At 68.2% G+C, this 45535-nt stretch carries 39 protein-coding genes, 1 other RNA gene and 1 pseudogene; 19 read left to right on the forward strand and 22 right to left on the reverse strand.

What is annotated here, in order from left to right:
- The 8 genes from ABE505_RS15035 to gmk all read right to left on the reverse strand — a co-directional run.
- A partial coding sequence (locus ABE505_RS15035; protein ID WP_346446282.1) for an ESPR-type extended signal peptide-containing protein occupies positions 1–2187 on the reverse strand: 2187 nt, incomplete at its 3' end.
- A gap of 217 nt (positions 2188–2404) precedes the next feature.
- Entirely contained in the window at positions 2405–3064 is a 660-nt protein-coding gene (locus ABE505_RS15040) for a response regulator (RefSeq protein WP_346445306.1), read from the reverse strand.
- A gap of 139 nt (positions 3065–3203) precedes the next feature.
- Positions 3204–5297, reverse strand: a complete 2094-nt coding sequence (gene recG, locus ABE505_RS15045) for an ATP-dependent DNA helicase RecG (protein ID WP_346445307.1) — start codon at positions 5295–5297, stop codon at positions 3204–3206.
- 19 nt (positions 5298–5316) lie between these two features.
- The gene (locus tag ABE505_RS15050) at positions 5317–5700 is read right to left on the reverse strand and encodes a RidA family protein (RefSeq protein WP_346445308.1); all 384 of its coding nucleotides are present in this window, start codon (positions 5698–5700) and stop codon (positions 5317–5319) included.
- A 71-nt stretch (positions 5701–5771) separates the two neighbouring features.
- Positions 5772–7943 (reverse strand): bifunctional (p)ppGpp synthetase/guanosine-3',5'-bis(diphosphate) 3'-pyrophosphohydrolase, encoded by a 2172-nt coding sequence (locus tag ABE505_RS15055; RefSeq protein WP_346445309.1) that lies wholly within the window; start codon positions 7941–7943, stop codon positions 5772–5774.
- A gap of 165 nt (positions 7944–8108) precedes the next feature.
- Positions 8109–8411, reverse strand: coding sequence for a DNA-directed RNA polymerase subunit omega (gene rpoZ / locus ABE505_RS15060; protein WP_047135361.1), 303 nt, complete (start codon positions 8409–8411; stop codon positions 8109–8111).
- Between the two features lie 484 nt (positions 8412–8895).
- Positions 8896–9717 (reverse strand): hypothetical protein, encoded by an 822-nt coding sequence (locus ABE505_RS15065; RefSeq protein WP_346445310.1) that lies wholly within the window; start codon positions 9715–9717, stop codon positions 8896–8898.
- Between the two features lie 119 nt (positions 9718–9836).
- Complete coding sequence (gmk, locus tag ABE505_RS15070) at positions 9837–10454, reverse strand: guanylate kinase (RefSeq protein WP_346445336.1); 618 nt, start codon at positions 10452–10454, stop codon at positions 9837–9839.
- Positions 10455–10703: 249 nt separating this feature from the next.
- Here gmk and ABE505_RS15075 point away from each other — a divergent pair, with 249 nt between their 5' ends.
- The 5 genes from ABE505_RS15075 (at position 10704) to ABE505_RS15095 (ending at position 19241) form a co-directional block, all read left to right on the forward strand.
- Positions 10704–11273 (forward strand): RNA polymerase sigma factor, encoded by a 570-nt coding sequence (locus tag ABE505_RS15075; protein ID WP_346445311.1) that lies wholly within the window; start codon positions 10704–10706, stop codon positions 11271–11273.
- A complete protein-coding gene (locus ABE505_RS15080) occupies positions 11263–12255 on the forward strand; it encodes a FecR family protein (protein ID WP_346445312.1) in 993 nt (330 codons plus the stop codon). Before ABE505_RS15075 ends, ABE505_RS15080 begins: the two co-directional genes overlap by 11 nt.
- A 102-nt stretch (positions 12256–12357) precedes the next feature.
- Complete coding sequence (locus ABE505_RS15085) at positions 12358–14448, forward strand: S9 family peptidase (protein WP_346445313.1); 2091 nt, start codon at positions 12358–12360, stop codon at positions 14446–14448.
- Positions 14449–14632: 184 nt separating this feature from the next.
- Positions 14633–16144 (forward strand): amidase, encoded by a 1512-nt coding sequence (locus ABE505_RS15090; RefSeq protein ID WP_346445314.1) that lies wholly within the window; start codon positions 14633–14635, stop codon positions 16142–16144.
- 115 nt (positions 16145–16259) lie between these two features.
- Entirely contained in the window at positions 16260–19241 is a 2982-nt protein-coding gene (locus ABE505_RS15095) for a TonB-dependent receptor (RefSeq protein WP_346445315.1), read from the forward strand.
- Positions 19242–19416: 175 nt separating this feature from the next.
- Here ABE505_RS15095 and ABE505_RS15100 read toward each other — a convergent pair whose 3' ends face one another.
- The 3 genes from ABE505_RS15100 to ABE505_RS15110 form a co-directional block, all read right to left on the reverse strand.
- A complete protein-coding gene (locus ABE505_RS15100; protein ID WP_346445316.1) occupies positions 19417–20043 on the reverse strand; it encodes a hypothetical protein in 627 nt (208 codons plus the stop codon).
- Between the two features lie 3 nt (positions 20044–20046).
- Complete coding sequence (locus ABE505_RS15105; RefSeq protein ID WP_346445337.1) at positions 20047–20391, reverse strand: type II toxin-antitoxin system prevent-host-death family antitoxin; 345 nt, start codon at positions 20389–20391, stop codon at positions 20047–20049.
- A gap of 241 nt (positions 20392–20632) precedes the next feature.
- Positions 20633–21493, reverse strand: coding sequence for a YicC/YloC family endoribonuclease (locus ABE505_RS15110; protein ID WP_346445317.1), 861 nt, complete (start codon positions 21491–21493; stop codon positions 20633–20635).
- 130 nt (positions 21494–21623) lie between these two features.
- Between ABE505_RS15110 and rph the strand changes: the two genes are divergently transcribed.
- The 4 genes from rph to pepQ all read left to right on the forward strand — a co-directional run bounded on the left by rph (position 21624) and on the right by pepQ (position 25608).
- Entirely contained in the window at positions 21624–22352 is a 729-nt protein-coding gene (gene rph / locus ABE505_RS15115) for a ribonuclease PH (RefSeq protein WP_337244127.1), read from the forward strand.
- A gap of 1 nt (position 22353) precedes the next feature.
- Positions 22354–22968, forward strand: a complete 615-nt coding sequence (gene rdgB, locus ABE505_RS15120) for an RdgB/HAM1 family non-canonical purine NTP pyrophosphatase (protein ID WP_346445318.1) — start codon at positions 22354–22356, stop codon at positions 22966–22968.
- A 64-nt stretch (positions 22969–23032) separates the two neighbouring features.
- The gene (hemW, locus tag ABE505_RS15125; RefSeq protein ID WP_346445319.1) at positions 23033–24187 is read left to right on the forward strand and encodes a radical SAM family heme chaperone HemW; all 1155 of its coding nucleotides are present in this window, start codon (positions 23033–23035) and stop codon (positions 24185–24187) included.
- Positions 24188–24258: 71 nt separating this feature from the next.
- Positions 24259–25608 carry a Xaa-Pro dipeptidase gene (gene pepQ / locus ABE505_RS15130; protein WP_346445320.1) on the forward strand — a complete coding sequence of 450 codons (1350 nt, stop codon included), beginning with the start codon at positions 24259–24261 and terminating at the stop codon, positions 25606–25608.
- Positions 25609–25727: 119 nt separating this feature from the next.
- Here the strand turns inward: pepQ and ABE505_RS15135 are convergent, their stop codons facing one another.
- Both ABE505_RS15135 and ABE505_RS15140 read right to left on the reverse strand, forming a co-directional pair.
- Positions 25728–27038, reverse strand: a complete 1311-nt coding sequence (locus ABE505_RS15135) for an aminopeptidase P N-terminal domain-containing protein (RefSeq protein ID WP_346445321.1) — start codon at positions 27036–27038, stop codon at positions 25728–25730.
- A gap of 13 nt (positions 27039–27051) precedes the next feature.
- The gene (locus ABE505_RS15140) at positions 27052–27591 is read right to left on the reverse strand and encodes a UPF0149 family protein (RefSeq protein ID WP_346445338.1); all 540 of its coding nucleotides are present in this window, start codon (positions 27589–27591) and stop codon (positions 27052–27054) included.
- A gap of 139 nt (positions 27592–27730) precedes the next feature.
- Here ABE505_RS15140 and ABE505_RS15145 point away from each other — a divergent pair, with 139 nt between their 5' ends.
- The 7 genes from ABE505_RS15145 to rpiA all read left to right on the forward strand — a co-directional run bounded on the left by ABE505_RS15145 (position 27731) and on the right by rpiA (position 32598).
- Entirely contained in the window at positions 27731–29926 is a 2196-nt protein-coding gene (locus ABE505_RS15145) for an EAL domain-containing protein (protein WP_346445322.1), read from the forward strand.
- Between the two features lie 45 nt (positions 29927–29971).
- Positions 29972–30193 (forward strand): TIGR02449 family protein, encoded by a 222-nt coding sequence (locus tag ABE505_RS15150; protein ID WP_241945337.1) that lies wholly within the window; start codon positions 29972–29974, stop codon positions 30191–30193.
- The gene (locus ABE505_RS15155) at positions 30190–30489 is read left to right on the forward strand and encodes a cell division protein ZapA (protein ID WP_346445323.1); all 300 of its coding nucleotides are present in this window, start codon (positions 30190–30192) and stop codon (positions 30487–30489) included. The genes ABE505_RS15150 and ABE505_RS15155 overlap by 4 nt, the downstream gene beginning before the upstream one ends.
- A gap of 152 nt (positions 30490–30641) precedes the next feature.
- Positions 30642–30826: non-coding RNA, 6S RNA (gene ssrS / locus ABE505_RS15160), on the forward strand.
- Positions 30827–30880: 54 nt separating this feature from the next.
- Positions 30881–31462 carry a 5-formyltetrahydrofolate cyclo-ligase gene (locus ABE505_RS15165; protein ID WP_346445324.1) on the forward strand — a complete coding sequence of 194 codons (582 nt, stop codon included), beginning with the start codon at positions 30881–30883 and terminating at the stop codon, positions 31460–31462.
- Between the two features lie 9 nt (positions 31463–31471).
- Positions 31472–31951: an EVE domain-containing protein gene (locus tag ABE505_RS15170; RefSeq protein WP_346445325.1), complete on the forward strand. Its 480-nt coding sequence runs from the start codon at positions 31472–31474 to the stop codon at positions 31949–31951.
- Positions 31948–32598: a ribose-5-phosphate isomerase RpiA gene (gene rpiA / locus ABE505_RS15175; protein WP_346445326.1), complete on the forward strand. Its 651-nt coding sequence runs from the start codon at positions 31948–31950 to the stop codon at positions 32596–32598. The genes ABE505_RS15170 and rpiA overlap by 4 nt, the downstream gene beginning before the upstream one ends.
- Before the next feature lie 63 nt (positions 32599–32661).
- Here the strand turns inward: rpiA and ABE505_RS15180 are convergent, their stop codons facing one another.
- The 8 genes from ABE505_RS15180 to sucC all read right to left on the reverse strand — a co-directional run bounded on the left by ABE505_RS15180 (position 32662) and on the right by sucC (position 41062).
- Entirely contained in the window at positions 32662–33129 is a 468-nt protein-coding gene (locus ABE505_RS15180) for a hypothetical protein (RefSeq protein ID WP_346445327.1), read from the reverse strand.
- 158 nt (positions 33130–33287) lie between these two features.
- Complete coding sequence (gene rpoD, locus ABE505_RS15185; protein ID WP_346445328.1) at positions 33288–35174, reverse strand: RNA polymerase sigma factor RpoD; 1887 nt, start codon at positions 35172–35174, stop codon at positions 33288–33290.
- Between the two features lie 54 nt (positions 35175–35228).
- Positions 35229–35666: a D-aminoacyl-tRNA deacylase gene (gene dtd, locus ABE505_RS15190; protein WP_346445329.1), complete on the reverse strand. Its 438-nt coding sequence runs from the start codon at positions 35664–35666 to the stop codon at positions 35229–35231.
- Between the two features lie 838 nt (positions 35667–36504).
- Complete coding sequence (locus tag ABE505_RS15195) at positions 36505–38154, reverse strand: NAD+ synthase (RefSeq protein WP_346445330.1); 1650 nt, start codon at positions 38152–38154, stop codon at positions 36505–36507.
- Positions 38144–38458 carry a CcdB family protein gene (locus ABE505_RS15200; protein ID WP_346445331.1) on the reverse strand — a complete coding sequence of 105 codons (315 nt, stop codon included), beginning with the start codon at positions 38456–38458 and terminating at the stop codon, positions 38144–38146. Before ABE505_RS15200 ends, ABE505_RS15195 begins: the two co-directional genes overlap by 11 nt.
- Positions 38455–38733: a type II toxin-antitoxin system CcdA family antitoxin gene (locus tag ABE505_RS15205; RefSeq protein ID WP_346445332.1), complete on the reverse strand. Its 279-nt coding sequence runs from the start codon at positions 38731–38733 to the stop codon at positions 38455–38457. The genes ABE505_RS15200 and ABE505_RS15205 overlap by 4 nt, the downstream gene beginning before the upstream one ends.
- A gap of 267 nt (positions 38734–39000) precedes the next feature.
- Entirely contained in the window at positions 39001–39873 is an 873-nt protein-coding gene (gene sucD / locus ABE505_RS15210) for a succinate--CoA ligase subunit alpha (protein ID WP_241945328.1), read from the reverse strand.
- 25 nt (positions 39874–39898) lie between these two features.
- Positions 39899–41062 carry an ADP-forming succinate--CoA ligase subunit beta gene (gene sucC, locus ABE505_RS15215; RefSeq protein ID WP_337244111.1) on the reverse strand — a complete coding sequence of 388 codons (1164 nt, stop codon included), beginning with the start codon at positions 41060–41062 and terminating at the stop codon, positions 39899–39901.
- 194 nt (positions 41063–41256) lie between these two features.
- On the opposite strand from sucC, the gene ABE505_RS15220 reads away from it, so the two are divergent.
- The 3 genes and pseudogenes from ABE505_RS15220 to ABE505_RS15230 all read left to right on the forward strand — a co-directional run.
- Positions 41257–42831, forward strand: a complete 1575-nt coding sequence (locus ABE505_RS15220) for an ATP-binding protein (protein ID WP_346445333.1) — start codon at positions 41257–41259, stop codon at positions 42829–42831.
- Between the two features lie 178 nt (positions 42832–43009).
- A complete protein-coding gene (locus tag ABE505_RS15225; RefSeq protein ID WP_346445334.1) occupies positions 43010–44404 on the forward strand; it encodes a sigma-54 dependent transcriptional regulator in 1395 nt (464 codons plus the stop codon).
- Positions 44405–44845: 441 nt separating this feature from the next.
- Positions 44846–44935: pseudogene (locus ABE505_RS15230) on the forward strand (prepilin-type N-terminal cleavage/methylation domain-containing protein); the annotation flags it as partial.
- Between the two features lie 318 nt (positions 44936–45253).
- On the opposite strand, the gene ABE505_RS15235 reads toward ABE505_RS15230, so the two are convergent.
- Positions 45254–45535 (reverse strand): transposase (locus tag ABE505_RS15235; RefSeq protein WP_346445335.1); only part of this gene is annotated, 282 nt, incomplete at its 5' end.

A 45535-nucleotide genomic window follows, 5' to 3' on the forward strand; every position in this document is an offset into this window, starting at 1 on the left:
ATCGGCCGCCACGCCTGCCGCGACATTGCCGATCGCCGTGCCACCGGTCCCGGCCAGCGTCACCCGGCTGTAGTCCGGATTGCCGTCGGCATCGGTGTCGTAGCGCACCGCAGTCGCCCCCAGGTCGCCGACATCGACGACCAGATCGTCGAATGCACCATCCACCGCGTCGAATGCATCGCCGACATTGGTGTAGTTGCCGCCACGGATCACGTAGGTCGGTGCGGAGATCGTGCCGTCGGCATTGACGCCCGCGCCACCCCCCAGATGGTCGGCCACCGAGCCGGCCACCCCGAACAGCTGCGCCCCGTTGATCGCCTCGGTGCTCGTCGCGCTGACCTCGCCTGCCGCGACGTTGCCGATCGCCGTGCCACCGGTCCCGGCCAGCGTCACCCGGCTGTAGTCCGGATTGCCGTCGGCATCGGTGTCGTAGCGCACCGCCAGCGCACCGAGATCGCCGACCTCGCCGGCGACTTCGCTCAGCTGGCTCATATTGACCGCGTCGGTCGCATCGACACCCGCGGCCACCCCGCTGAGCCGACGCGCATCGCCGTCGACATTCGCAAAGCTCACCTCGTCGCCGCCCGTCTGCCCGCCGACCGTCATCACCAGCGTGCCCGGATCCTGCCGCACCAGACCCTCGGTGCCGTCGAGCAGATTGTTGATCGTCGTGGTGTTGCTTGCCGTGCGCCCGTCGAGGTTGTCCAGCGCCGAGCCCACATCGCCGAAGTCGGTCGTCGTGCCGGTGTCGCTGCCGTCGTCGAGCGTGTACACCGGGCCGGTCACCGCACCGGTCGTCGGGTCGATCCCCGCGCCGCCGCCCAGCGCCGCGACCACCGGCGACAGCTGGCCGACATTGACCGCCTCATCGGCCGCTACGCCTGCCGCGACGTTGCCGATCGCCGTGCCGCCGGTCCCGGCCAGTGTGATCCGGCCGAAGTTGGGCGCGCCGGTGCCATCGTCGTCGTAGCGGACCGCAAACTCGCCGACGCCATCGACTTCGGCCAGTGCGCCCTGCAACTGGGCGACGTTGACCGCATCGGTGGCCGCGCTGCCCGCCGCGACATTGGTCAGCTGCCGGGCCGCGGTCGCTGTGCCGATCGACACTTCGCCGGCCGAGTTCTGCGCAATCGCCAGCCCCGGCGCGCTGTAGCCTGTCTGCGCGCCGCGCACAGTGACCGAGTCGGCGCCCAGCGCGACACTGTTGGCGTGCACCGAGTTGGCGTTCGCACCAAGGATGGTCTGCCGGTCCGCCGTGCCCGACGCGTTGTGGCCGATGACCACCGCATTGCCGAGCCGTGCGGCGTAGTTGCCGTCCGGACCGCCCGTCCAGCCCAGATCGGCTGCCGAGACCGCCGGCAGCGTGTGGCTGGCATTGGTACCCATGACCACCGTATTGGAACCGTTCGCGCCGGCACCGTCACCGATGATGATCTGGTAATCCTGCGCGGGCAACGTGTCCCAGGTGTAGGTGCCGAGCACGCCGGGGATGCACACGCCGATGCCGGCGACCAACTCACAATCCGGATCGTTGTTCTGGCCGGCGTAGTTGCCGACCGGCACGTTGATGTAGCTGCCCGAACTGGCGCGGCCGATGATCGTGGTGTGGTCGGCCGGACGGTTGCCGTTGAGGTCGAGGACATCCGGGATCACCAACAGATCGGTGCCGAACAGGGACACCGACTGGAACGCATAGCTGAAATTCTCGCGCGCGATGGACAGGCATTCGTCGGGCAGCAGCGTGCCATTGCCCAGCAGTCCGCAGGCGCGGTACTGGTTGGAGACCGGCAGCAGGAAATTGGTCAGGTGCTGCACCAGCCCAGGCAACGTGCCGCCGGTCAGACCACCTGGATCGATCACACCCATCGGAGACACGCCACCGGCGACGGCCCGCGTCTGGCCGATCGTCGCGACATTCGACCAGACCGGCAACGCGCCGCCCGCCAACACGCGCTCGTTCTCGTCGAGATGGCGCTCGACGAGCTCGGCGATCCGCTCCGCGTCTGTCGACGACGACGCGTCGGTCCGCTCCTGGGCATCCGCGGCCGCGATCGCCGGAACACAGGCGATCGCCAGGACGACGGCCCGCACACGGCGTCCGTCGCGGACGCGCCGATCGGCCAACTCGGAGGCGACGACATAGGCACCGAGCGCACGGTTCCAGATCCTGCAAAAGACCTTGTTCATCCCGCTTCCCCTCTTGTTCGTGAGGGATCAAGGGAACAGCGCCGGTCAGCGATTGGGAATCAGACGATTCTCAAAAGCGCGCGCCTCTGGACGCACTGCACGGCGCCAAGCATCGATCGCGTCTTCGCGTCGAGTCGATGACGGTGATTTCCGCAGGCAAGCGCATGCATCCAGCGTCGCCGATTGGCGCGCCGGCCTCGGCCCGCATCGCTTCTGCTCAGCGGGCCAAGCCGCTGGACAGCGCATAGGCGTAGAGCTGGCTGTGGTTGTCGAGACCGAGCTTGCGCATCGCATCGCTCTTTTGTCTGCTGACAGTCTTGACGCTGCGCGAGAACGACAGCGCGATCTCACTGACCGATTTGCCGCTCGCGAACAGGCGCACAACCTCCGCCTCCTGCCGCGACAACGGTGCACACTGTCCACTGCCCGCCGTGGCATCGAGCAGACGCTTGATCGTTCGACTGAGGTAGCGCCTGCCCTGCGCTGCGTGTCGGATCGCGGCCGGCAGTTCGTCAAGCGCGCCGGATTTGTCGACGATCGCGTGTACGCCCAGTTCGAGCATCGCGCGCAGGAGCGGCGGATTGCGAACTTCGCTAAATACCGCCACCCCGATGCCGGGAAAGCGCGTCCGCAACTGTCCGAGCAGACGAAGCCCGTCGCCGGCGCGGGCATCGCCCCCCGGCATCGAGAACTCCGTGACCACGACGTCGCAGTCCATCCGCGTCTGCAGCATCCACAACAACGTGTGGGCACCGGTCGCCTCGCCGGTCATCCTCATGCCCGAGTCCGGCGCCTGGACCACCGCGCGCATGCCGGCCAGCACGATCGGTCGCTCGTCGGCTGCATAGACCCGGATCGCTTCCTTCAACAGTGCCATTCCCTAGCCCCCATCTGCGACGCTGACACGCCGCATGCCCGGGACGGTACTGCGCACCGAAGTGGTGATCGAATGAAGATTGTCTATTCATGCAGCTGACTGGGCGAAAAAATGAGACAGCCATCGAAAAAAATGGGCGTCATGCTGCCGCGTAGCGCGCCGCGCCCCCGATCCAGCGCGCGACCAGCCGATCCGCGCACTGCGGATCGATCCGCAGCAATGCCTCCCCAAGGCGATGCACGAGCGGCAGCAGATCGGCGTCGCGCGCCAGATCGGCGAGACGGAACTCGGCCAAGCCGGTCTGGCGCGTGCCCAGCAGTTCGCCAGGCCCCCGCAAGGCCAGGTCCTTCTCGGCAATCACGAACCCATCGCCGGTCGTGCGCATCGTGTCGAGCCGTTCGCGTGCGGTGCGCGAGAGCGGCGGCTGATACAGCAGCACGCAGCTCGACGCCGCGCTGCCGCGCCCCACGCGCCCGCGCAACTGATGCAATTGCGCCAGCCCCAATCGCTCGGCGTTCTCGATCACCATCAGCGAGGCATTGGGCACATCCACACCCACCTCGATCACAGTGGTGGCGACCAGCAGATCGCTGTGACCGTCCTTGAACGCACGCATCGCGGCCTGCTTCTCCGCCGCCCGCAAACGACCGTGCACGAAGCCGATCCGCAGGCCCGGCAACGCCGCCGACAACTGCTCGAACGTCGTCTGCGCGGCCTGCGCCACGACCTCGTCGGATTCGTCGATCAGCGTGCAAACCCAGTACGCCTGCCGACCCTGGGCGCACGCGGCGCGCACGCGTTCGATCAGTTCGGCGCGTCGCCCGGCGCCGAGCACCACGGTCTGCACCGGCGTGCGCCCGGGCGGCAGCTCGTCGATCGCCGAAACATCGAGATCGGCGTACGCCGCCATCGCCAATGTGCGTGGAATCGGCGTGGCGGTCATCACCAGTTGATGCGGCACGCTGCCCGCCTGCGCCCCCTTGTCGCGCAGCGCCAGGCGCTGGTGCACGCCGAAGCGGTGCTGCTCGTCGACGATCGCCAGCGCCAGGTCGTGGAACTCGACCGCCTGCTGCATCAGCGCATGGGTGCCGACCACCAGTTGCGCGACGCCCGCGGCGATGTCGGCCGCGGCGGCCGCACGCGCACGCCCGGTGACCTTGCCGGCGAGCCAGGCGACGCGAACACCCAACGGCGCGAGCCAGGCAGACAGGTTGCGGAAATGCTGCTCGGCGAGCAATTCGGTCGGCGCCATCAGCGCCGCCTGGCGGCCCGAGTCGATCGCCGCCAGCGCGGCCAGCGCCGCGACGACAGTCTTGCCGCTGCCCACGTCGCCCTGCACCAGCCGCAGCATCGGACGCGGCCGTGCGAGATCGCGCACGATCTCGGCGTGGACGCGGCGCTGGGCACCGGTCAGCGCGAACGGCAGGCCGGCCTGCATCGCGGCCGCGAGCGGCCCGGGGCGCAACACCGGCGCACGATGCGCCTGCAACGCGATCCGCTGCCGCCGCAGGCTCAGGTGATGGGCGAGCATTTCCTCCAGCGCAAGCCGCCGCTGCGCCGGATGGCGTCCGGACAGCAGCGCGCCCAGATCCACATCCGGCGGCGGGCGATGCACGGTCAGCAGCGCCTCGCGCAAGGTCGGCAGCGCGAGTCCGGCGAGCAGGTCGGCCGGCACCAGTTCCAAGGCGTCGTCGTCGGGCAAGCGGTCGAGCGCATGCCCGATCATGCGGCGCAGCGTCGCCGGCCCGATGCCCTCGATGGCGGGATAGACCGGATCGAGCGCGTCTTCGACCACCGGCTCGGCGGCATCGCCGACGACACGGTAGCTGGGATGGACGATTTCCAGGCCGTGCTGCCCCGGCCGCGGCGTGCCGTAGACGCACAGCTGCGTGCCGACCGCGAACTGCGCCAGCTGGGCCGCGCGGAAATGGAAGAAGCGCAGCCCCAGCGTCGCCCCCGATCCGTCGCCGATCGCGACACGCAGCATCGGACGCCGGCGGAACGCGCGCTCCACCGCCTCGACCCGACCCTGCACCTGGGCCGGTACGCCGCCGCGCAGCGCGCGGATCGGCACGACCCGGGTCCGGTCTTCGTACTGGCGCGGCAGGTGCAGCCACAGGTCGCCGACCGTGGCCAGCCCGCGTGCAGCCAGCTTGTCGGCGACCTTCGGGCCGACGCCGGGCAGCGTCGAGACCGACGCGGCGCCGGCAGCGGCGAGCGCCGGCCTGTTCATCTGCGCGGCACGCCTGGGATCAGGCGAGCACCATCACCGCATCGACCTCGAAGCGCGCGCCCTTGGGCAGCGCCGGCACTTCGATCGTCGAGCGTGCGGGATACGGCGCGTCGAAGTAGTCGGCCATCACCGCATTGACCTGCGCGAACTCGCCCAGATCGGTGACGTACAGGCCCACGCGCACGATGTCGGCCATGCTGCCGCCGGCCGCTTCGGTCACGGCCTTGAGGTTGTCGAATGCGCGGCGTGCCTGCGCCGAGATGTCGCCCTCGACAATCTCCCCAGTCACCGGATCGAGCGGAATCTGCCCGGAGAAGTACACGGTGTCGCCGGCACGGACGGCCTGGGAGTACGGGCCGATCGCGGCGGGTGCGTCCTGGGTGCTGATGGGCGTGCGGGGCATGGCGGAACTCCGATGGATGATCCGGCCATTGTAGGGCGATGCCCGTGCGCGGTCGCCCGGACAGCCGCGGCCTACATGCGCTGCACGCCGTGGACGACCGGCAGGCGCCGGGTGCGGCGGATGACATCGGCCAGGTGCTTGCGATGCTTGACCTCGATCGAGAACCGGATCGCGGCGACCGTGCTGTCGCGCTCAAGGTACTCGACGCCGTCGATGTTGGAGTGCGCACGCGCGATCGCCGCGGCCACCTGTGCCAGCACGCCGGGATGGTTCTCGACCTCGATGCGCAGCGCGACGTTGTAGTCGCCGACGACCTCGCGGTCCCAGTCGATCGCGACCCAGCGCTCGGGCGACTTACGGAACTCGGCGACATTGGGGCAGTCCAGCCGATGCACGACGATGCCGCGTCCGGTGGTGTGGTAGCCCATGATGTCGTCGCCGGGGATCGGCATGCAGCAATTGGCGAACGCGATGACGCCGCGCTCGTCGCCGCGAATCCGGATCGTCTCGCCGGCCCGCGCCGCCGGCCGGTCGCCATCGGTATCGGCATCGTGCTGCGCCAGGGCCGACGCGACCTGCGCCGGCATCCAATTGCCCAGCGCGATGTCGGCCATCAGCTCCTCGAGCCGCGGATAGCGCGCCTCGGCCAGATAGGTGTCGAGCCGTTCCTGCGGCAGCCGGTCGAGCGAGGTGCCCAGGCCCTCCAGCGCGCGGTCGAGCATGCGATGGCCCAGTTGCACTGCGTCCTCGTGCTGCAGTTGCTTGAGCTGGGCACGGATCGCGGTCCGGGCCTTGCCGGTGGCCACGAACTCCAGCCATTGCGGCCGCGGCATCGACGACTTGGCGGTGACGATCTCCACCCGCTGGCCGCTCGCAAGCTGCGTGCGCAGTGGCACCAGCTTGCCGTCCACCCGCGCGGCGACCGCTTGGTTGCCGATGTCGGTGTGCACCGCGTAGGCGAAGTCGAGCGCAGTCGAGTTGCGCGGCAACGACATGATGTCGCCCTTGGGCGTGAACAGGTAGACCTCGTCGGGGAACAGGTCGACCTTGACGTTCTCCAGGAACTCCAGCGACGAGCCGGTCGTGCGCTGGGATTCCAGCAGGCCGGCAATCCACGAGTGCGCACGCGACTGAGCGCTGTTGGGCCCCTCGCCGCCGTGCTTGTAGGCCCAGTGCGCGGCGATGCCGCGCTCGGCGATCAGGTCCATCTCCTCGGTCCGGATCTGCACTTCGATCGGCGCGCCGTAAGGCCCGAATAGCACGGTGTGCAGCGACTGGTAGCCGTTGGCCTTCGGGATTGCGATGAAGTCGCGGAAGCGCCCATCGAGCGGCTTGAACACGGCGTGGGCGATGCCCAGCGCGTGGTAGCAATCGGCGGCGTTGCCGACGATGATCCGGTAGCCGAACACGTCCATGACCTGGGTGAACGTCTTTCCCTCGCCCTGCATCTTGTTGTAGATGCTCCAGGGCGATTTCACCCGCCCCACGAGCCGGTACTGCAGGCCTGCGCTGGTCAGGCGCTGCGCCAGTTGCGCTTCGATGCTCGCCAGCGCCTCGCGCCGCACCAGCGGCTGATTGCGGATGCGCTTCTCGAGCACTCTGTGGCGGATCGGATGCAGCGCATGGAACCCCAGATCCTGCAGTTCGGCCTTGATCCGGTTCATGCCCAGCCGCTGGGCGATCGGCGCGTAGACCTCCAGGGTTTCGCGCGCGATGCGCTCGCGCGAAGGACCGGGCTGCGCGCCGAGCGTGCGCATGTTGTGCAGGCGGTCGGCAAGCTTGATCAGGATCACGCGCAGGTCGCGCGCCATCGCCAGCATCATCTTGCGGAAGCTCTCGGCATCGGCTTCCTGCCGGCTGCTGAAGTTGAGCTTGTCGAGCTTGGTCACGCCATCGACGAGTTCGGCCACCGGCTCACCGAACTGTTCGGCGAGTTGATCGCGCGTGAGCGGCGTGTCCTCGATGGTGTCGTGCAGGATCGCCGCGACCAGCGTCTCGACGTCGACCTTCTGCTCGGCCAGCACTCGGGCCACCGCGACCGGATGGGTGATGTAGGGCTCGCCGGACTTGCGCATCTGCCCGGCATGCGCCGCCGCGCCCACCTCCCATGCACGCCGCAACAGCGCGCGCTGCTCATCGGGCAGATAAAGCGCGGCGCGGTCGAGGTCGCGGACGTAATCGGGCAGCGCGTCGTCGCCGGAAACGTCCGGCGTGACGAGGCTGGCGGGAGGGGCGGGCGTCATCCCGGAAGCCTACGGGCAAGGTCGACGTTTGTGAACCGGGCCGCGCCGCGGACAGGGCCAGCCACCACGCCCCGACAATGGGACGGCCAAAACGCAACGACCCCGCTCGAAAGCGGGGCCGTCGACACACCACTGCGCGACGCGGGACGCGTCAGCGCGGCACGATCACAGATCGTCGCCCTTGGCCATGTCCTCGTCGGCGACCACTTCAGCGGCCGCCCATTCCAGCGCCTCGCGCTCCTTGCGCTCGCGCTCGGACTTGTCGACCGCGTCGATGAACGGCTGGTCGATCCGGCGCGCGGCGATCTCGCGCAGCGCCAGGACGGTCGGCTTGTCGTCGTTCTCGCTGTTGTCGAGCTGGGCCTCGACGCCATTGGCGAGCTGACGCGCACGCTTGGCGGCCATCATGACCAGCTCGAAGCGGTTGTCGACGACTTCCAGGCAATCTTCTACGGTGATGCGGGCCATGCGGGCTCCCGGCGACCGGCGCGGGTCGCGCGAATTCGGGGAAAAGGGCCGAGCATGATACGGCCGGACGGCCCGCCGCGCAAGGCGCAGGAAAAATCATCCAAAGCTCCGCACCGAAGTAGGCGTCGCTAGCGATATGGGCGGCAAAGCAGCGCCCCTCAAGCCGGGAAGCTCCAGTGCGGGCTAAATTCTCTAAACCAAACGCCAGATAGAAACTAGAAAAATCAGACAGCAGATTCACGACGCAAATTAGAAAAACATTTAATCCCAAACCATGCGAAGCTCAGGCCCAACCTGCTACCAAAATGCCTTAGCGCCTAGTATCCGATCTATTATCGACATCAAAACCCCGCACAATACGAAACCAAAACCAAACGAAATAGCGGATACTCTCCACTCAGGCCTGCGCTTGAGAACAAAATTCAGCACCAAGCCTAGACCTATACCAAACGCCGCGAGCAAAAACCAAATCTGGATTCCCATATCAGTTCACCAGACAATTGGTTGGATGACTGAAAACCTGCGCACACGTAGCATCTGCCTGACTCAGGTTGTCCCATGCCGCGGCCACGAGCAGCAGCGACCCTGCACAAGCTAAACCAACCGTGCCCTTACAGGCAGCAAGACCTATTGCCAATGAAGCCACGAACGTAATCCCCGCATTTGACATGGACGCACACGCGGACCGCTGCTGAGCTTCAAATATTGCATACTCCATCGCATAACATTGCTGATAATCAAAACTGTTAATCTGATTGTCATAACTTCCCAAGTATCCCGTCATGTAGTTCGCCCCACCAAAAGGCGAAACAATAACGGGACGCATCGCCGTCACTACGACCGGATCCAAATCAATGGGCTTAGGCAATTCAGCATCCTGATCAGCACTAGAGCTCAGAACAGAAACTTCGCCGCCGCCATTTACATGGCACTCATCACTGTCCCAACAAATCGGATCTGTATCGCCCGGAAAAATATACGCTCCATACCCAGCAAACAGATGATTAGCGAGACCAACATCCAGCGCCTGAAGAAAACTCTGACGTCTCTCCGCATCTGGCTCCGCATACGGGAGCGCATCCCAAAACGAGAACTCAGCTAGAGTTGCGGCAGGATTTGCTACATAAACCTTGCGCGACAACCCATCGACCACGAAATTAATGCCATCGGATCGGCTAATCGAGAATCTCGAATTACTAGGATCAGCATGCACCGTGACCGATTCTAACACCTGAGCATGTACTGGCCCAGTAAAAATTACTAATGAAATCAAAGCAATAAATAGCGATGCAAGCGGTCTTGACACGACATCCTCCTTGATCTCAAGATAAATTTCGGCTGACCGTTTCCTACCACGGCGAAACAACCAGAGTCAAGAAATTAAGATCAAGCACTTGCGCCACACGATGCGCGCAAACGGGCCGATCAATGCCCCGACAGCAGCCTTGCGATGAGCCCGGCGTGGCGCTCGGCCTGGCGCTCGCGGCGCAGACGGCTGGCGCTGAAGATCGCGCACATCTCGTCGACCGCACGATCGAAGTCCTCGTTGACCACCAGGTAGTCGAACTCGTCGTAATGCGACATCTCCTCCTGCGCGGCCGCCAGGCGCTGGGCCATCACCGCCTCGCTGTCCTGGCCGCGCTTGCGCATCCGCTGGTCGAGCGCCTCGCGCGAGGGCGGCAGGATGAAGACGCTGACCGCCTCGGGCACCAGCGCCCGGACCTGCCGCGCGCCCTGCCAGTCGATCTCCAGCAGGACATCCTTGCCGGCGGCCAGTTGCGGTTCCACCGACTGCCGGGCGGTGCCCTTCCAGTCGCCGTGCACCAGCGCGTGCTCGAAGAACTCGCCCGCCTCGATCATCTGCTGGAAAGTGTCCTTGCCGACGAAATGGTAGTGCTCGGCGTGGCGCTCGCCCGGCCGTGGCGGGCGCGAGGTGAACGAGATCGACAGCGCAATGTCCGGATCGCGCGACAGGCAGGCGTTGACGATGCTCGACTTGCCGGCGCCCGATGGCGCCGCGACGATGAACAGCGTGCCGCGCATGGGCGCCGCGGCGATCTGGGGTGCGGGTTCGCGATGGGTCACGCCTGGCTCCGGCGCCCGGAAAGCCGCGCATCGTACCGCTTTACGTGCCGGCCCGTCGCGGTGCGCAGGCCAGGGCACACCTACCAGCGGCCGGCCCGGCATTGGAGCCGGAGTCGAACGAGGGGGCGGGTTCCTCCAATCGATTTTGCCCGGCGCATGGGATAGCGTCGGAGACGAACCGCGCGGGGAGCGCGGAACGGCGGCGCGATGGACACTGCATTGGAGACCTGGTTCCAGCGCGAGATCCTGCCTCACGAGGCCGCGCTCGTCCGCTTCCTGGCACGCAAATGGGTGCACCCCAACGAAGTGCAGGACATCCGGCACGACATCTACATCCGGGTCCTGCTGGCCGCCGAACGTCAGCGCCCGCACTCGCCCAAGGCATTCCTGTTCGACGTGGCGCGCAAGCTGCTGGTGGACCGCGTGCGCCGCGAGCGCATCGTGGCCTTCGACCTGTTGGCCGACGTGGACAGCCTGAATGTGCTGATCGACGAACTGTCGCCGGAGCGGCGCGCCGCCGGCCGCGAACAGATGCACCGCCTGTCGACCCTGTTCCGACGCCTGCCGCCACGCTGTCGTCAGGTCGTGTGGATGCGCCGGATCGAGGATCTTCCGCAGAAGGAGATCGCCCGCCGCTTGGGGATCGCCGAAGCGACCGTCGAAAAACACCTGATGCGCGGCATCGCCCTGCTGGCCGAGGCGCTGTACGGCAAGTCCGCCGACAGCCGCGACACCGACGACACGTGGACAAGGATGGCAACGCGTTATGGGCGATAGGGAACGCGACGAGCAGGCCGCGGCCGCCTGGCTGCTGCGGCAGGACAACGGCCCCTGGAGCGAGCGCGACGCCGCCGAGCTCGAGACCTGGCTGGCGCAGTCGGCGGGCCACCGCGCGGCCTACTACCGCTTCAAGGGCGCCTGGCAGGAAGTGGGCCGGCTGCAGGCGCTGCTGGGGCAAGCCGGCACCGCGCCGGAACCGGTGCGCGCCGCGGCGCCGCCCAACGTCGAGGTCCGCACACGGCGCCGGCGCCTGCCCGGTCTGGCGCTCGCGGCCAGCGTGGCCTGCGTCCTCGGCCTGGCCGCGCTGGTGCAGTTGTCCTGGTCGCGCGGGGACGTCTACGCCACCCGCATCGGCGCGCTGGAGGCCGTCGCGCTGCCGGACGGCTCGCGGCTCACGCTCAACACCGACAGCCGCCTGCGCGTCGACATGGCCGGCGACGACCGGCGCGTGCGCCTGCGCCAGGGCGAAGCCTTCTTCGAGGTGGCCAAGGATCCGACCCGGCCGTTCGTCGTCGAGGCAGGCGACACGCGGATCATCGCGGTGGGCACCGCGTTTTCGGTGCGGCGCGACGGCGACGACGTGCAGGTCGTGGTCACCGAGGGCCGCGTCCGGATCGAAACCGCAGGTGGTCCTGACGAGGTGCTGCAAGCCCCACTGTTGGAGGCGGGCATGGCGGCGCGCACACAGGGCGATGCGGTGCTGGTGCGCGCGCGCTCGCCGGTGGAGCTCGCCCAGGACCTGAGCTGGCGCACCGGTCAGTTGGTCTTCCGCGACACCCCGATGGCCGAAGCGATCGCAGAGTTCAATCGCTACAACGCCCGCAAGCTGGTCGTCGAGGATCCGGCGGTCGGCGCACTGCGCGTGGGCGGCATCTTCCGCGCCACCGAACTCGATGCGTTCGTCAGCCTGATCCAGCAAGGCTTCCCGGTCCAGGCCCGGACCGAAGACGACCGCATCGTGCTGACCGCGCGCCAGTGACGCGCAACACCGGCGCCTCGATGGCGCCCACTTACCGGAATGTCCGCGATCGTTCGACTTCCTAAGCTGGCGGCCCCGTTCCGGGCCCGAGACCGAGACCTCATGCCGAGATTCGAACCAGGCCGCGACGCGCACGCGACCCCGCGCGCGTCCGATGCCGAAGGGGGCCGCGCCGCCCTGCGCGCACGTCGGTCGCTGCGCGCGCTGGCGTTACGCGCATCGATCGGCATCTGCATCGCGATGGCCTGCGCGCTGCCGCTGCAGGCGCGCGACGGCGCGCCGTCCGCGGCGCAGGTCGTCGACCTCAAGGAGGTCAGCGATCCGCAGATCAGCCCTGACGGCAGCACCATCGCCTACACGGTGGAGACGCCGCGCCCGGCGGGTGCGTCGAACCTGCGCCGCATCTGGCGTGTGGCCAGCGATGGCCGCAGCGCATCGGTGGAACTCGCTGCGCCGGACGCCGCCGCCGACCGGATGCCGCGCTGGTCGCCCGACGGCACACGCCTGGGCTTTTTATCCACACGCGCCGCGCCGGACGTGGATACGACGGCACCACGAGCATCGAGCCAAGTCTGGGCCACGGCCGCAGACGGCGCGACGCCGCGCCCGCTGACCGCGTCGGCTGGCGACGTCACTGCGTTCTCGTGGTCGACCGACGGCACGCGCGTGGCCTATCTGGCGATCGACCCGCCCGCGCCCGAGCGCGCCGCCCGGCTCGCGCGCAAGGACGACGCAATCCAGGTCGGTCGCGATGCGCAGTTCACGCGGCTGTGGCTGACCGATGCGAACGGCCGCAATGCCCGGGCGCTGACCCCGCCAGACCTGCAGGTCCAGGACCTGGCCTGGTCGCCGGACGGCCGCACGTTCGCGCTGCGGGTCTCCGACGAGGTCGGGCTCGGGGCCATGTGGTACCGCTCGCGGGTCGTGCTGATATCGGCCGAGGACGGCGGCGTGCTGGGCACGGTCACCGCGCGCGCCTCCGGCGGGCCGTTGGCCTGGTCGCCCGACGGCACCCGGCTGCTGTACGGACAACTCGGCCCGCATGGGCACACCGCCACCCGGATGGTCTATGCCCCTGCCACCGACACCCACGTCGCGCTCGCGACGACCTGGCCCGGCACGCTGCGCACGCTGCAGTGGCGCGAGGACGGCACGCTGGTGGGGATCGGCCTGCGCGGCGTGCGGCCGCAACTGCTGGCGATCGCCCCAAGCGACGGCGAGGTCGTGGAGCTGGTCGAACTGCAGGGGCCAGTCCGCGGCCTGAGCCTGGCACGCAACGGCCGGGTCGCGCTCGCCCATGGCCGCGCGGACCATCCACCCGAGGTCGGCACCCTGTCGGAAGCCGACATGCTGGGCGGCGGGCACGTGACCTGGCTGACCAACACCAATCCGCAGGTGCGCGCCTGGCCGCTGGGCCAGGTCCGCGACCTCGTCTGGACAAGCTCACGCGACGGCCGGCAAATCCACGGCGTGCTCGTACTCCCGTCCGACTGGCGGCCCGGTACGCGCCTGCCGACGCTGGTACAGGCGCACGGCGGGCCGGCCGATGCCTGGCTGTCGGGCTGGTTGGGATCCTGGCACGACTGGGCGCAATCGCTGGCCATGCGCGGCTACGCAGTGCTGCTGCCCAATCCACGCGGCTCGTACGGGCAAGGCGACGCGTTCACTTCGCTGGCGCGCGGCGACTGGGGCGACGGTCCATTTCAGGACGTGCTCGACGGGCTGGACGCGATCCAGGAAGAGGGCATCGCCGACCCCGCGCGCGTGGCCATCGGCGGCTGGAGCTACGGCGGCTACCTGTCGGCCTGGGCGGTCGGCCACAGCGACCGCTTCCGCACGGCGATCGTCGGCGCGGCCGTCATCGATACCGCCGTGATGGCCCTGACCACCGACGTGCCCTACGAGTATCTGCCCGGCTACTTCGGCAACGTGCTCGAACAGCGCGCCCTCTACGACCGCAACTCGCCGATCCGCAGCGCCCAGCACGTTACGGTGCCGGTGCTGGTGCTGCACGGCGAGGACGACCGGCGCGTGCCGATCTCGCAGGGCGAGCAGTTCCATCGTGCGCTGCTGGTCAACGGCACGCCGGTGGAGATGGTGCGCTATCCGCGCGGGCCGCACTGGTTCGAGGCACGCGAGCACGAACGCGACGTGCTCGAGCGCGTACTGGACTGGCTCGACCGCCATCTCTAGCACCTCGATGGACCCCGCGCGTCGCACGCCTCACGGCGCCGCGATGCATCGACGCGCAGATCGATAGCCGGAAAGCGCGCCGTCGTTCGACTCCACTGGCAGCGGCCCCTTCCGGGCCGGGCACGGGGACGCACATGATCCAGGGGCGGCTTGCATGCCGGTGACACGGCGCACGGCATTGAAGATGGGGGCCGCCGCAGTGGCGGCGTATGCGGCCGGCGGCGCCGGCGCGGTGTTCGCACGGCCAAGCGATGATGTGCTGGATCTGTCCGCCGTGGACCTCGCAGCGGCGATCCGCAAGCGCAGCGTCTCGGCGCGCGACACGATGACCGCTTATCTCTCGCGACTGTCGGTGCTCAATCCACGCTTCAACGCCATCGTCTCGTCGGTCGATCCCGACCTGCTGCTGCGGCAGGCCGCGGCGCAGGACGAGGACGCGGCGAAGGGGCGCTTCCACGGGCCCTTGCACGGGTTTCCGCACGCGGTGAAGGACACCGCGCCGGTGCGCGGCATGCGCAGCACGCAAGGCTCGCCGCTGCTGCGCGACAACGTGCCCGCGGCCGACTCGCTGGTGGTGTCGCGGATGCGCAACGCCGGTGCGATCTTCACCGGCAAGACCAACGTGCCGGAGTTCGCGCTCGGCTCGCACAGCTACAACCCGGTGTTCGGCGTGACCCGCAACGCCTACGACCCGCGCAAGTCGGCCGGCGGCAGTTCCGGCGGCAGCGCCGTCGCGCTCGCGCTGCGGATGACGCCGCTGGGCGACGGCAGCGATTTCGGCGGCTCACTGCGCAATCCGGCGGGCTGGAACAACGTGTTCGGCTTCCGGCCGTCGTTCGGGCGTGTGCCCTCCGCACCATCCAGTGACGTCTTCAGCCAGACCTACGCCACCTCCGGACCGATGGCGCGCACCGTGGCCGACCTGGCGCTGATGCTCTCGGTCCAGGCCGGCGCCGATCCCCGTGCACCGTTTTCGCTCAAGGACGATCCGGCGATCTTCGCCCAGCCGCTGGCACGCGACTGGACCGGCCGGCGGATCGGCTGGCTGGGCGATCTGGGCGGCGCACTGCCGATGGAAGCCGGTCTGCTCGAGGCCTGCGAGCGCGCACTCTCGGCGTTCCAGGCCATCGGCATGCGCGTGGACCCGGCCACGCTCGAAGAGCCGGCCGAGGCGATGTGGCGCACCGCCGTGACGCTGCGTCACCTGTCGGTGGGTGACGACCTGCGCGCCTACGCCGCCGATCCGGCCAAACGCGCGATGATGAAGCCCGAGGCCCTGTGGGAGGTCGAGGGCTTCAAGCAACTCACGCCCGAGCGCATCGCCGATGCGCAAGCCGGACGCACGCGGATCTACGAAGCATTCCGCAAGGCGTTCGAGCAGTTCGATTTCCTGGTGCTGCCCACCGCACAGGTGTTCCCGTTCGATGTCGAGCAGCACTGGCCGCGCGAGATCGCCGGCACGCCGATGGACAGCTATCACCGCTGGATGGAGGTGACGTTGCCGGCGACGATGGCGGGCCTGCCGGCGCTGGCGGTACCGGCGGGCTTCGGTGGACCCGATGAGCTGCCGCTCGGCCTGCAGATCATCGGCCCGACGCATGCCGACCTGGCCGTACTGCAGGTGGCGCACGCCTACGAACAGGCATCGCCGTGGATCGCAACGCGACGTCCGCCCGCGTTGGGCACCGATGCCTGATGTCCATCGCCCGGCCGGGCGACAGAAGTCTGCACACAGATGCGTTGCCGGAAGCACCGCGCCCACTCGACGTTCCAATCAACGGCTCGACATCGAGCCGATTCCCGGGACGGCCATGCCACGTTCGAATCGTCCGCGTTACCGCCTCATCCATGCCGCCGTTCTCGCTGCACTGTCGGTCCTGTCGAGCTCGGCGGCGATCGCGGCCGAGCCCCGCCAGGTGGAGGTCGCCGCGGGCGACCTTGCAGAGGGCCTCGACACGCTGGCCAGACAGTTCGGCGTCAATGCGATCTATCCGGCGCGCCAGGTCAGAGGCCTGCGCACCGAAGGCGTCAACGGCCTGCTGGAACCGCGCGCTGCATTCGAGGCGCTGCTCCGGGGCACGGCGCTGGACGTCACCGAAGAGAACGGATCGATCCTGATCCGGCTGCCGGACGACGGCGCCGGGACATCCGGCGCGGCCGTCGGCGCGACGTCGGGCAATGCGGCAACCAATCTCGACACAGTGCAGGTCCGGGCCTCGTCGTCCCGGCTCGACCGCCCCGGCTTCGACGCGCCCACGCCGACCACGAGCCTCAGCGCGCAGGACCTGGGCATCGGCGCGCGGCCCAACATCGCCGCCGCCCTCAACGACCTGCCCCAGTTCCGCGCTGGCGTGTCGCCGCAGACCACCGGCACCAATACCGACGCCGGGTCGGCACCCGTCGACCTGCGCGCGCTCGGCGTCAACCGCACGCTGGTGCTGATCGACGGCCGCCGCTTCTCCAGCACCAACGACCTCAACACCATTCCCACGATCATGGTGCAGGGCGCGGACATCGTCACCGGCGGCGCCTCGGCCGCATGGGGTTCGGGCGCAGTCAGCGGCGTGGTCAACATCGCCATCGACCGGACCTTCGTCGGCACCAAGCTCGGCACGCAGTTCGGCATCTCCGACCGCGGCGGCGCCAACGAGCGGCGCTTCGAGGCCGCCTTCGGTCACGAGCTGTTCGGCGGCCGCGGCCACTTGGTGCTGGGCGCCGAGTTCCTCGACAACGACGGCCTGGTGCCCAGGTCGCGCCGGCCGGATGTCGCCGGTTGGGCGACGCTGCCCGACGGCAACGGCCGCTTCGTGCTCACCCACGGCGTGTCGATCGCCGACGCCGCCTATGGCGGCCTGATCCTGTCGGGCGCGCTCGCCGGCCAGGCCTTCGAGCCGGACGGATCCTTGCGTCCGTTCGAGTACGGACGCGTGGTCGGCACGCAGATGGTCGGCGGCAACGGCCCGAGCGCGGACCACTTCAGCCCGCTGGTCACGCCGCAGCGGCGCTACAGCACGATGGGCACCGCGTACTTCGACCTGACCGACGACACCCGGCTCACGCTCGATGTCCGGCATTCGCGGATGTACAACGACTACCCCTGGTTCGGCGACCACAACCGTGGCAGTACGCGCCTGCGGATCTCGGCCGACAACGCGTTCCTCCCCACGCCGGTGCGCGATGCGCTGGCCGCGGCCGGCGAGTCGTCGTTCCAGATGGGCCGGTTCAATTCCGACTTTGCGTACGCGACGATCGACTTCCAGCGCAAGACCACTGAAGCCACGCTGGCGATCGACGGCGCGCTCGGCGCTGGCTGGACATGGCGCTCGTACTACACGCATGGCGAGTACCGCCAGGACATGCGCAACCCGGGCTTCCTGCTGCGCGACAACTACGCGCGCGCGGTCGATTCGGTGCTCAGTCCCACGACCGGCCAACCGATCTGTCGCGTGGCCCTGACCGATCCGACCACCGATTGCGTGCCGATCAATCTGTTCGGCAGTGGGTCGCCGTCGGCCGAGGCCATCGCCTACGTCACCGGCGCGCCCACGCAGGAGACGCTGATCAAGCTCGATGCTGGCGGCCTCAGCCTGCACGGCGACCCCTGGACCCTGCCCGCCGGTGATGTCTCGGTCGCGCTCGGCGTGGAAGCGCGCCGGGAGTGGCAGCAGAGCACCGCAGGCGCGCTCGACGCGGCCGGCGCGTTCCGCTCGTTCAGTCACGCCTCGATGTTCGGCGCCTTCCGCGTCAAGGAGGCCTTCGGCGAGATCCTGGTGCCGCTGGTGCGCGATGTGCCGGGACTCAACAAGCTCGAGTTCAATGCCGCGGCGCGGATCAGCGACTACGACACCACCGGCTCGATCTGGTCCTGGAAGGCCGGCGCAACCAACGAGTTCCTGCCGGGACTGCGCGCACGCGCCACGCGCTCGCGCGACATCCGCTCGGCCAACCTCACCGAACTGTTCACCACTGCGCTGACCGGCTGGAACAACGTCGCCGACCCCATCACCGGTCAGACCGTGCAGGCCCAGGTCATCAGCGGCGGCAATCCCGGTTTGACTCCGGAAGAAGCCGACACCACGACCTTCGGCATCGCCTGGACGCCGCAGTTCACCGAAGGCCTGGACATCTCGATCGACTACTTCGACATCACCATCAACGACGTGATCATGTCGCTGGGCGTGCAGGAAGTGGTCAACCGCTGCGCACGCGGCAACCAGGTGCTGTGCGGCCGCATCACCCGGGATGCGAACGGCAGCATCGAGCTGATCCGTTCCACGCCCGTCAATCTCGCGCAGTACAAGACCGACGGCATCGATGCCGAAATCCTCTACACGTTTCCGGCCTCACGGCTCGTGCCCTCGGCAGGCGGGCGGGTGCAATGGCGCGCGCTGGCGACCTGGATCAATGCACTGACCACCGACGACGGCGAAGTCAAGCTGAGCTACGTCGGCTCCCAGGGCTCGGCGTTCTCCGGACCCGGCATCCCGCGACTGCGCGTGACCAATACCCTCGCCTATCGCGGCGACACCTTCGGCGCCAACCTGCGGGCCCGCCACATCTCGTCGGGCAACTACAACTCGGCCGTGGACATCGTCAACAACCACATCGGCAGCGTCACCTATTTCGACCTGGGCATGAGCATTCAGACCGCGGGCTTCACCGATTCGGACCTGGAGCTCTACGCCAACATCAACAACGTGCTCGACAAGGGCCCGCCCGCCTCATCGGCGTTCTCGGCCTACTACGACGTGCTGGGGCGCTACTACTCGATCGGCGCGCGTCTGCGGTTCTGACCCGCGGCGCGGTTTGAACCGCGCGCAATCGCACCGCCCAGCGATCCGATGGAAGGCCGGCCAAATCTCGCGACGGTGTCACGCATGCCGGTCAATCCCCGATTATCGGCCCCGCGCTTTGGTATCCCCACAGACGACACTATGCAAGGCATCGTCCGAGTGAATGCCTATCCGCTCAGACGGGCGAGTGTACGTCCAAGGCCGCCATGACGATCGCCTTCGCCCATTGTGGGGTTTGCGCCAGATCCTCTGGCCTCACTGGGTAGCCAATGCCCTCGCGGTCCATGTCCAAAACAAGCAGCGGTTCAACACGGCCGTCGGCATCGGGCGGTCGACTGTTGTCGTAAACGCGCAGCGTTGCCAGATAGGGAATCAGCGCTATCAGGTTTGCCCTGGACGAATCGTAACGACCGCGGATCTTGTCCTCGGCGATATGGTGGCCACCAGCCGCCACGCGGGCGGCGACGCGCTCGATATGCAGCTCTGCGCTTTCCAGCCCGCAGAACCAGACCGTGACCTCGTGAAGGTTGCAAGCCTCACGCAGCAACTGGGGAATCGTTCTCGCGCCGAGGGTGGTCTCGAACGCATAGTCGGCCCCATTGGCAATCGCTTCACGCAGGCGCCTCACCCCTTCCTGCCACGCCTCGGCGTTCGCCTCATCGGGGGGCCATCCTGCCTCCACCAACGCCTGAGTGAAGGAGTCAGGGTTGAACCAGTTGGCTCCATCCTCCCGCAGCATCGCGCCCAGCAGCGAACTCTTGCCGGCGCCGTTGATCCCTGCCAAAACCAAGATCCGGCCCACAGGCTAGCGCGAGCTTCCCAACGCAATCTTCCTGCCCTTATGAGCAGGCCTACCCAGCACCTTGGACAGTCCCGAGCCGTCCTTCAGCGATGACAGGTGCTCATCGAACCGCAACTGCAACGCCCGCAGCGACTGCGCGCGCAGGTTAGCCCCGGATGCCGCGTTCGCATGCGCGACCAGCCGCTGATACTCGTTCACGTCCACCACAACAGCATCGGGATGGTTGTGGTTGGTGATGACGATGGCTCCGCTCGCGCGCACCTTGCGCATGAGGCTCGGCCACCCCTTCACTTTGACGTCCGCAGCGGGCGTCGTTTGAAGCTGAGCCAAATCCAGAGGGAGTTCCATGCTGGTATCCACCGAGGTGTTGTCGACCAGCACGATACTCCAAATTTCCCAATTTGGGAAAATATCGAAAATTGACCATTCAGCCTGACTGGGCGTTGTCGACTGGATCCGACAATGGCCGGAAATGCGATCACGGGGAGTTCAACCGCTTGCCGAAGATCACATGCTTGATGAGACAAAACCCACGTTGAACAGCGGACTCATAGGTCTCTTTGGGATGGCATGACATCCTCTCGAAACGCTACTCGATGTTCTGCACCTGTTCGCGGATCTGGTCGATCAGCACCTTCAACTCGATCGCGGCCTGCGAGCTGCGCTTGTCGACCGACTTTGAGCCGAGCGTATTGGCTTCGCGGTTGAACTCCTGCAGCAGGAAATCGAGCCGGCGACCGACCGGCTCGCGCTGCGCGAACACACGACGGATCTCGTCCACATGGCTATCGAGCCGGTCGAGTTCCTCGTCGACGTCGAGCTTCTGCAACCACAGCACCAGTTCCTGCTCCATGCGGCCCGGATCGACCGGCTGGGCCAGGTCGTCGAGCCGCGCCTGCAGTTTGGCCCGCTGGCCGTCGCGGATCGCCGGCATCAGCGTGCGCACCTGGGCGGCAATTGCGGCGATGCCGTCGACCCGTTCCAGTGTCGCGGCCACGAGCTTAGCCCCCTCGCGCTCGCGCGCGGCGATGAAGCCGTCGAGCACCTCGTCGAGCAGCGCCACCACCTCGACCTGCAACGCTGCCGGGTCCACGCCGCGCGACTGCAGCACGCCAGGGAACTGCAACAGCTCGGTCAGGCTGGCCCGCAATTCAGGAAAGCCGTTGCGCAGCTCCTGCGCCAGTTGGCCGAGCTGGTCGAGCAGCGCGCGGTTGAGCTGCAGCTCGCCGCCGCCCTCGACCGGGCGCAGGCGCAGGCCCAGATCCAGCTTGCCGCGCGAGACGCGCGCGGCAATGCGCTCGCGCAGCACCGGCTCCAGCGCCCGCAGTTCTTCAGGCATCCGCGTGCCCAGCTCCAGGAACCGGTGATTGACCGCGCGCAACTCGCAGCTCAGCGTGCCCCAGGGCGTGGTGCGTTCGCCCGAGGCGAAGGCGGTCATGCTGCGGATCATGGCGGTCCCGAAAATCAAGCTCGATAGAGCGCGGCAGTATGCCTGAAGGGCGCCGGTGCCGAGCCGACGCGAACCGGGGCTTGCGGGGCGGCTGCTAGAATCGCCCCCCGTTTTCCTGCAGCGACCCGACATGTCCGATTCTTCCCGCCCGAGCGGCCGCGCGCCCGACCAACTGCGCGAGGTGCGCTTCGAGCGCGGCTTCACCCGCCATGCCGAGGGTTCGGTGCTGGTGAGCTTCGGCGACACCCGCGTGCTGTGCACCGCCAGCGTCGAAAACCGCGTGCCCGCGTTCCTGCGCGGCAAGGGCGAGGGCTGGGTCACCGCCGAATACGGCATGCTCCCGCGCGCCACCAACACCCGCAACGACCGCGAGGCCGCGCGCGGCAAGCAGGGCGGGCGGACGCTGGAGATTCAGCGGCTGATCGGCCGCAGCCTGCGTGCCTGTGTCGACCGTCGTGCGCTGGGCGAACGCACCATCACCCTCGACTGCGATGTACTGCAGGCCGACGGCGGCACCCGCACCGCCGCGATCACCGGCGCCTATGTCGCGCTGGTCGATGCGATCCGCGTGCTGCAGGCGCGTCGCGAACTCGGCCGGGACCCGGTCCACGGCGCGATCGCCGCGGTCTCGGTGGGCGTCTACCGCGGCGTGCCGGTACTCGACCTCGACTACGCCGAAGACAGCGACTGCGACACCGACATGAACGTCGTGATGAACGACGGCGGCGGCTTCATCGAGATCCAGGGCACGGCAGAAGGCCACGCGTTCCGTCGCGCCGAGATGGACGCGATGCTGGGCCTGGCCGAAGCCGGGGTCGCCGAACTGGTCGCGCTGCAACGCGCGGCGCTGGCGCGCTGACATGGACGCGTCCACGCGCACGCGCCTGGTGCTGGCCAGCGGCAATGCCGGCAAGCTCGTCGAGCTGCAGGCGATGCTCGCCGACCTGCCGCTGGAAATCGTGCCGCAGCGCGCGCTGGGCGTGGACGACGTGCCCGAAACTGGCACCACGTTCGTCGAGAACGCGTTGATCAAGGCCCGCCACGCCAGCGCCGCCACCGGGCTGCCCGCGCTGGCCGACGACTCGGGCCTGATCGTCGATGCGCTCGGCGGCGCCCCCGGGCTCTACAGTGCGCGCTATGCCGGCACGCCGACCGACGACGCGGCCAACAACGCCAAGCTGCTCGAGGCGCTGCGCGCTGTGCCCGAAGATCGGCGCACCGCCCGCTTCTACGCGGTGATCGTGGTACTGCGCCATGCCGACGATCCGCAGCCACTGATCGCAGAAGGTGCCTGGGAAGGCCGCATCCTGGACGCACCGCGTGGCCACCACGGCTTCGGCTACAACCCGGTCTTCCTCGACCCCGAGCACGGACTGACCGCCGCCGAGATGACGCCCGAGCTGAAGAACCGCCTCAGCCACCGCGCCCGCGCGCTGCTGGCGCTGCGCCAGCGCCTGACCGGTCTGGCATCCTGATCCCGCAGGCACGCCTGCCCGCCCCTGGCGCCGGGCCGCCCGGCCCCCTCCCCCCTACCGGCCGATGCTGATCCCCCCGCCCCTGTCGTTGTACGTGCACCTGCCGTGGTGCGTGCGCAAATGCCCGTACTGCGACTTCAACTCGCACGAGCAACGTGGTGCGCTGCCGTTCGATGCCTACGTCGACGCGCTGCTGGCCGACCTCGATCAGGATCTGCCGCTGGTCTGGGGTCGCACGGTGCACAGCGTGTTCTTCGGCGGCGGCACCCCGAGTCTGTTCCCGGCCGACGCGATCGACCGACTGCTGCAGGGCGCCTCGTCGCGGCTGCGTTTCGCCCCGGGCGCGGAAATCACCCTGGAGACCAACCCCGGCACCGCCGAGCACGGCCGCTTCGAGGACTACCGCCGGGCCGGCGTGAACCGGATCAGTTTCGGCATCCAGAGCTTCGACGATGGTTGCCTGCACCGCCTGGGCCGCATCCACGACAGCGCCCAGGCGTTGGCAGCGATCGCGCTGGCGCGCGAAGCGGGGTTCGACAACGTCAATCTCGACCTGATGTACGCGCTGCCGGGCCAGACGCTGGCGATGGCCGAGGACGACATCGCGCGCGCGATCGCCCTGGCACCGGCGCACATCTCGCACTACCAGCTCACCCTCGAACCCAACACCGTCTACGCCGCGCGCCCGCCGCAGGACCTGCCCGACGAGGACCTGGCCTGGGACATGCAGGAACGCTGTCAGGCCCGGCTCGCCGAAGCGGGCTACGCGCAGTACGAGATCTCGGCGTACGCGCGGCCCGGCCGACAATGCGCCCACAACCTCAATTACTGGCGCTTCGGCGACTACCTGGGCATCGGTGCCGGCGCCCACGGCAAGCTCACACTGGGCAGCGAGCAGGCGATCGCACGCCGATGGAAGCACAAGCACCCCACAGCCTGGCTGGCGACCGCTGGCACGCCCGCCTCGATCGGCGGCGACGAGCGCATCGCCGAGGCGCGCCGCCCGTTCGAGTACATGCTCAATGCGCTGCGACTGGTCGAGGGCTTCACGCTGTACGACTTCGAGGCCTGCACGGGACTGCCGCCGTCGGCGATCGCCGCCCCGTTGCAAGCCGCGTTCGACGCCGGCTGGCTGCATGAGGACGGCGCGCGCATCGTACCGACCGCGCTCGGCCACCGGTTCGCCAACGACGTGGTGTCGCTGTTCCTGGAAGACTGACCCACCCCTCCCCCCAGGCGCTGGGTCGCTTGCGGCAGAATAGACGTTCACGCTTTCCCCGCAGGATCGAGATGTCTATCACTTCCGCGTTGTCCGCTGCCGACCTCTACGCAGACCACCTCGCGACGCTGTTCGAGCGCACGCGCACCGCGCTCGAGCGCGCGAGCCTCGACCATCTGGTGATCCCCAGCGGCACCCTGCATTACCAGGTCTTCGACGACCGCGACTATCCCTACGCGGTCAATCCGCAGTTCAAGGCCTGGGTGCCGTTGACCCGTACCCCGGGCAGTTGGCTGGTGGTGACGCCCGGCGCGAAGCCGAAGCTGATCTACCTGCAGCCGCGCGACTACTGGCACGTCGTGCCCGAGGCGCCCTCGGGCTACTGGGTGGAACACTTCGATGTCGTGGTCATCCGCAAGCCGGAAGACGCCCAGCAGCATCTGCCCAAGAATGCCGCGCGCTGCGCGATCCTCGGCGAGCCCCAGAGCGCACTCGGCCAGTACGGCGCCTATCGCCCGAACAACCCGCAGGCGGTGCTCGACCATCTCGACTACCACCGCGCGTTCAAGACGCCCTACGAGATCGCGATGCTGCGCGAGGCCACGCGCATCGCGGTCGGCGCCCACCAGGCCGCCGAGCGTGCGTTCCGTGCCGGCGCCAGCGAGTTCGGCATCCACCTGGCCTACTGCCAGGCCGCCGGCCAGGATGCCAACGAACTGCCGTACCACAACATCGTCGCGCTCAACACGCACGCCGCGGTGCTGCACTACACCGAGCTGGGCCGTTTGGCACCCGACCCCGTGCACAGCTTCCTGATCGACGCCGGCGCCAGCCACGCCGGCTACGCGGCCGACATCACCCGCAGCTATGCGCACGACACCGGCAGCGAGTTCCAGGCGATGATCGACGCGGTCGACCGCGCGCAACAGGCGATGTGCGCGCAGGTGCGCAGCGGCTTCGACTACAAGCAATTGCACCTGGATGCACACCTGGCGCTGTCGGGCGTGCTGCGCGATTTCGGCGTGCTGCGCATCTCGCCCGAAGAAGCGCTGGAGACCGGCGTCAGCGCCGCGTTCTTTCCGCACGGCATCGGCCACGGCATCGGCCTGCAAGTGCACGACGTCGCCGGCTTCGCGGCCTCGGAGACCGGCGGCACCATCGCCAAGCCCGACGGCCATCCCTATCTGCGCCTGACCCGCACGCTGGCGCCGGGCATGGTCGTCACGATCGAGCCGGGCGTGTACTTCGTCGACATGCTGCTCGAGGACCTCAAGGCCGCGGGCAAGGGCGATGCGGTCGACTGGGATCGGGTCGAGACGTTCCGCCCCTACGGCGGCATCCGGATCGAGGACAACGTGGTGTGCACCGACGATGCCCCGATCAACCTCACGCGCGAGGCGTGGAGCGCGTCGGCCGAGTAAGCCGCCCCCGCCCACCCCGTCCACCCCGGCGCAACGCGCCGGGCGTTCGGTCGACCCGCGCGGCAGTGCCGCGCAAGCGGATCGCCCTCCCCCCCGCGAGCGGGGGCGGGCTGATGGGTCTAGCGCGCCTGCGCCATGAACGCCTCGATCTCGTCGGCCGTGCGGGCCAGGCCGGCGGTGAGCACCTCGTGGCCGGCGCGGGTGATCAGCACGTCGTCCTCGGTGCGGACGCCGATGCCGCGCCACTTCGCATCGACCGACGTGTCATCGGCCGGCACGTAGAGCCCCGGCTCGATGGTATAGACCATGCCCGGCTCGAGCAGGCGGGACTCGCCCTCGATGCGGTAGTCGCCGACATCGTGCACGTCCAGGCCCAGCCAGTGCCCGGTCTTGTGCGGGTAGTAGCGCTTGTAGCGGCCCTCGTCGATGCACGTCTCCAGGCGCCCCTTGAGCAGCCCCAGCCGCAGCAGCCCCTCGGTCAGCGCTTCGACCGCCGCATGGTGCCCCGCCTCGTAGGGCCGGCCGGGCTGCGCCTTGCGCAACGCCGCCTGCTGCGCCGCTTCCACGACCTCGTGCAGCGCCCGCTGCGCCGCGGTGAAGCGGCCGTTGACCGGAAACGTCCGGGTGATGTCGGCGGCGTAACCGCGGTACTCCGCCCCCGCGTCGATCAGCACCAGGTCGCCGTCGCGCGCCTGCGCGGCGTTGGCCCGGTAATGCAAGACGCAGGCGTTGGCACCTGCACCGACGATGCTCTCGTAGGCCGGCACCGCATCGTGGCGGCGGAACACGTACTCCAGCTCGGCCTGCAGTTCGTACTCGCGCATGCCCGGCCGCGCCGCACGCATCGCCGCGGCATGCGCCTCGACGCTGATCTTCGCTGCGCGGCGCATCAGTTTGAGTTCGTCGGCGGTCTTGATCAGCCGCATCTCGTCGAGCAGGTGACCAAGCTCGAGGAACTCGTGCGGCGGCTGCGCGCCCAGCCGCACCTGTGCGCGTACGCGGTTGAGCCAGCCGATGAGCTGCAGATCGAATTCGGTGTCGCGCCCGAAGTGGTAGTACACCCGCGTCCTGCCCTCGAGCAGCCCGGGCAGGATCTCGTCGAGATCGTCGATCGGGTATGCATCGTCGACGCCCAGCGCATCCATTGCCCCCTCGGGACCGACCCGCGGCCCGTCCCAGGCTTCGCGTTCGGCATCGCGCTCCCGGCAGAACAGCAGCGCCTCACCGTGCGCGCGGCCCGGCACCAGCACCAGCACCGCGTCGGGCTCAGCGAACCCAGTCAGGTACCACAGGTCGGAATCCTGGCGATACGGAAAGTGGGTGTCGCGACTGCGGATGCGCTCAGGCGCCGATGGGACCACCACGATCGCGTCGTTGCCGGCCATCCGCATCAACTGGCGCCGTCGCTTCTGACAGGCGGCCACGGACATCGCGCCGGCCACGTCAGTTCAACCGGTTGCGGTGACGCCGGCCCAGCGCCGCATCGCCGTGCAGCAGCAGCACCGCCACGCGAACGAATTCCTCGATCTCGGCGAATGCGTCCTCCTCGGCATCGTCGTCCTCGGCATCGGCCGGGGCGTCGGCCGCCGCAAGCCGCGCGAGATCGGCCAAGGCCTCGGTGCCTTCTTCCGACAGGCCCGGGGCCGCGCCCGCAGCCAGACCGAAGCCGCCGAGAAAACCGCGACACCAATCGAACAGCGCCGCGCTGCGCGCCGACAGGGGGGCGTCCTCGTCGGGCAGCACCAGTGCAAACCCGAAACTGCGGTCCTCCAATTGCGCCGCGCTGACCGCGCGCAGCCGGTCGAGCGCACTGCCGGCCACCGGGGCAGGCAGCGTGTCGTCGGCGAGTACCGGCGCCAGCCAGTCGGCTCGCGACGCCCCGCCGCCGGCCAGCCAACCACAGAGGCCTCCATGCAATTCGCTGGCGCCGATGGCCAACTGCAGACGGCCGATTTCGGCGTCGATCTCGGCGGGACTGGGCAGGCGTTCGGACACGGGACTCACAAGGGCGGCGACGGACGATGCAGTGTAGCAACCGTGCCGTCGTCTCCTTATCGCCGCGCTTGTTGTCCCGCCCACGCGATGCCTAAACTCGACGCCGCCCCTCCGGCGCGGAGTCCGCGTGATCGTCCCCAGTCCGTTGCACGTTTCGGTCACTGCATTGCTGGCCGCATTGCTGGTGCTGTGCGTGGCGCTGGCGCTCGGGCGGCGGGGCCGACGCGACCGCCCCCGCCCGCGGGACGAACGGGCCACGCGACTGAACCTGGCGCTGTGGGCCACGGGCGAGCGCGACTGGGATTACGACATGGCGTCCGGCGTGGTCCGGCATACCGTGTGCGAGACCGACCCCCATGGCGAGACGGCCGTTGAGCACGCCGTCCCGATCGAGGGACTGCTGCACCCCGAGGATCGCCCGCTCGCCCGCGATGCGCTCGCGCGCTACATCCAGGGCGACGGCAGCGGCCAACTGCAACTGCAACTGCGCGTCGCGATCGACGGCGGCGACTGGCGCTGGGTTCGCGTGCGCGGTCGCGCCGTCGCACGCGGCCGCGACGGCGCGATAGCGCGCATCGCCGGCACGGCGCTCGACGTCACCGCCACGCGCACGGCCGAACGCGAACACCGGATCGCTGCCGAAGTGCTGCGCAGCATGCGCGAGGCGGTCGCGGTCATCGATGCCGGCTTCCGCTACGTCTCGGTCAATCCCGCGTTCCTGCGCATGACCGGCTATACCGAGAGCGAGGTGCTCGGCCAGGATGCGCGGCTGCTCGACGACAACCCCGACGCCGAGGATGTCTCGCGCCACCTGCGCGAGGAGGCCGCGCGCCACGGGCACTGGAGCGGCGAGCTGCGGCAGCGGCGCAAGGACGGCGAGCAGTTCCTCGCAGCGGTGGAGTGCCGCACGGTCTACGACGCCGACATGGGCCAACCCCTGCACGTGTTCGTTCTCAACGACATCACCCACCAAAAGCGCGCCGAGCAGGAACTGCGCTACCTGGCCAACTTCGACACCCTGACCAGTCTGCCCAATCGCTCGCTGCTGTCCGAGCGCCTGTCGCGCGCGATCGCGCGCGCGCGCGACAACGGCCATCGCATCGCGGTGCTGTTCCTCGATCTCGACCGGTTCAAGGACATCAACGACTCGCTGGGCCACGCCGCCGGCGACCGCATCCTGTGCGCGGCCGCCACCCGGGTGCAGCAGACGGTCGGCATGCACCATACCGTCGCGCGCCTGGGCGGCGACGAATTCACCATCGTCATCGAGAACCTCGACGACGTGCAGGCCGCCGACCGCATCGCCCGCGAGATCATTCATGCCTTCGAAGCCCCGCTGCGCATCGACGATCGCCGGCAGATCACGATCTCGCCCTCGCTGGGCATCAGCGTCTATCCCGACCACGCGCGCGGGGCGGTCGAACTGCTCAAGCAGGCCGACATCGCGATGTACCAGGCCAAGGCCGCGGGGCGCCGGACCTTCAAGCGTTACGACGATGCGATGGACATCGCGGCCCGCCGGCGCACCACGCTGACCGGTGCGCTGCGCGAGGTGCTCGACCGCGGCGAACTGCGCCTGGCCATGCAGCCGCGGCACGCCCGGGCCCAGGGCGGCATCGCCTGCGTCGAGGCCCTGCTGCGCTGGAACAGCCCGACGCTGGGCGAGATTCCGCCGAGCGAGTTCATCCCGATCGCCGAGGAAAGCGGCCTGATCCACGAGATCGGCGAATGGGCGCTGCGCGAGGCCTGTCGCACCGTGCTCGATTGGCGTCGCCAGGGGGTGGCCGACATCTCGGTCTCGGTCAACGTCTCGCTGCTGCAATTGCTGCGCGGCGACTTCCCGGGCGTGGTGCGCCGTGTGCTGGAGGAGGTCGGATTCCCGCCCCAGGGGCTGGAGCTGGAACTGACCGAAAGCGTGCTGATGGCCGACGCCGAGCATGCGGCCGCGCGCCTGCAGGCGCTGCGCACGATGGGCGTGTCACTGGCGATCGACGATTTCGGCACCGGGTATTCGTCGCTGGCCTATCTCAAGCGGCTGCCGATCACCACGATCAAGATCGACAAGGCCTTCGTGGCCGGGCTGCCGGACGACCGGGAGGACGCCGCGATCACTGCCACCGTCATCTCGCTGGCGCATGCGCTGGGGCGCCGGGTCGTCGCAGAGGGCGTGGAGACGGAGGCACAACTGCGCTTTCTGACCGACCGCAACTGCGATGAGCTGCAGGGCTACTGGATCTCGCGGCCCCTGCCCCCGGACCAGTGCCTGGCCTTCGTCCGCGCCCACCCTGCTGGTGCCGCGCCGGCGGCGGACGACAACGGCTAAGGCGCCCGCCTTGACCGGCACCGGGGGGCTGCCTATCGTGCCGACATGGACACGCCCGACGTCATCACCCAGCTCGCCCGCCTGACAGCGCGCGTGGAGACGTTGATCGAGCGCGCCCGCCTGCTCCGCGACGAGAACCGCAGCTTGCGCCAGCAACAGGAGAGCATCGTCGTCGAACGTGCCCAACTGGTGTCGAAGAACGAACAGGCGCGCTCGCGCGTGGAAGCGATGATCGCGCGCCTCAAATCCCTGGAGCAGCACACGTGAGCAGTGCCAGCGAGGCGGTCAGTGTCCGCGTGCTGGACCGTGAATATACCGTGGGCGTGGCGCCAGGCGAGCGCGACGGCCTGACCGCAGCCGCACGCCTGGTCGACACCCAGATGCGCGAGATCCGCGGCGCCAACCGTATGGCGGCCGTCGACCGCATTGCAGTGCTCGCGGCGCTGAATTTCGCGCACGAACTGCTGCAACTGCGCCAGACCGGGGGCAGCGATGGCCGCGCGATTGCCGAGGCCATCGCGGCGCTGCACCGCCGGCTCGACGCGTTCGAAGCCGAACTGTGATGACCGTTGCAGGCGCGCGCGAACGGCGGCGACGCGTTCGCGATCGCCCCGCCTTCGCATCGCCGCCACGCGGCTGAACTCGTCCCATCCCTACGCAGCGTTCTCCGACAAACGGCTGCGCGCGCGCCCGCTGCGGCGCTATACTGCGCCTGCGTTCTCTGCCGTGTCCGACAGCGTGCAAAACATTCGCCTTGTCCCTTAAGAACGACACCGGGGATGCAGGAAAACCGGGAGTGCATATCCGCCTTCGAGCGGAAAGCCCGAAGGAATTCCGGCGTTCCCACTTGAACCCCGGGTTCAAGGTCGTTTCGCGTGCATCGACATGTGCGGAGAACGTATCTCTTTCCGCCTGCCGCGTCGCCGGCGCTTTTTCGACGACGAGTCCGGCCGCATGACCGACCGCCCCGCCCTCCGCCGCCGCCTGCGCGACCAGCGCCGCGCGCTGCCGGCCGCGGTGCGGATCGCCGCCGCCGAAGGCTTGGCTGCGCAGTTGCTCGCGCTGCCCATGCTGCCCGCCACGGGCTACGTGGCCGGCTATTGGGCCAGCGATGGCGAGATCGGCCTGCACGTCTTCCAGCTCCGCCTGCCGCCCGGCCTGATCTACTGCCTGCCGCTGCTGCATGGCGACACGCTGCGCTTCGCGCCCTGGCGCGCGGGCGATGCGCTGGTGACCAACCGCTACGGCATTCCCGAGCCGGACGTCGAGCCGGCGTCGGCGCTCGATGCGCGCGAGATGACACTGGTCGTCGCGCCACTGGTTGGCTTCGACGCGCAGGGCCATCGCCTGGGCATGGGCGGGGGCTGGTACGACCGCAGCTTCACATTCCGCCGGGCGCAGGGCGCGCCGCCCATGCTGGTCGGCGCCGCCTTCGCCTCACAGCAGGTGGACGCACTCGATGCCGCCGACTGGGACGTGCCGCTGGACGCGGTCTGCACCGAATCGGCGACCCTGTTTTCGCCCCTTGCCGCCTGACGAGACGCGATGAGCACCCGCAAGCGCTACTGGCTGATGAAGTCCGAACCGGAAGACTTCTCGATCGACGACCTGGCCCGCGTCGGTACCGAACCGTGGACCGGCGTTCGCAACTACCAGGCGCGCAACTTCATGCGCGACGGCATGCGGATCGGCGATGCCGTGTTTTTCTACCACTCCAACGCGGCCGTGCCCGGCATCTACGGCATCGCCGAGGTCGCCAGCACCGCCTATCCGGATCCGACGCAGTTCGACGCCTCGTCGAAGTACTACGACGAGAAGGCGAGCCAGGAGACGCCGCGCTGGTTCCTCGTTGACGTGCGCTACGTGCGCACGCTGGCCCACCCCATCACGCTGAGCGAGATCCGCGAGCATGCGGACGCGCTGGGCGAGGAGTTCGCGCTGATCCGCAAAGGCGCGCGCCTGTCCGTGCTGCCGGTCACAGCCGCGCAGTGGAAGCTGTTGTCGTCCCTGGAGAAGAAGCGATGAGCGAAGGCAAGCGCCTGGCCGGCGAGAAGGCGATCGAGTACGTCGAGGACGGCATGATCGTCGGCGTCGGCACCGGCTCGACGGTGGCGTTCTTCATCGACGCACTGGCGAAGATCAAGCACCGCATCGACGGCGCGGTGTCGAGCTCCGATCAGAGCACCGAGCGCCTGCGCCGGCACGGCATCGAGGTACTCGACCTCAACGCCACCGGCCCGCTGTCGCTGTACGTCGACGGCGCCGACGAGTGCGATCCGGGCAAGCATCTGATCAAGGGCGGTGGCGCGGCACTGACGCGCGAGAAGATCATCGCCGAGGCCAGCGAGCGGTTCGTCTGCATCATCGACCCGGCCAAGCAGGTACCGGTGCTGGGCACGTTCCCGCTGCCGATCGAGGTCATCCCGATGGCCCGCAGCCTCGTCGCCCGCGAGATCCTGGCGACCACCGGCGGTCAGCCCGTCTGGCGCGAGGGCGTGCGTACCGACAACGGCAACTGGGTGCTCGATATCCACGGCCTGTCGATCGCCGATCCGGTGGGCCTGGAAACGCAGCTCAACCAGATCCCGGGCGTAGTCAGCGTCGGTCTGTTCGCCCGCCGCAAGGCCGATGTCGTCATCGTCGGCACATCGACGCCGACTGTCCTCGACTGACAGGCCGGATCCAGCCGGACGGACGCTGGCGTCGTCCCAGCCCGCCGCCAACACCCGTTGTGCTCAGGCGCCAGCGAACAGCAGCAAGCCGATGCCGAGGGCGGTGATCGGCAGCAGCACCAGCAGTGAGATGCCCAGCGCCAGCCAGTTGGAGCGCATCGGCAGGCCCGCGCGTTCGCGGCGGGCAATGGCCTCGCCTTGCGTCTTGCCGGCCAGCACCGTCACGGCGACCAGGGTAGGCACGGTTATCAGCACGCCGGGGAACTGCTCGGGCAGGACCGCACCGAGCGCGCCCGTCGCCAGCAGCCCCAGCAGCGCCAGGCCCAGTGTCGGCCAGACGCGCTCGGGCCGGCCCATGCGGTGGAAGTTCATCGCCATCAGCAGGCCGCCAGCCAGCACTGATCCGAAGAAGGTGGCGATGCCGATGCCGGCGATCTTGAACAACGGCAATCCGGCCGCGTCCTGCGATTCGACGATTGGCGCACTTGGCGGCGCATAGGGATCGGGCGTGGCGTGGACCTGTTCGTCCATGGGCATCCTCGGTGGCGACATGTCGTGCGGCACGCGCTCGCGCGCGAGCGCCCTCTCCCGCCAAGCCTAACCGGTGCAGGCGCGCGCTCCTACGGGGCGGGATGCCCACGAAAAAGCCCGCCTTTCGGCGGGCTGTTTCGTGGATCGATAGCAGCAGATCACTCGACGTCGAGGAAGCTCCGCAGTTGCTCGCTGCGCGAGGGGTGACGCAGCTTGCGCAGCGCCTTGGCCTCGATCTGACGGATCCGCTCGCGGGTCACGTCGAACTGCTTGCCGACTTCCTCGAGAGTGTGGTCGGTGTTCATGTCGATGCCGAAGCGCATCCGCAGCACCTTCGCCTCCCGCGGGGTCAGGCCGGCGAGCACATCGCGGACCGTCTCCATCAGGTTGGTGTTGGTGGTCGCGTCGATCGGGGACTCCACATTGGTGTCCTCGATGAAGTCGCCCAGATGCGAGTCCTCGTCGTCGCCGATCGGGGTCTCCATCGAGATCGGCTCCTTGGCGATCTTCATCACCTTGCGGATCTTGTCCTCGGGCATGTCCATTTCCTTGGCCAGCTCCTCGGGCGTGGCCTCGCGGCCGTACTGCTGGAGCATCTGGCGGGAAATGCGGTTCAACTTGTTGATCGTCTCGATCATGTGCACCGGGATACGGATGGTGCGTGCCTGGTCGGCGATCGAGCGAGTGATGGCCTGACGGATCCACCACGTGGCATAGGTCGAGAACTTGAAGCCGCGGCGGTGTTCGAACTTGTCGACCGCTTTCATCAGGCCGATGTTGCCCTCCTGGATGAGGTCCAGGAACTGCAGGCCACGATTGGTGTACTTCTTGGCAATCGAGATCACCAGGCGCAGGTTGGCCTCGACCATTTCCTTCTTGGCCTTGCGGGCCTTGGCCTCGCCGTAGGCCATCGCCCGGTTGATCTCCTTCAGATCGCCCAGGGTCACGCCCATGGCCTTCTCGATCGCCAGCGTGGCTTCCTGCTCGGCGACGATCTGATCGCGCACGTCCTTCAGGCCCGACGACCACTTCTGCTTGCGCTTGATCATCTCGTCCGCCCAGCCGGTGTTGGTCTGGTTGCCGTCCCAGGCACGGATGAAGTCCTTGCGCGGCATCTTGGCCACGCGGGTGGACAGGTCGAGGATGCGGCGCTCGTGGTCCTTGAGCTCGCCGACGACATCGCGCAGCTTGCGCACCAGCAGGTCGCTCAGCGGCAGCGGCAGCTTGAAGGTCATGAACTGGTCGGCCATCTCGCCGCGCAGCTTCACGACCGGCTTGGCCGACGCGCCGTTCTTGGCGTAGGCCTTCTGGAACTTGTTGAACAGGTCGGCCAGCACATCCATGCGGCGCGCCACCTCGGCCGGGTCCGGACCGCTGGGACCGGTGCTCTCTTCCTCGTCGCTGCTGTCGTCGTCCGCATCGTCGTCGTCGCTGTCGGCGTCGTCCGCATCGGCGGCGACCGGCGCAGGCGCGTTGCCGGCGGCGGCCTCTTCTTCAGCGGCGAGTTCTTCGAGCAACTGGTCGTTGAAGCCGACCACGACTTCGGCCAGGCGCTTCTTGCCGGCCTTGTGCAGTTCGTATTCCTCGAGCAGCAACTGGACCGACCAGGGGAAGCTGGCCACCGAGGCCATCATCTGGTTCAGGCCTTCCTCGATGCGCTTGGCGATGGCGATCTCGCCTTCGCGGGTCAGCAGCTCGACCGTGCCCATCTCGCGCATGTACATGCGCACCGGATCGGTGGTGCGACCGCCTTCGGTATCGAGCGAGGTCAGCGCCGCGGCGGCTTCCTCGGCCGCGGTCTCGTCGACCTCGCGGTTGCCGCTCGACTCGCCGGCCAGCAGCAGCGTCTCAGCGTCGGGCGCGACCTCATGGACATCGATGCCCATGCCGTTGATCATGCCGATGATGTCTTCGATCTGCTCCGGATCGACCATGTCGTCGGGCAGGTGATCGTTGACCTCGGCGTAGGTCAGATAGCCCTGCTCCAAGCCCTTGCTGATCAGGAGCTTGATGTCGGACTGCTGGGCGGGACGTTCATTCGCCATGTGGCGCACCGTTGTCAAAGTGAACCCGTAATTATACCACCTGCGGGGCCGGGGTCATGCCCGCAGCAGGAAGGTGACCGGGCCGTCGTTGACCAGGCTGACCTCCATATGGGCGCCGAACCGTCCCGTTTCCACCCCCCCATGGCAGGTGCGGCAGACCGCCACCAGGCGATCGAAGGTCCGTTCAGCCTCCTCAGGCGGCGCGGCGGTGCTGAAGCCCGGCCGGTTGCCTGAGCGAGTGTCGGCGGCCAGCGTGAACTGGCTGACCAGCAACAGCCCGCCGCCGGTCTGCGCCAGCGACCGGTTCATGCGACCGGCTTCGTCGCCGAACACCCGGTAAGCCAGCAGCCGCTCAGCCATCCGCGCCACCTGCGCCTCGCCGTCGCCGGGTTCGATCCCGACCAACGCCAGCAGCCCCGGCCCGATCCGGCCGACGATATCGCCATCGACCCGCACCGCCGCCTCGCTGACCCGCTGGATCAGCGCGAGCATGGCAACCCCGCGGCTCGCCACTTGAGGCTCATCGCGTGCCCCGACACCGCGCCCCCATCCCGACCTTCCCCCGCAAGCGGGGGAAGTGGTGAGGGCGCGCGACGCACCACAATGCTCGCAGCGCGCTGCGGCTTGCTGCCCTCCTCCGCTTGCGGGGGAGGGTTGGGTGGGGGCACACGGCCAGGTGACGCAGACGGCAGGGGCGAGCGACGAATGCCGCAGACCGCTCCATCCAGCCCGCACCCCGCCCAAACGCCCCCATCCCGGCCTTCCCCCGCTTGCGGGGGAAGGAGTGAAGGCGCTCGACGCATCACAACGCTCGCAGCGCGCTGCGGCCCGCTGCCCGCCGCCGCTTGCGGGGGAGGGTTGGGTGGGGGCACACGGCCAGGTGACGCAGACGGCAGGGGCGAGCGACGAAGGCCGCAGACCGCTCCATCCAGCCCGCACCCCGCCGAAACACCCCCATCCCGGCCTTCCACCGCAAGCGAGGGAAGGAGTGAAGGCGCTCGACGCACCACAACGCTCACAGCGCGCTGCGGCCCGCTGCCCTCCTCCGCTTGCGGGGGAGGGTTGGGTGGGGGCACACGGCCAGGTGACGCAGACGGCAGGGGCGAGCGACGAAGGCCGCAGACCGCTCCATCCAGCCCGCATCCCGCCCAAACGCCCCCATCCCGGCTTTCCCCCGCTTGCGGGGGAAGGAGTGAGGGCGCGCGACGCATCACAACGCTCGCAGCGCGCTGCGGCTTGCTGCTCTCCTCCGCTTGCGGGGGAGGCAGCGAGGCCCGGCTCGCGTCGCAGCCGTCCTCGGCAAGCAGGGGAAGGCGCAGGGCGCGCCCCATCAGCCCGAGTACCGGTTACTGATCGGATAGCGGCGCTCGCGGCCGAAGGCGCGGCGCGAAATCTTTGGGCCCGGGGCTGCCTGGTGCCGTTTCCATTCGCTGGTGCGCACCAGCCGCAGCATCCGGTCGACGGTGGTCGCGTCGAAGCCGGCGGCGACGATCTCGTCGCGCGACTCCTCCTGGTCGACGAAGCGGCGCAGGATCGCGTCGAGCACGTCGTAGGGCGGCAGCGAGTCCTGGTCGAGCTGGTCGGCGCGCAATTCGGCCGACGGCGGCCGGTCGATGACGGCGGGCGGGATCACCGGACTGCCGGCGACCGTGTTGCGCCACTTCGCCAGCCCGAAGACCTCGGTCTTGTAGAGGTCCTTGAGCGGCGCGTAGCCGCCGCACATGTCGCCGTAGATCGTCGCGTAACCGACCGCGTACTCGCTCTTGTTGCCGGTGGTCAGCAGCAGCCCGCCATGCTTGTTGGACAGCGCCATCAGGATCGCGCCGCGCGTGCGCGACTGCAGGTTCTCTTCGGTCACTTCGGGCGCGGCGTCGCCGAAGGCCTCGGCCAGCGTGTCGAGGAACCCCTGGAACGGTGGCTCGATCGGAATCGTGAGCATGCGCACACCCAGACGCTCGCACTGCTCGGCCGCCAGGTCGTTGCTCAGCCCGGCGGTGTAGCGCGACGGCAGCCGCACCGCGGTGACGTTGTCGGCGCCCAGCGCATCGACCGCCATCGCCAGCACCACCGACGAGTCGATACCGCCCGACAGCCCCAGCCACACCTTCGAAAAACCATTCTTGCCACAGTAGTCGCGCAGCCCCCGCACCACCGCGCGCCAGGCCAGCGCATCGATGCTCTCGTCGCCGTCGTCGACCCAAAGGACCGGCGTGAAGCCGCGGCGCTGCCGATCGTAATCGACCACCAGCCATTGATCGTCGAACGCGACCGCCGCCGGATGCACGGTGCCATCGGCATCGGCGACGACAGAGGCGCCATCGAACACCAGCGCATCCTGGCCGCCGACCACGTTGACGTAGGCCAGCGCCACGCCCGCATCGCGCGTGCGCTCGGCCAGCAGCGCGTCGCGCTGGCGATGCTTGCCGCGCTCGTAGGGCGAGGCGTTGGGCACCACGACCAGTTCGGCGCCGGCGCGCACGGTGTCGTCGAGCGGCTCGGGGAACCACAGGTCCTCGCACACCAGCACACCGACCGGCACGCCGCGCACGTCGATCACGCACGAGCCGCCATCGGGATCGACGTGGAAGTAACGCCGCTCGTCGAAGACGTTGTAGTTGGGCAGTTCGCGCTTGCGGTAGGTCCGCTCGACCTTGCCATCGCGCAGCACGCTGGCGGAGTTGTAGAGCACGCTGCCGGCCGATTCGGGCCAACCGACGACCGCGACGATACCGTGCACGTCCTTGGCGACCTGCATCAGCGCGGCCTCGCAGTCGATCAGGAAGCCCGGCCGCATCAACAGGTCTTCGGGCGGATAGCCGCTGATCGCAAGCTCGGGAAACACCACGATGTCGGCGCCGAACTCGGTCTTCGCCTCCTCGATCATCGCGGCGATGCGTTCGGCATTGCGCCCCACGTCCCCGACAGGAAAGTCGAACTGGGCCAGGGCGATGCGCAGGGAGCGGGACGGGTCAGATGCCATGCGTCAGGAAATCCAGGGCTTCGATGATGCGCAGTCGCTCGCCCGACAGGTTCGCGACCTGCCGACCGAGCATCTGCATGGGCACGCTGGTGATCTGCGCGGTGTCCATCACCATCGTTTTACCGGCGACCGGCAGTGCCGGCATCAGGCCGGTGACCAGCGGGCCGGCCTGCTCGGGTGGAATCAGCGGCACGACGACACGCGACTCCACAGTGTCGATCAAATCGCTCTGCACGTTCAGCCAACAGGGCACCGCGCGACGCGAAGCCGGGTCGGCATTGGCATAGACGCAGAATTGACTCATGCCCTCGTCGGATCCTTCAGCGATGCCTTGAATGCGCGGACGCGGTCGCTGGCGAGTCCGTCGCGGGCGATGCGCGCGTTGTACGCGGCCATCGCCTCACGGTTCTCCTCCCGCCACTGGGCACGCTTGCGGGCGCGCACTTCGGCTTCCAGCGCCTTTTCCAGCGTCGCCGACAGATTGATGTCGAGCGCACGCGCTTCCTCGAGCAATCCCTGGTTGACGCTGACATTGGTCGCACGCTTGCCGTAGCCGGCATAGTCTTCGCGGATGCGCATGACGCGGCCCTCTTTGATGCGCATCGATCATGCGCATCGGCCAACGCCATGTCAACAGCCTCGCCGGACCGGCGCACCGACCGGTACAAGTACCTGTCTGCCGACTGTTCCGGCGTGACCGCTCCGTAAAACCGGGGTCAGAGTGCAATTTAGCCTCGCGAAAATTCACTCTGACACCGGTTTTGGACCCCGGTTTTGGCGCGGCGAGACCAAGAAAAAGGCCGCCCGAAGGCGGCCTTTTCGCAAAGCGCCGGTGAGCCGGATCGCTTACTTGACCAGCTCGGCGATCGCCGCGCCCAGGTCGCCCGGCGAACGGACGGTCTTCACGCCGGCCGCTTCCATCGCCTTGAACTTGCCTTCGGCCGTGCCCGAGCCACCCGACGCAATCGCGCCGGCATGGCCCATGCGCTTGCCCGGAGGGGCCGAGGCGCCGGCGATGAAGCCCACGACCGGCTTCTTGACGTGCGCCTTGATGTACTCGGCGCCCGCTTCCTCGGCGTCGCCGCCGATCTCGCCGACCATGATGATGCCCTCGGTCTGCGGGTCCTCGTTGAACAGCTTCAGGCAGTCGACGAAGTTCAGCCCGTTGATCGGATCGCCGCCGATGCCAATGACCGTCGACTGGCCCAGGCCCGCCGCGGTGGTCTGCTTGACGGCTTCATAGGTCAGCGTGCCCGAGCGCGAGACGATGCCGATCTTGCCCGGCTGGTGGATGTGGCCCGGCATAATGCCGATCTTGCACTCGCCCGGGGTGATCACGCCGGGGCAGTTCGGACCGACCAGGGTGACATCGGGGTGCGACTTGAGCACGTTCTTCACGCGCAGCATATCGAGCACCGGAATGCCCTCGGTGATGCAGACGATGACCTTGATGCCGGCCGCTGCGGCCTCGAGGATCGCGTCGGCCGCGAACGGCGGCGGCACGTAGATCACCGACGCATCGGCGCCGGTGGCTTCGACCGCTTCGCGCACGGTGTTGAACACCGGCAGGTTGATGTGGGTGGTGCCGCCCTTGCCGGGGGTCACGCCGCCGACGACCTGGGTGCCGTACTCGACCATCTGGGTCGCATGGAAGGTGCCCTGCTGGCCGGTGAAGCCCTGCACGATGACCTTCGTATTCTTGTTGATCAAAACAGACATTGAATGAGTTCCTGGTCGCGTGGGGTCAGGCGGCAACGGCCGCGACGGCCTTCTTGGCGCCGTCGTTGATGTCGTCGGCCGGGGTGATGGCCAGGCCGGATTCGGCCAGCAGCTTCTTGCCCGCTTCCACGTTGGTGCCTTCCAGACGGACCACGACCGGCACCTTGACGTCCACTTCCTTGACCGCGGCGATGATGCCCTCGGCGATCATGTCGCAGCGCACGATGCCGCCGAAGATGTTGACGAAGATCGCCTTGACCTTGTCCGAAGACAGGATGAGCTTGAACGCCTCGGTCACGCGCTCCTTGGTTGCGCCGCCGCCGACGTCGAGGAAGTTGGCCGGCGAACCGCCGTTGAGCGCGATCACGTCCATCGTCGCCATCGCCAGGCCTGCGCCGTTGACCATGCAGCCGATGTTGCCGTCCATCGTCACGTAGTTGAGGTCGTACTCGCTGGCGCGCACCTCGGCCTCGTCTTCCTGGGTCGTGTCGCGCATCGCGGCCAGATCCTTGTGGCGGAAGGTCGCGTTGTCGTCGCTGTTGACCTTGCCGTCGAGCGCGTACAGGTCGCCGCTGTCGAGGATCGCCAGCGGGTTGAGCTCGACCAGCGCCAGATCCTTCTCGTTGAACAGCCGGTACAGGCCGCCCATGATCTTGGCCAGCTGGTTGGCCTGCTTGGCGTTCAGGCCGATCTTGAAGCCGATGTCGCGGCCCTGGTAGGCCTGGAAGCCCTCGACGAAGCCGACATTGAGGGTCTCGATCTTCTCGGGGGTCTCGGCTGCGACCTGCTCGATGTCCACGCCGCCCTCGCTGGAGACGATGTAGGTGATCGACTGCGTGCCGCGGTCGACCAGCACCGACAGATACAGCTCCTTGGCGATCTCGCCGGCCTCGGTCACCAGCACCAGGTTCACCGGCAGCGCGACGCCCGCCGACTGGTAGGTCGCCATGTTCGTGCCGAGCATCTTCTCGGCCGCGGCCTTCACATCGTCGTGGGTCTTGCAGAACTTCACGCCACCTGCCTTGCCGCGGCCACCGGCGTGGATCTGGGCCTTGACCATCCAGGGGCCATCGCCCAGGGACTTGGCTGCTTCGACTGCTTCGTCGGCGGTGGACGCAACGCGCCCGGCCGGCACGGGGATGCCGTAATCGGCAAACAACTGCTTCGCCTGGTATTCGTGGAAGTTCATGTGGGGTCCGTACGGGAAGGAAATGTCGCCGACCGCCGGCGGGCGCACAGGGCGCGGCGGGCCGACGGGGTCCGCCATTCTCGCGCATGCGCGCCCGCCGGGCAAAACCGGGGGTCGGCCGGGACCGTCGGCGCCTGCCTATACTGGCGCCGGACCGTCCCCTTGGAGCCCCCGTGCCGCTGGCCGCCCCCGCGATGTCCCGGTCGCTGATGCAGCGCGAACTGGCCCTGTTCTCGCTCTATCGGGTGCTCGAGGCCGCGCTGCTGGCGCTGGTCGTGTTCAGCCCCTGGGGCGAGGCGCTGGGCGGCGTGGAGATCGCCGCGATCGCGGTGCCGGTGAGCCTGGGCTACCTGGTCGCCTCGGTCGGCCTGCTGATCCACGCCCGCGCGCCCCATCCGGACTATGCCGCCCACGCGACGGTCGGCATCGGCGTCGACATCCTGGTCGCGGCGCTGACCAGCCATGCCGTGCCCGATGTCGCGCCCGGCGTGGCGATGCTGCTGCTGTTCAACGTCGCCGCGGCCTCGCTGTTCGTGCGCCTGCGCACCGGCCTGCTGATCTGCATGGCGGCGGCCGCCTCGCTCCTGATCGGACCGCTCGCCGGCCTGATGAGCGCACACGCGCCGACACGCCCGGTTGCCGAACCGCTGATGTTCGCGCTCGGCCTGTTCGCCGCCGCCTCGCTGACCCGCATGCTCGGCACGCAGATCCGCGAGAGCCAGGCGCTGGCCGACCACCACGAGGCCGAGGCGCAGAGCCTGGCCGAGATCAACGAACTGATCATCCGCCGCATGCAGACCGGGGTCCTGCTCGTCGACGGCGCCGGCCACGTGCGCCGCGCCAACGAAGCCGCGCTCGCCCTGCTCGATGCCGACGGCGACCCACACGGCCGCCCGTTGTCGCGCCTGTCGCCGCCGCTGGCGCTGCGCCTGGCCAGCTGGCTGCGCAGCGGCAGCAGCGACGACGCCCCACTCGCCTTGCGCGAACATGTCGATGTCATGCCGCGGTTCGTGCGCCTGCTCGCCGATGGCGACAACACGCTCGTGTTCCTCGACGACACCTCGCTGGTCACCCGCCGCGCCGAATCGCTGACCTTGGCCACCATGGGCCGGTTCTCGGCCAGCCTCGCCCACGAGATCCGCAACCCGCTGGCGGCGATCAGCTACGCGACGCAGCTGCTCGAAGAATCGGACGCCATCCAGGACGGCGATCGCCGCCTGCTGCAGATCGTCCACCAGCAATGTGTGCGCACCAACGGCATCGTCGAGAGCGTGCTCGGCCTGGCGCGTCGCGAGCGCGCACGGCCCGAACCTGTCGAACTGGTCGCCGCCGTCCACGCCTTCGTGCAGGACTACCGGCTGCTCATCACCGACGACAACGCCACCCTGGACGCGGACTGCGACACCGCCTGCGTGCGCGCGGTGGTCGACCCGCGCCACCTACACCAGGTACTCACCGCGCTGGTCAACAACGCCGTGCGCTACGGCCGTCAGCCCGGCGAACCGGCGCGCATCACCCTGCGCGTCGAAGATGGCGAACGCCCCTGCATCAGCGTGCGCGACCACGGCCCCGGCATCGAGGACACCGCGCTGGCGCAGCTGTTCCGCCCCTTCTTCACCACCTCCGAAAGCGGCACCGGCCTGGGGCTCTACATCGCCCACGAACTGTGTCGCGCCAACGAAGCACGGCTCGACTATGCCCCCGCACCGGGCGGCGGCGCCTGCTTCCGGATCGCACTGTCGGCGCGGCGCGGCGCGCTGCGCGGCTGAACCGCAGCCGGCCCGGCGCGCGGGCCCGAACCACCATGAAAACGCACGAGTCCTCACGAAAACAAGTCGTCCTGCCGCGTTCGGTGTGACCGGCGTCACCAGTGTGACCCTCGTCACTATTGGCAAAAGCTGTCACTATGGGTCACCCCGCAAAAGCCAAGCGCCCAGCCAGATTTCGATGAGCGAGCACCGCAGCGCCCTGATCGTCGACGACGAACACGACATCCGCGAACTGCTGGTCCTCACGCTGGGCCGCATGGGCCTGCGTACCGATACCGCGCCCAACCTCGCGGCCGCCCGCGAACTGTTGGCCGCCGGCCGCTACGACCTGTGCCTGACCGACATGCGCCTGCCCGACGGCTCCGGTCTGGACCTGGTCGGCGAGATCAACACACGCTTTCCCGGCACCCCGGTCGCAGTGATCACCGCCTACGGCAATGTCGAGGCCGCGGTCGATGCGCTGAAGGCCGGTGCGTTCGATTTCGTCAGCAAGCCGGTCGACATCAACGTGCTGCGCGGCCTGGTGCGCCAGGCGCTGGAGCTGGGCGAGCGCGGCCGCCACAGCGACGACGCGACCGGCGGCCGCCTGCTCGGCAAGTCCGAGGCGATGGTCACGCTGCGCAATACGCTGGCCAAGGTCGCGCGCAGCCAGGCTCCGGTGTGCATCAACGGCGAATCGGGCACCGGCAAGGAACTCGTCGCGCGCATGCTGCATGCCCAAAGCGCGCGCGCCGGCGGTCCCTTCGTACCGGTCAATTGCGGCGCGATTCCCACCGAGCTGATGGAAAGCGAGTTCTTCGGGCATCGCAAGGGCAGCTTCACTGGCGCACACAGCGACAAGCCCGGCCTGTTCCAGGCGGCCGAGGGCGGCACGCTGTTCCTCGACGAAGTCGCCGAACTGCCGCTGCCGATGCAGGTCAAGCTGTTGCGCGCGATCCAGGAAAAATCGGTGCGCCCGGTCGGCGCTTCGGCCGAAGTGCAGGTCGACGTGCGCATCCTCTCGGCCACCCACAAGGACCTGGCGACCCTGGTCGACGAAGGCCGCTTCCGCCACGACCTCTACTACCGTATCAACGTCATCGGCCTGACCGTGCCGCCGCTGCGCGAGCGCGCCGGTGACCTGCCCCTGTTGTCGGATGCCATCCTGCGCCGGCTCGCCCAAGCCATGCGCCGCCCGGCACCAGCGCTTGCGCCGGACGCGATCGCCGCCCTCGAGGCACATGCCTTTCCCGGCAATATCCGCGAACTGGAAAACATCCTCGAGCGCGCGCTGGCGATGGCCGACGGCGACCGCATCACCGCTGCCGATCTGCACCTGCCGACCGCCCAACCCGGCATGGCCGGCAACAGCGCCGCGGCCCAGACTGCCGCCCGCCTGCCGCCCGACCCGCGCACGCTCAGCCCCTACGAGACCGCCGGCACTGCCCTGCCCTCCTACATCGAGGACATCGAACGCGCCGCGATCCAGCAAGCGCTGCAGGAAAACCGCTACAACAAGACCAAGACCGCCGCCGTGCTCGGCATCACCTTCCGCGCCCTGCGCTACAAGCTCAAGAAGCTCGGCATCGACTGAAAACCGGGGTCAGAGTGCAATTTCCTTGAAGTTGCACTCTGACGCCGAGAGCTGACGCCTGCGCCTGATGCCGTCGACGGTGTCGCCTACTGAATTTCTGCATCGCAAAGTCTGGCTCAAGTTCAGCGATGCGCCGTCGATATCTTTCCCGTCCTCTTCAAGGTCAGGGCTGTTCAACCCGATCTGCGACGGGCATCACGCAAACCAACTGCCATCGCCTGACGCGAAACGTCACAAGGCGACCCAATCTGGCAACCCAGGGGCAGAACGCTCACGATTGTTCACCAAAAACGTGCCCGGAACGCGCGTGCCAATGCGTTCGCGCGATTGGCACGACCCATGCGACATCCCTGATGCACGTGCATGTCGCACGGCTGCCCACGGATCGGCACCCGCCGCTTTCCAGGCACGTGAATCCATCCACCCTTGGGGAGTTGCTCCATGAAGACGCAGAAAGGTTTCACCCTGATCGAACTGATGATCGTCGTCGCGATCATCGCCATCCTGGCCGCCATCGCGCTGCCGGCGTACAACAACTACCGCGTGCGTTCCGCAGAGGGCGCTTGCCAAGCTGAAGCCAAGGCATGGGCTAACTCAGCAGTGGCCGCACTTCAGACGCCCGGCATGACGGCACCCGACTATCAGGCTCGCGCCTGTTCGGCGCCCGCAGCTGATACCGCCCCGCCGACCTCTGCTACTGGCACCGTTGAATTCACGCCCCAGACTCCTGGCGTGCTTACCACGACCTGCGACATGACGAATGCGACCTGCACGCTGGCAACTGCCCCGTAAAGTTAAAAAGCAACTGCGAGATACGAAGCCCCGCCATTAGCGGGGCTTTTTTATGGTTCATCGCTGAATTCCGGGGAAGGCTGCGCGGATCTTCAGGAAGAAGTACTCCTGATCGCGGTATCCGTAGGCGCGGCGTTTGATGACCTTGATGGTGTTGTTGATGCCTTCAACGATGCTGGTGTTGAGTCGATGTCGGCAGCGCGACACGATCCCATGCAGGTAGGCTTCGAGCTTGGCCGCGAAATGGGCCAGCGCGGCAATCCCACTGGATTGGGCCTGCTCCAGCCAGTGCTCCCAGGCCCGTTGGGCGCAGCTGGGATGCTGGTAGAACCACAGTCG

Origin of the sequence: Luteimonas sp. TWI382, assembly GCF_039674545.1 — a bacterium.
Lineage (GTDB): Bacteria > Pseudomonadota > Gammaproteobacteria > Xanthomonadales > Xanthomonadaceae > Luteimonas.

Bases quoted from the DNA above. Each gene is read 5' to 3' on its own strand.
- rph (WP_337244127.1), top strand. From the start codon at position 21,624: ATGTCCGATTCTTCCCGCCCGAGCGGCCGCGCGCCCGACCAACTGCGC.
- hemW (WP_346445319.1), top strand. From the start codon at position 23,033: ATGCTGATCCCCCCGCCCCTGTCGTTGTACGTGCACCTGCCGTGGTGC.
- ABE505_RS15090 (WP_346445314.1), top strand. From the start codon at position 14,633: ATGGGGGCCGCCGCAGTGGCGGCGTATGCGGCCGGCGGCGCCGGCGCG.
- rdgB (WP_346445318.1), top strand. From the start codon at position 22,354: ATGGACGCGTCCACGCGCACGCGCCTGGTGCTGGCCAGCGGCAATGCC.
- ABE505_RS15220 (WP_346445333.1), top strand. From the start codon at position 41,257: ATGTCCCGGTCGCTGATGCAGCGCGAACTGGCCCTGTTCTCGCTCTAT.
- ABE505_RS15150 (WP_241945337.1), top strand. From the start codon at position 29,972: ATGGACACGCCCGACGTCATCACCCAGCTCGCCCGCCTGACAGCGCGC.
- ABE505_RS15075 (WP_346445311.1), top strand. From the start codon at position 10,704: ATGGACACTGCATTGGAGACCTGGTTCCAGCGCGAGATCCTGCCTCAC.
- dtd (WP_346445329.1), bottom strand. From the start codon at position 35,666: ATGCTCGCGCTGATCCAGCGGGTCAGCGAGGCGGCGGTGCGGGTCGAT.
- ABE505_RS15085 (WP_346445313.1), top strand. From the start codon at position 12,358: ATGCCGAGATTCGAACCAGGCCGCGACGCGCACGCGACCCCGCGCGCG.
- pepQ (WP_346445320.1), top strand. From the start codon at position 24,259: ATGTCTATCACTTCCGCGTTGTCCGCTGCCGACCTCTACGCAGACCAC.
- recG (WP_346445307.1), bottom strand. From the start codon at position 5,297: ATGAACAGGCCGGCGCTCGCCGCTGCCGGCGCCGCGTCGGTCTCGACG.
- rpiA (WP_346445326.1), top strand. From the start codon at position 31,948: ATGAGCGAAGGCAAGCGCCTGGCCGGCGAGAAGGCGATCGAGTACGTC.
- ABE505_RS15105 (WP_346445337.1), bottom strand. From the start codon at position 20,391: ATGGAACTCCCTCTGGATTTGGCTCAGCTTCAAACGACGCCCGCTGCG.
- ABE505_RS15165 (WP_346445324.1), top strand. From the start codon at position 30,881: ATGACCGACCGCCCCGCCCTCCGCCGCCGCCTGCGCGACCAGCGCCGC.
- sucC (WP_337244111.1), bottom strand. From the start codon at position 41,062: ATGAACTTCCACGAATACCAGGCGAAGCAGTTGTTTGCCGATTACGGC.
- ABE505_RS15040 (WP_346445306.1), bottom strand. From the start codon at position 3,064: ATGGCACTGTTGAAGGAAGCGATCCGGGTCTATGCAGCCGACGAGCGA.
- ABE505_RS15110 (WP_346445317.1), bottom strand. From the start codon at position 21,493: ATGATCCGCAGCATGACCGCCTTCGCCTCGGGCGAACGCACCACGCCC.
- sucD (WP_241945328.1), bottom strand. From the start codon at position 39,873: ATGTCTGTTTTGATCAACAAGAATACGAAGGTCATCGTGCAGGGCTTC.
- ABE505_RS15055 (WP_346445309.1), bottom strand. From the start codon at position 7,943: ATGACGCCCGCCCCTCCCGCCAGCCTCGTCACGCCGGACGTTTCCGGC.
- ABE505_RS15080 (WP_346445312.1), top strand. From the start codon at position 11,263: ATGGGCGATAGGGAACGCGACGAGCAGGCCGCGGCCGCCTGGCTGCTG.
- ABE505_RS15205 (WP_346445332.1), bottom strand. From the start codon at position 38,733: ATGCGCATCCGCGAAGACTATGCCGGCTACGGCAAGCGTGCGACCAAT.
- rpoZ (WP_047135361.1), bottom strand. From the start codon at position 8,411: ATGGCCCGCATCACCGTAGAAGATTGCCTGGAAGTCGTCGACAACCGC.
- ABE505_RS15225 (WP_346445334.1), top strand. From the start codon at position 43,010: ATGAGCGAGCACCGCAGCGCCCTGATCGTCGACGACGAACACGACATC.
- ABE505_RS15095 (WP_346445315.1), top strand. From the start codon at position 16,260: ATGCCACGTTCGAATCGTCCGCGTTACCGCCTCATCCATGCCGCCGTT.
- gmk (WP_346445336.1), bottom strand. From the start codon at position 10,454: ATGCGCGGCACGCTGTTCATCGTCGCGGCGCCATCGGGCGCCGGCAAG.
- rpoD (WP_346445328.1), bottom strand. From the start codon at position 35,174: ATGGCGAATGAACGTCCCGCCCAGCAGTCCGACATCAAGCTCCTGATC.
- ABE505_RS15195 (WP_346445330.1), bottom strand. From the start codon at position 38,154: ATGGCATCTGACCCGTCCCGCTCCCTGCGCATCGCCCTGGCCCAGTTC.
- ABE505_RS15135 (WP_346445321.1), bottom strand. From the start codon at position 27,038: ATGTCCGTGGCCGCCTGTCAGAAGCGACGGCGCCAGTTGATGCGGATG.
- ABE505_RS15170 (WP_346445325.1), top strand. From the start codon at position 31,472: ATGAGCACCCGCAAGCGCTACTGGCTGATGAAGTCCGAACCGGAAGAC.
- ABE505_RS15200 (WP_346445331.1), bottom strand. From the start codon at position 38,458: ATGAGTCAATTCTGCGTCTATGCCAATGCCGACCCGGCTTCGCGTCGC.
- ABE505_RS15050 (WP_346445308.1), bottom strand. From the start codon at position 5,700: ATGCCCCGCACGCCCATCAGCACCCAGGACGCACCCGCCGCGATCGGC.
- ABE505_RS15180 (WP_346445327.1), bottom strand. From the start codon at position 33,129: ATGGACGAACAGGTCCACGCCACGCCCGATCCCTATGCGCCGCCAAGT.